The 57671-nt window shown below is 35.7% G+C and carries 55 protein-coding genes, 3 tRNA genes, 3 rRNA genes, 1 pseudogene and 1 riboswitch (2 of these 63 cut by a window edge); of the genes and pseudogenes, 48 read left to right on the forward strand and 14 right to left on the reverse strand.

All coding sequences use genetic code 11. The features are described 5' to 3' along the window. The 11 genes from atpB to fabZ form a co-directional block, all read left to right on the forward strand. Positions 1–244 carry the end of a F0F1 ATP synthase subunit A gene (gene atpB / locus NGI30_RS02535; RefSeq protein WP_251518252.1) on the forward strand. The gene continues 479 nt to the left of window position 1, outside the view, so 244 of the gene's 723 nt are visible here — the last part of the coding sequence; its start codon lies beyond the left edge, outside the window; it ends in the stop codon at positions 242–244. Between the two features lie 31 nt (positions 245–275). Further along, positions 276–491 carry a F0F1 ATP synthase subunit C gene (atpE, locus tag NGI30_RS02540; RefSeq protein ID WP_251518253.1) on the forward strand — a complete coding sequence of 72 codons (216 nt, stop codon included), beginning with the start codon at positions 276–278 and terminating at the stop codon, positions 489–491. 106 nt (positions 492–597) lie between these two features. Next, positions 598–1128 (forward strand): F0F1 ATP synthase subunit B, encoded by a 531-nt coding sequence (locus tag NGI30_RS02545; protein WP_251518254.1) that lies wholly within the window; start codon positions 598–600, stop codon positions 1126–1128. Then, the gene (locus NGI30_RS02550; RefSeq protein ID WP_251518255.1) at positions 1128–1667 is read left to right on the forward strand and encodes a F0F1 ATP synthase subunit delta; all 540 of its coding nucleotides are present in this window, start codon (positions 1128–1130) and stop codon (positions 1665–1667) included. Before NGI30_RS02545 ends, NGI30_RS02550 begins: the two co-directional genes overlap by 1 nt. Before the next feature lie 20 nt (positions 1668–1687). Beyond that, entirely contained in the window at positions 1688–3202 is a 1515-nt protein-coding gene (gene atpA, locus NGI30_RS02555; protein ID WP_251942635.1) for a F0F1 ATP synthase subunit alpha, read from the forward strand. Positions 3203–3236: 34 nt separating this feature from the next. Further along, the gene (gene atpG / locus NGI30_RS02560) at positions 3237–4103 is read left to right on the forward strand and encodes an ATP synthase F1 subunit gamma (protein WP_251518257.1); all 867 of its coding nucleotides are present in this window, start codon (positions 3237–3239) and stop codon (positions 4101–4103) included. A gap of 19 nt (positions 4104–4122) precedes the next feature. Continuing rightward, positions 4123–5535, forward strand: a complete 1413-nt coding sequence (atpD, locus tag NGI30_RS02565) for a F0F1 ATP synthase subunit beta (RefSeq protein WP_251518259.1) — start codon at positions 4123–4125, stop codon at positions 5533–5535. 20 nt (positions 5536–5555) lie between these two features. Next, positions 5556–5960 (forward strand): F0F1 ATP synthase subunit epsilon, encoded by a 405-nt coding sequence (locus NGI30_RS02570; RefSeq protein ID WP_251518260.1) that lies wholly within the window; start codon positions 5556–5558, stop codon positions 5958–5960. A 362-nt stretch (positions 5961–6322) separates the two neighbouring features. After that, positions 6323–6556 carry a DUF1146 family protein gene (locus tag NGI30_RS02575; protein ID WP_251518261.1) on the forward strand — a complete coding sequence of 78 codons (234 nt, stop codon included), beginning with the start codon at positions 6323–6325 and terminating at the stop codon, positions 6554–6556. An 89-nt stretch (positions 6557–6645) separates the two neighbouring features. Next, complete coding sequence (gene murA, locus NGI30_RS02580; RefSeq protein ID WP_251942637.1) at positions 6646–7911, forward strand: UDP-N-acetylglucosamine 1-carboxyvinyltransferase; 1266 nt, start codon at positions 6646–6648, stop codon at positions 7909–7911. A gap of 64 nt (positions 7912–7975) precedes the next feature. Beyond that, positions 7976–8416 (forward strand): 3-hydroxyacyl-ACP dehydratase FabZ, encoded by a 441-nt coding sequence (gene fabZ, locus NGI30_RS02585; RefSeq protein WP_251518263.1) that lies wholly within the window; start codon positions 7976–7978, stop codon positions 8414–8416. Between the two features lie 218 nt (positions 8417–8634). Here the strand turns inward: fabZ and NGI30_RS02590 are convergent, their stop codons facing one another. Next, positions 8635–9081, reverse strand: coding sequence for a YwpF-like family protein (locus tag NGI30_RS02590; protein WP_251518264.1), 447 nt, complete (start codon positions 9079–9081; stop codon positions 8635–8637). Between the two features lie 177 nt (positions 9082–9258). On the opposite strand from NGI30_RS02590, the gene NGI30_RS02595 reads away from it, so the two are divergent. The 7 genes from NGI30_RS02595 (at position 9259) to yidC (ending at position 15051) form a co-directional block, all read left to right on the forward strand. Next, positions 9259–9663 (forward strand): single-stranded DNA-binding protein, encoded by a 405-nt coding sequence (locus NGI30_RS02595; protein WP_251942639.1) that lies wholly within the window; start codon positions 9259–9261, stop codon positions 9661–9663. Positions 9664–10152: 489 nt separating this feature from the next. Next, a complete protein-coding gene (locus NGI30_RS02600) occupies positions 10153–10845 on the forward strand; it encodes a transglycosylase family protein (protein ID WP_251518266.1) in 693 nt (230 codons plus the stop codon). A gap of 155 nt (positions 10846–11000) precedes the next feature. After that, positions 11001–11102: riboswitch (TPP riboswitch) on the forward strand. A 70-nt stretch (positions 11103–11172) separates the two neighbouring features. Beyond that, on the forward strand, positions 11173–11862 hold the full coding sequence (tenA, locus tag NGI30_RS02605; protein ID WP_251942642.1) for a thiaminase II: 690 nt from the start codon (positions 11173–11175) through the stop codon (positions 11860–11862). Next, positions 11855–12676: a bifunctional hydroxymethylpyrimidine kinase/phosphomethylpyrimidine kinase gene (gene thiD, locus NGI30_RS02610; protein WP_251518268.1), complete on the forward strand. Its 822-nt coding sequence runs from the start codon at positions 11855–11857 to the stop codon at positions 12674–12676. The genes tenA and thiD overlap by 8 nt, the downstream gene beginning before the upstream one ends. Beyond that, positions 12666–13463, forward strand: coding sequence for a hydroxyethylthiazole kinase (gene thiM, locus NGI30_RS02615; RefSeq protein WP_251518269.1), 798 nt, complete (start codon positions 12666–12668; stop codon positions 13461–13463). Before thiD ends, thiM begins: the two co-directional genes overlap by 11 nt. Positions 13464–13465: 2 nt before the next feature. Then, a complete protein-coding gene (gene thiE / locus NGI30_RS02620) occupies positions 13466–14107 on the forward strand; it encodes a thiamine phosphate synthase (RefSeq protein WP_251942645.1) in 642 nt (213 codons plus the stop codon). An 83-nt stretch (positions 14108–14190) separates the two neighbouring features. Then, positions 14191–15051, forward strand: coding sequence for a membrane protein insertase YidC (yidC, locus tag NGI30_RS02625; RefSeq protein WP_251942646.1), 861 nt, complete (start codon positions 14191–14193; stop codon positions 15049–15051). Between the two features lie 62 nt (positions 15052–15113). Here yidC and NGI30_RS02630 read toward each other — a convergent pair whose 3' ends face one another. Together NGI30_RS02630 and cls are read right to left on the reverse strand one after the other, a co-directional pair. Continuing rightward, positions 15114–15761 carry an HD domain-containing protein gene (locus NGI30_RS02630; protein ID WP_251518275.1) on the reverse strand — a complete coding sequence of 216 codons (648 nt, stop codon included), beginning with the start codon at positions 15759–15761 and terminating at the stop codon, positions 15114–15116. A 47-nt stretch (positions 15762–15808) separates the two neighbouring features. Then, the gene (gene cls, locus NGI30_RS02635; protein ID WP_251942647.1) at positions 15809–17293 is read right to left on the reverse strand and encodes a cardiolipin synthase; all 1485 of its coding nucleotides are present in this window, start codon (positions 17291–17293) and stop codon (positions 15809–15811) included. Positions 17294–17434: 141 nt separating this feature from the next. Between cls and csoR the strand changes: the two genes are divergently transcribed. From csoR to NGI30_RS02650, 3 genes are all read left to right on the forward strand, one after another. Further along, a complete protein-coding gene (csoR, locus tag NGI30_RS02640; RefSeq protein WP_251942648.1) occupies positions 17435–17728 on the forward strand; it encodes a copper-sensing transcriptional repressor CsoR in 294 nt (97 codons plus the stop codon). A gap of 12 nt (positions 17729–17740) precedes the next feature. After that, entirely contained in the window at positions 17741–17947 is a 207-nt protein-coding gene (gene csoZ, locus NGI30_RS02645) for a putative copper chaperone CsoZ (RefSeq protein WP_251518281.1), read from the forward strand. A gap of 168 nt (positions 17948–18115) precedes the next feature. Continuing rightward, positions 18116–18256: an Lmo0850 family protein gene (locus NGI30_RS02650; RefSeq protein ID WP_251518282.1), complete on the forward strand. Its 141-nt coding sequence runs from the start codon at positions 18116–18118 to the stop codon at positions 18254–18256. Between the two features lie 174 nt (positions 18257–18430). Here NGI30_RS02650 and NGI30_RS02655 read toward each other — a convergent pair whose 3' ends face one another. Then, positions 18431–19630: an FtsW/RodA/SpoVE family cell cycle protein gene (locus tag NGI30_RS02655; protein ID WP_251518283.1), complete on the reverse strand. Its 1200-nt coding sequence runs from the start codon at positions 19628–19630 to the stop codon at positions 18431–18433. A 379-nt stretch (positions 19631–20009) separates the two neighbouring features. Here NGI30_RS02655 and NGI30_RS02660 point away from each other — a divergent pair, with 379 nt between their 5' ends. From NGI30_RS02660 to rrf, 22 genes are all read left to right on the forward strand, one after another. Then, entirely contained in the window at positions 20010–21080 is a 1071-nt protein-coding gene (locus NGI30_RS02660; RefSeq protein ID WP_251518284.1) for a D-alanine--D-alanine ligase, read from the forward strand. Positions 21081–21092: 12 nt separating this feature from the next. Beyond that, positions 21093–22460 (forward strand): UDP-N-acetylmuramoyl-tripeptide--D-alanyl-D-alanine ligase, encoded by a 1368-nt coding sequence (locus NGI30_RS02665; protein ID WP_251942649.1) that lies wholly within the window; start codon positions 21093–21095, stop codon positions 22458–22460. A gap of 388 nt (positions 22461–22848) precedes the next feature. Beyond that, on the forward strand, positions 22849–24351 hold the full coding sequence (cshA, locus tag NGI30_RS02670) for a degradosome RNA helicase CshA (RefSeq protein ID WP_251942650.1): 1503 nt from the start codon (positions 22849–22851) through the stop codon (positions 24349–24351). A 201-nt stretch (positions 24352–24552) separates the two neighbouring features. Continuing rightward, positions 24553–25032 carry a PH domain-containing protein gene (locus tag NGI30_RS02675; protein WP_251518287.1) on the forward strand — a complete coding sequence of 160 codons (480 nt, stop codon included), beginning with the start codon at positions 24553–24555 and terminating at the stop codon, positions 25030–25032. Beyond that, entirely contained in the window at positions 25022–26515 is a 1494-nt protein-coding gene (locus NGI30_RS02680; RefSeq protein WP_353505249.1) for a PH domain-containing protein, read from the forward strand. The genes NGI30_RS02675 and NGI30_RS02680 overlap by 11 nt, the downstream gene beginning before the upstream one ends. Continuing rightward, positions 26502–26987 (forward strand): PH domain-containing protein, encoded by a 486-nt coding sequence (locus tag NGI30_RS02685; RefSeq protein WP_251942651.1) that lies wholly within the window; start codon positions 26502–26504, stop codon positions 26985–26987. Before NGI30_RS02680 ends, NGI30_RS02685 begins: the two co-directional genes overlap by 14 nt. A 247-nt stretch (positions 26988–27234) precedes the next feature. Continuing rightward, positions 27235–27588, forward strand: coding sequence for a holo-ACP synthase (acpS, locus tag NGI30_RS02690; RefSeq protein ID WP_251518292.1), 354 nt, complete (start codon positions 27235–27237; stop codon positions 27586–27588). A 111-nt stretch (positions 27589–27699) separates the two neighbouring features. Continuing rightward, positions 27700–28848, forward strand: a complete 1149-nt coding sequence (gene alr / locus NGI30_RS02695) for an alanine racemase (protein WP_251518294.1) — start codon at positions 27700–27702, stop codon at positions 28846–28848. A gap of 85 nt (positions 28849–28933) precedes the next feature. Beyond that, complete coding sequence (gene mazE, locus NGI30_RS02700; RefSeq protein ID WP_251518296.1) at positions 28934–29104, forward strand: type II toxin-antitoxin system antitoxin MazE; 171 nt, start codon at positions 28934–28936, stop codon at positions 29102–29104. Further along, positions 29101–29463 carry a type II toxin-antitoxin system PemK/MazF family toxin gene (locus NGI30_RS02705; protein WP_251518298.1) on the forward strand — a complete coding sequence of 121 codons (363 nt, stop codon included), beginning with the start codon at positions 29101–29103 and terminating at the stop codon, positions 29461–29463. The genes mazE and NGI30_RS02705 overlap by 4 nt, the downstream gene beginning before the upstream one ends. A 259-nt stretch (positions 29464–29722) precedes the next feature. Continuing rightward, positions 29723–30766 (forward strand): SpoIIE family protein phosphatase, encoded by a 1044-nt coding sequence (locus NGI30_RS02710; protein ID WP_418128863.1) that lies wholly within the window; start codon positions 29723–29725, stop codon positions 30764–30766. 125 nt (positions 30767–30891) lie between these two features. Continuing rightward, the gene (locus NGI30_RS02715; RefSeq protein WP_251518302.1) at positions 30892–31218 is read left to right on the forward strand and encodes an anti-sigma factor antagonist; all 327 of its coding nucleotides are present in this window, start codon (positions 30892–30894) and stop codon (positions 31216–31218) included. A 1-nt stretch (position 31219) separates the two neighbouring features. Continuing rightward, the gene (gene rsbW, locus NGI30_RS02720) at positions 31220–31702 is read left to right on the forward strand and encodes an anti-sigma B factor RsbW (protein WP_251518304.1); all 483 of its coding nucleotides are present in this window, start codon (positions 31220–31222) and stop codon (positions 31700–31702) included. Next, positions 31677–32447: an RNA polymerase sigma factor SigB gene (sigB, locus tag NGI30_RS02725; protein ID WP_251519061.1), complete on the forward strand. Its 771-nt coding sequence runs from the start codon at positions 31677–31679 to the stop codon at positions 32445–32447. Before rsbW ends, sigB begins: the two co-directional genes overlap by 26 nt. Positions 32448–32638: 191 nt before the next feature. Next, positions 32639–34789 (forward strand): Tex family protein, encoded by a 2151-nt coding sequence (locus tag NGI30_RS02730; RefSeq protein ID WP_251942652.1) that lies wholly within the window; start codon positions 32639–32641, stop codon positions 34787–34789. Next, positions 34782–35234 (forward strand): SprT family protein, encoded by a 453-nt coding sequence (locus NGI30_RS02735; protein ID WP_251518308.1) that lies wholly within the window; start codon positions 34782–34784, stop codon positions 35232–35234. Before NGI30_RS02730 ends, NGI30_RS02735 begins: the two co-directional genes overlap by 8 nt. Before the next feature lie 375 nt (positions 35235–35609). Then, positions 35610–35692, forward strand: a tRNA-Leu gene (locus NGI30_RS02740). Between the two features lie 25 nt (positions 35693–35717). Further along, a tRNA-Gly gene (locus NGI30_RS02745) sits at positions 35718–35791 on the forward strand. A 137-nt stretch (positions 35792–35928) separates the two neighbouring features. Next, a 16S ribosomal RNA gene (locus tag NGI30_RS02750) occupies positions 35929–37478 on the forward strand. Positions 37479–37584: 106 nt separating this feature from the next. Continuing rightward, positions 37585–37661: transfer RNA gene (locus NGI30_RS02755), tRNA-Ile, on the forward strand. 163 nt (positions 37662–37824) lie between these two features. After that, positions 37825–40746: ribosomal RNA gene (locus NGI30_RS02760) — 23S ribosomal RNA — on the forward strand. 77 nt (positions 40747–40823) lie between these two features. Continuing rightward, positions 40824–40938, forward strand: a 5S ribosomal RNA gene (rrf, locus tag NGI30_RS02765). Together the 16S, 23S and 5S rRNA genes with 3 tRNA genes alongside form the textbook arrangement of a ribosomal RNA operon. A 546-nt stretch (positions 40939–41484) precedes the next feature. Here the strand turns inward: rrf and ilvA are convergent. The 9 genes and pseudogenes from ilvA to ilvD form a co-directional block, all read right to left on the reverse strand. Next, complete coding sequence (gene ilvA / locus NGI30_RS02770; protein ID WP_251942653.1) at positions 41485–42753, reverse strand: threonine ammonia-lyase IlvA; 1269 nt, start codon at positions 42751–42753, stop codon at positions 41485–41487. Positions 42754–42775: 22 nt separating this feature from the next. Continuing rightward, positions 42776–43360, reverse strand: coding sequence for a 3-isopropylmalate dehydratase small subunit (gene leuD, locus NGI30_RS02775; RefSeq protein WP_251518312.1), 585 nt, complete (start codon positions 43358–43360; stop codon positions 42776–42778). A gap of 1 nt (position 43361) precedes the next feature. Continuing rightward, the gene (gene leuC, locus NGI30_RS02780) at positions 43362–44732 is read right to left on the reverse strand and encodes a 3-isopropylmalate dehydratase large subunit (RefSeq protein ID WP_251942654.1); all 1371 of its coding nucleotides are present in this window, start codon (positions 44730–44732) and stop codon (positions 43362–43364) included. A 15-nt stretch (positions 44733–44747) separates the two neighbouring features. Beyond that, positions 44748–45788: a 3-isopropylmalate dehydrogenase gene (leuB, locus tag NGI30_RS02785; protein WP_251518317.1), complete on the reverse strand. Its 1041-nt coding sequence runs from the start codon at positions 45786–45788 to the stop codon at positions 44748–44750. Then, on the reverse strand, positions 45788–47320 hold the full coding sequence (locus NGI30_RS02790; RefSeq protein ID WP_251942657.1) for a 2-isopropylmalate synthase: 1533 nt from the start codon (positions 47318–47320) through the stop codon (positions 45788–45790). Before NGI30_RS02790 ends, leuB begins: the two co-directional genes overlap by 1 nt. A gap of 168 nt (positions 47321–47488) precedes the next feature. Further along, a pseudogene (gene ilvC, locus NGI30_RS02795) lies at positions 47489–48493 on the reverse strand (ketol-acid reductoisomerase). Between the two features lie 52 nt (positions 48494–48545). Further along, positions 48546–49019 (reverse strand): acetolactate synthase small subunit, encoded by a 474-nt coding sequence (ilvN, locus tag NGI30_RS02800; RefSeq protein WP_251518324.1) that lies wholly within the window; start codon positions 49017–49019, stop codon positions 48546–48548. After that, positions 49016–50788: a biosynthetic-type acetolactate synthase large subunit gene (gene ilvB / locus NGI30_RS02805; RefSeq protein WP_502960384.1), complete on the reverse strand. Its 1773-nt coding sequence runs from the start codon at positions 50786–50788 to the stop codon at positions 49016–49018. The genes ilvN and ilvB overlap by 4 nt, the downstream gene beginning before the upstream one ends. A gap of 30 nt (positions 50789–50818) precedes the next feature. Then, positions 50819–52507 carry a dihydroxy-acid dehydratase gene (gene ilvD / locus NGI30_RS02810; protein ID WP_251518328.1) on the reverse strand — a complete coding sequence of 563 codons (1689 nt, stop codon included), beginning with the start codon at positions 52505–52507 and terminating at the stop codon, positions 50819–50821. A 518-nt stretch (positions 52508–53025) separates the two neighbouring features. Here ilvD and tsaE point away from each other — a divergent pair. From tsaE to NGI30_RS02835, 5 genes are all read left to right on the forward strand, one after another. Next, positions 53026–53487 (forward strand): tRNA (adenosine(37)-N6)-threonylcarbamoyltransferase complex ATPase subunit type 1 TsaE, encoded by a 462-nt coding sequence (gene tsaE / locus NGI30_RS02815; RefSeq protein WP_251518330.1) that lies wholly within the window; start codon positions 53026–53028, stop codon positions 53485–53487. After that, positions 53468–54130: a tRNA (adenosine(37)-N6)-threonylcarbamoyltransferase complex dimerization subunit type 1 TsaB gene (tsaB, locus tag NGI30_RS02820; RefSeq protein ID WP_251518332.1), complete on the forward strand. Its 663-nt coding sequence runs from the start codon at positions 53468–53470 to the stop codon at positions 54128–54130. Before tsaE ends, tsaB begins: the two co-directional genes overlap by 20 nt. 11 nt (positions 54131–54141) lie before the next feature. Further along, positions 54142–54567: a ribosomal protein S18-alanine N-acetyltransferase gene (gene rimI, locus NGI30_RS02825; RefSeq protein ID WP_425356344.1), complete on the forward strand. Its 426-nt coding sequence runs from the start codon at positions 54142–54144 to the stop codon at positions 54565–54567. Then, on the forward strand, positions 54560–55582 hold the full coding sequence (gene tsaD, locus NGI30_RS02830) for a tRNA (adenosine(37)-N6)-threonylcarbamoyltransferase complex transferase subunit TsaD (protein WP_251942661.1): 1023 nt from the start codon (positions 54560–54562) through the stop codon (positions 55580–55582). Before rimI ends, tsaD begins: the two co-directional genes overlap by 8 nt. A 191-nt stretch (positions 55583–55773) precedes the next feature. Continuing rightward, complete coding sequence (locus NGI30_RS02835) at positions 55774–56196, forward strand: VOC family protein (protein ID WP_251518338.1); 423 nt, start codon at positions 55774–55776, stop codon at positions 56194–56196. 369 nt (positions 56197–56565) lie between these two features. Here the strand turns inward: NGI30_RS02835 and NGI30_RS02840 are convergent, their stop codons facing one another. Next, positions 56566–57671, reverse strand: partial view of an ABC-F family ATP-binding cassette domain-containing protein gene (locus tag NGI30_RS02840; protein ID WP_251518340.1) — the 3' portion only. 829 nt of this gene lie beyond the right edge of the window; only the last 1106 of its 1935 coding nucleotides appear in the window; its start codon lies beyond the right edge, outside the window; its stop codon occupies positions 56566–56568.

Below are 57671 nucleotides of genomic sequence, written 5' to 3' on the forward strand. Positions count from 1 at the left end.
CGAAGAATTCACATCTACGTTGACTTTAGGACTACGTTTGTACGGTAATATTTATGCCGGAGAGTTATTACTCACATTACTTTCAGGGCTTGTAGTACACCAATGGGCATGGGGTTGGATTATTGGTATTCCAGGATTACTGGCATGGCAAGCATTCTCAATCTTCATCGGTGCTATCCAAGCTTACATTTTCATAATGTTATCAATGGTGTATATGTCCCATAAAGTTCAGGACGACCATTAAAATAAAGAAAAAAAACTAGGAGGATTTATAAATGAATTTAATCGCAGCAGCAATCGCAATCGGCTTATCAGCACTAGGAGCAGGTATTGGTAACGGTCTTATCGTATCTAGAACAGTAGAAGGTGTAGCACGTCAACCAGAAGCACGTGGTCAATTAATGTCAATTATGTTCATCGGTATCGGTTTAGTTGAGGCACTTCCAATCCTTGGTCTTGTAATTTCATTCATCGTAATGTTCATGAAATAATTCTGTTCCAAAGACGAATGACGAGAAAGGCGAAGCCATTACAGGCTTTCGCCATTCATTTTTATTAGAGTTACGATTATATTGGATGAAAGGAGTGTCAATTTAAGTGACTGCTACGACAAATATGTTTGTACTTGGGGCTTCTGGTTCTCACCACGGTGTAGAATGGGGAACTACCATAGTTACATTAGCGACGTTTATCATTTTACTTTTATTATTAAAGAAATTTGCTTGGGCACCATTAAAAGAAGTCATGGATAAGCGTGAACGTGACATCAATAAAGATATTGATGACGCGGAACAAGCTAAAATCAATGCACAAAAACTAGAAGAACAAAACAAACAAACACTAAAAGAAACACAAGAAGAGGTTCACAGAATTATAGAGGAATCTAAAATTCAAGCACGTCAACAACACGAAGAAATCATTCACGAAGCGAACATCAGAGCGAATGGTATGATTGAAACAGCACAAAATGAAATCAACAGTCAAAAAGAACGTGCAATTTCTGACATTAACAACCAAGTATCAGAACTTTCTGTGTTAATTGCATCTAAAGTATTACGCAAAGAAATTTCTGAAAAAGATCAAAAAGCATTAGTTGAAAAGTACATTAAAGAGGCAGGCGATAAATAATGGCTAATATTTCAAAAAAATATGCTAAAGCATTATTTGATACTGCCTTAGATGTGGATCAACTGGATGTCGTGTACGATGAATTTTCAATCATTGATCAAGTAGTACAAGAAGAAACAGCGAAATTAACAGAATTAGATCAAGATCCTCAAAGAGACACTCAACAACGTTTACAGATTGTAACGGTAGCATTTGGTCAAGCGAATACGTATTTGAGAAACATGTTAAAAGTGCTTGCTGAAAACAGACACTTGTCATATACACATGCTATTTTCAAAGAATATGAAATTCTTCTAAATGAACACCACAATCAAGATTATGCCATTGTTGAGTCTGTTTATGAGCTATCTGAAGATGATTTATCACGTATTGCAACGTTAATACAACAACGTACACAACTTTCAAAAGTTATGATAACTAATGAGATAAATCCAGACCTAATCGGTGGTATCCGTGTCAAAGTAGGAACAAAAGTTATGGATGCAAGTCTTCAAAATGATCTTGCGCAACTAGAGAAAAAATTTACTAGAGTGAAATAATAAATGAAGGAGTGACATTGATGGCCATTAAAGCTGAAGAAATCAGTGCTTTATTACGCTCACAAATAGAAAATTATGAGTCTGAAATATCAGTAACTGATGTTGGTACTGTTCTCCAAATTGGTGATGGCATCGCATTAATCCACGGATTAAACGATGTTATGGCAGGAGAATTAGTAGAATTTAAAAGCGGCGTTCTAGGTTTAGCACAAAATTTAGAAGAATCAAATGTGGGTGTTGTTATTTTAGGCCCATACAGTGATATTAAAGAAGGGGACGAAGTTAAACGTACAGGCCGTATTATGGAAGTACCAGTTGGTGACGAGTTAATCGGTCGTGTAGTTAACCCTCTAGGTCAACCAATTGATGGACAAGGTCCAATCGAAACAAGTAAAACACGTCCAATCGAGAAAAAAGCAACAGGCGTTATGGATCGTAAATCAGTTGACGAACCATTACAAACAGGTATCAAAGCGATTGATGCATTAGTACCTATCGGACGTGGTCAACGTGAGTTAATCATCGGTGACCGTCAAACAGGTAAAACAACAGTAGCTATTGATACAATCTTAAACCAAAAAGATCAAGATACTATTTGTATCTACGTAGCGATTGGTCAAAAAGACTCAACAGTTCGTGCAAACGTTGAAAAATTACGTCAAGCAGGCGCTTTAGATTACACAATTATCGTTAACGCTTCTGCTGCAGACCCTTCACCAATGCTTTATATTGCACCATATGCAGGTGTATCAATGGGTGAAGAATTTATGTTCAATGGTAAACACGTATTAGTAGTTTATGATGACTTAACAAAACAAGCATCAGCTTATCGTGAACTTTCACTTTTACTACGTAGACCACCAGGCCGTGAAGCCTTCCCAGGTGATGTCTTCTACTTACATAGTAGACTATTAGAGAGAGCTGCTAAGTTAAACGATGATTTAGGTGGCGGTTCAATCACTGCATTACCAATTATCGAAACGCAAGCAGGCGACATTTCTGCATACGTACCAACTAACGTAATCTCAATTACAGATGGACAAATCTTCTTACAATCTGATTTATTCTTCTCAGGTGTAAGACCAGCGATTAATGCTGGACAATCTGTATCTCGTGTTGGTGGTTCAGCACAAATTAAAGCGATGAAAAAGGTTGCAGGTACTTTACGTTTAGACCTTGCCTCATATCGTGAACTTGAATCATTCGCTCAGTTTGGTTCAGATCTAGACGAGTTTACAGCTCAAAAGTTAGAACGTGGTAAACGTACTGTTGAAATCTTAAAACAAGATCAAAATAAACCACTACCAGTTGAAAGCCAAGTGTTAATCATATACGCATTAACAAAAGGTTATTTAGATGACATCCCAGTTGAAGATATCATTCGTTTCGAAGACGAATTAAACCATTGGGCTAAAGCAAATGCTACTGATTTATTAGAAGAAATCAGAACATCAGGAAAACTACCAAGTGATGATAATTTTGATGCAGCAATTTCTGAGTTCAAAAAAGGTTTTAGCAAATCTGATCAAGCATAAGGATGTTAACAGTAAATAAAAAGGTGGTGAGATAATGGCATCTCTTAAAGAGATTGATACGCGTATAAAGTCAACTAAGAAAATGAAACAGATTACAAAAGCAATGAACATGGTATCCAGTTCAAAACTACGCCGTGCTGAAGAAAATACAAAGCAATTTACACCTTATATGGAAAAAATGCAAGACGCTATTACAGCAGTTGCCGGTGCAGACAAAAATTCAAATCATCCAATGCTACAACAACGTGAAGTGAAAAAGAGCGGATACTTAGTTATTACAAGTGATAAAGGTTTAGCAGGTGCGTATAATGCCAACGTCTTAAAACGTTTAGTAAAAGACATCGAAGAAAGGCATGATAGCCCGGATGAATATTCAATCTTAGTGTTAGGCCAAGTAGGTGTGGATTTCCTAAAAAACAAAGGATACAATATTCATCAATCTTTAGTTGAAATACCGGATCAGCCTTCGTTCAAAGAAATACAAGCTATAGCGAAAAAAGCAATAGACTTATATAGTGACGAAGAAGTCGATGAAATGAAAATATACTTTAGTCACTTTGTTACCGTACTAGAACATAGACCATCAATAAAAACAGTCCTTCCATTATCTCCAGAAGATTCAAGTACTGGTCATGGTCAAATGTCATCATATGAATTTGAACCAGATAAAGAATCTATATTGAGTGTTATTTTACCTCAATATGTAGAGAGCTTAATCTATGGAACGATCTTAGATGCTAAAGCCAGTGAACATGCAACACGTATGACAGCAATGAAAAATGCTTCTGATAATGCGACAGAACTTATTGATGATTTATCACTAGAATATAACCGAGCTAGACAAGCAGCAATCACGCAACAGATCACTGAAATTGTCGGTGGTTCAGCTGCACTTGAATAAAATTAAAGGAGGAAACAGCATGGGATTAGGCCGTGTAACACAAGTTATGGGTCCAGTCATTGATGTTCGTTTCGAACACAATGAAGTGCCAGAAATTAACAATGCCTTATTGCTAGATGTTGAACGAGACGACGAAACAGTATCTTTAACATTAGAAGTGGCGTTACAACTTGGCGATGACGTAGTACGTACGATTGCTATGGATTCAACTGATGGTGTCAAACGTGGTACAGAAGTTAAAGATAGTGGTCAAAGTATTACAGTACCAGTTGGTGATGCTACTTTAGGAAGAGTATTTAACGTACTTGGAGATTCAATTGATTTAGATGAGAAGATTGATGAATCAGCTCGTCGCGATCCAATTCATAGAGAAGCTCCTGCATTCGACGAACTTTCAACAAACGTTGAAATATTAGAAACAGGAATCAAAGTTGTCGATTTATTAGCACCTTATATTAAAGGTGGTAAAATCGGACTCTTCGGTGGTGCCGGAGTAGGGAAAACAGTTTTAATTCAAGAATTAATTAACAACATCGCTCAAGAGCACGGCGGTATTTCAGTGTTCGCCGGTGTTGGTGAACGTACACGTGAAGGTAACGACCTTTACTATGAAATGAGCGACAGTGGTGTAATCAAGAAAACTGCTATGGTCTTCGGTCAAATGAACGAGCCACCTGGCGCACGTATGCGTGTAGCATTATCTGGTTTAACTATGGCAGAGTACTTCCGTGATGAGCAAGGCCAAGACGTATTATTATTCATTGATAATATCTTCAGATTTACTCAAGCAGGTTCTGAGGTTTCAGCTTTACTTGGTCGTATGCCTTCAGCCGTTGGTTATCAACCAACACTAGCTACTGAAATGGGTCAATTACAAGAACGAATCACGTCTACAACTAAAGGTTCTGTAACTTCAATCCAAGCAGTATTCGTACCTGCCGATGACTATACTGACCCAGCGCCAGCTACAGCTTTCGCTCACTTAGATGCGACAACAAACTTAGAGCGTAAGTTATCAGAAATGGGTATTTACCCAGCGGTAGATCCACTTGCTTCTACATCACGTGCACTTGAACCTGCTATTGTTGGTCAAGAGCATTATGAAGTAGCACGTCAAGTTCAGGCTACATTACAAAAATACAGAGAATTACAAGATATCATTGCAATTCTTGGTATGGATGAACTTTCAGAAGAAGATAAGCAAACAGTTGAAAGAGCGCGTCGTATTCAATTCTTCTTATCTCAAAACTTCCACGTAGCTGAACAATTTACTGGTCAAAAGGGTTCTTACGTGCCAGTTAAGAAAACTGTAGAAGACTTCAAAGACATCTTAGAAGGCAAATACGATCACATTCCTGAAGATGCATTCCGACTTGCAGGTGGCATGGAAGATGTAATTGCAAAAGCTAAAGACATGGGTGTTGAAGTTTAATAAATTAGGAGGTATGGATAATGAGTACATTAAGCCTGGATATTGTCACTCCTAATGGTTCTGTTTACGACCGAGATGATGTTGAACTAGCAGTATTACAAACGACTGCCGGTGACATCGGTGTTATGTATGGACACATTCCTACAGTTGCAGCGCTAGAAATTGGCTTTGCGAAAATAAATTTTGACGGCGGTTCAGAATATATTGCAGTGAGTGAAGGTTTTGTTGAAGTCAGACAAGAAAAGTTATCAATTATTGTACAAACTGCTGAGCCTGCTAACGAAATAGACGTAGCTAGAGCAGAATTAGCTAAGTCTAGAGCAGAGTCTCACCTAAATAATGAGTCTGATGACACTGACGTTAATAGAGCCAAACGTGCATTAGAACGCGCGAATAACCGTATTCGTGTTGCAAATCTACAATAGTTAGTGGGAAAATATAAAAAACGCATATATTATACAACTTAGAGTTGTGATAATTAGACGTTTATAATTATAATGAAGTTCCCCACAAATTAATAAAAAGCGTGGTTTCCATAGAAACCACGCTTTTTTTAAATGTGTTTATTTATAAGTTGAAAAATAAAATTATAACTATTAAAATGATAGTTTAATACTCAGTTAAACAATATAAGTTAAACACGACATATTTAAACATTACACGTAGAGATATAGAAATGATAAATAGCAAAATACACTGAAACGCATTTACAATATCAATAACCGAGTATCAATTAAATGCAAATTGTTGTAAAATATATAAATGTGAATAGTGAGGTGTATGTTAAATGGAATACATGGGACAATTTTCAATTGTTCATCTCATATTACATGTGGTTTGTATTTGTATTGCTTATTGGGCATTAAATGCGATTAGATTAGACAAAATATTTAAAAATGGTTTCGCATTGCAAGTACAAGTGTGTATGATATTTTTAGCGATTTTATTGGGAACTGGAGTCAGTAATTTTATTGTTGACTTATTAGAGTTTTCAACTCAAATTAAGTTTTTAACAAACTAATTCATATTATTGTATATTTTTTATAGTTATAGATATAATGATTTTGAAGTGAAATGAAATATTTAAAGTAGTAAAGTGGAGGATTTAAGATGGATAAGATTGAAATTAATGGTGGAAATAGATTGACGGGCGAAGTTAAAGTTTCTGGTGCGAAAAATGCAGTATTACCAGTATTAACTGCATCTTTATTAGCTTCTGAAGGTGTAAGTACTTTAAAGAATGTACCAGCTTTAAGTGATGTTGAAACAATTAATAATGTTATTTCAACTCTAAATGCAGAAGTTTCTTATAATAAAGAAGAAGAAACTGTAACTGTTGATGCTACGAAAGATTTAAATGAAGAAGCACCATATGAATATGTGAGTAAGATGAGAGCTAGTATTCTTGTGATGGGGCCACTATTAGCACGTTTAGGTCACGCAAAAGTTGCGCTCCCAGGTGGTTGTGCAATAGGTTCACGTCCAATTGAACAACATATTAAAGGTTTTGAAGAATTAGGTGCAGAACTCCATATGGAAAATGGATTTATTTATGCAAGTACGAAAGATGGTCTTAAAGGTACTACAATCCATTTAGATTTTCCAAGCGTAGGTGCAACTCAAAACATTATAATGGCTGCTTCATTGGCTGAAGGTAAATCAGTCATTGAAAATGTTGCACGCGAACCTGAAATTGTTGATTTAGCTAACTATATCAATGAAATGGGCGGTAATATTTCTGGTGCAGGTACTGATACGATAACAATTCAAGGTGTAGAAACATTACACGGTGTAGAACATTCAATTATCCCTGATAGAATCGAAGCAGGGACTTTACTCATTGCTGGTGCTATAACACGTGGTGACATTCTTGTTAATGGTGCAATTAAAGAACACATGACAAGTTTAATTTATAAATTAGAAGAAATGGGCGTACAATTGGACTATGAAGACGATGCCATTCGTGTAAGTGCAGAAGGTGCCTTAAAGCCAGTAGACGTTAAAACACTACCTCATCCAGGTTTCCCAACAGATATGCAATCACAGATGATGGCACTATTATTAACTGCAGAAGGACATAAAGTTGTAACTGAAACAGTGTTTGAAAATAGATTTATGCACGTGGAAGAATTTAAAAGAATGAATGCACAAATTACTGTAGAAGGCAGAAGTGCAAAGATTGAAGGAAAAAGCGAACTACAAGGTGCACAAGTAAAAGCAACAGATTTACGTGCTGCCGCAGCATTAATTTTAGCTGGACTAGTAGCTGAAGGAACGACTCAAGTTACTGAATTGAAACATTTAGATAGAGGGTATGTTGATTTACACGGAAAATTAAAGGCATTAGGTGCAGATATTAAACGAATTAACGACTAAATGATATGATAGTAACGTAAGTGGTAAAACAATTACTATATTATATTTTCGGAGGTTTATATCAATGGAGACGATTTTTGACTATAACCAAATAAAAGAAATTATTCCTCATAGACAGCCTTTTTTATTAATTGATCGTGTCGTTGAGTATGAAGAAGGGCAACGTTGTGCTGCAATTAAACAAGTTTCTGGTAATGAACCATTTTTCCAAGGTCATTTTCCTGAATACGCTGTAATGCCTGGTGTATTAATTACAGAAGCATTGGCACAAACAGGTGCTGTTGCAATGCTTAATAACGAAGCAAATAAAGGTAAAATTGCTTTATTTGCTGGTATTGATAAATGCCGATTTAAAAAACAAGTAACACCTGGTGATACGTTATACTTAGAAGTAGAAATTACTAAAATGAAAGGACCAATCGGTAAAGGTAGCGCTAAAGCAACTGTCGATGGTCAACTTGCATGTAGTTGTGAATTAACATTTGCAATACAAGACAATAAGTAAGAATAAACTCATACTTAATTTAAATATGCATTGTATATTAGGGTGAACCGGAAATTTTTAATTTCGGTTCATCTTTTATTTTTTTATTAATAATTGACTATAAAAAAACAGCGATTGTTGGACGAAATTTTCCTACAATCGCTGATATTTTGGGTAGAGTATAGTTTAATATAAAATACATTATCTTTGTAATTTGTGAATATTATCAAGAAAACGAATCATTCATTCTTTTCTAGTTTTTCATCTTTCAATCTTGGTTTAGATTGCATCATTCGGTTGAATGTCTTCTTCAACTCATCTCCAGTTAAACCATCGTCTATAAGTTGTTCAAGTAAGCTTTCTGCATAAACTTGTCTTAATGTATAGATATGACATTCAAAAACGACAGAAATGGCACGCTCTAATTGAGTAATATGTTTAATCGTTGCATCGAATAAAGCTGGGTCATTGGCTGGTCGTGTAATGACAACACGGATATCTAATAAAGTTTCATCATCCATATATTGTTGCATTGTTTCTAAATGGAAGTCAGAAATAACGATTTCTAATAGCCAACCTGTGCCGCTACTTTCTTTATTTATAATTACACCATCATCGATTTCATATTCTGTTACGCCACCATTTTCTGAAACAATTTGAAATCGAACTGCTTTAAATGTTTTCATCGTTTTCACATCCAAATAAAAATTTTAAATTTTACTATATCTTCAATTATAGACTTATTATAACGCAATTATTACCTTAGAAGAAATTAAATGTAAAATATTGTTAGAATATTACTAATAAAAAGTTGTTTATTGTATTTTGACCATAACTATGATGTATTTACAAGGAGGTGACACATGATTAATAATATCGTTATCGTCGGACGATTGACGAAAGACCCAAAGTTGTTCGAAAAAGAGGAAACCTATTTAACAACATTTTGTGTAGCTGTCGAAAGGAATTATAAGGATAGAAATCAAAATAACATAGTTGCTTTTATTTATTGTAAATCTTTTGGCAAGGTAGCTCAGAACATTGTTAAGTATGTCAATCAAGGATCGCTTGTCGCAATAACTGGTCAAATGCAATCAAGAAAATACGTTAAAGACGATCAAACACATTTTATTTCCGAGTTATACGTTGAAACAATTAAGTTTTTAACTTCAAAGCACAAGGATGAAATCGAACCCCACACTACAAAAGATAATCAAGAAATCCTCGAAGACACGATACAAGACAGTGACTTGTACGAAATCATTTAAAACTCCCCCTAATTTTAATACTTATCTATGTTGTTCATTATTAAATTAATACACATTTATTTCCTACTATCAATTATACTTCTTAAACATACTATCCTTCTTTAGACCTCCCCCAGCTATCGAAGGATAGATTTGTTATCAAAATGTCATACATAAAATGATGGAAATTACTAGAGATTTAAAACTTTTAAACTTATAAAATACTGTCATTGCAAATTAAAGGTAAATTTATGGTTAATAAAAACAGAATAATCAGATATTTTGCAAAGGTATTACATGCACCAATTGATAGAATTGTCAGTAAAATTTGAACATAGCAAACGATAAAGAAATTATTAGCACTAATTATTGTAAAAGTACATGTAATCTATATGTAAAAATAAAGCTGTTATTTTCATTTGGCTGTAACCTACAAGGTGATTTAAGATGTTATATTGTATTTAGCAAATTAATCAAACAATTAATTATCTTATAGGAGGATTTATTGAAATGAAAAAAACAGTTATCACTTCAACTTTAGCATTAGGCTTAGGCGTAACTGGCGCAGTAGCAGGACATTCAGCAGATGCTGCAGAACAAAATATCAATAAAGCAGACTTAGCTAACAAAGCTCAACATAATCCAGAGTATTTAAATGAACACCCAGTACATTCAGGTGCTTATAACTATAACTTCAAATATGACAAATTACACTATGATTTCGAATCAAATGGTACTTACTGGTCATGGAAATACGGCCCTAACTGGTACGTAAATGGTGATCAAGGTTCAAACAACCAAACTCAAACTAAACAAGTTTCTCATAAATCAGTTGCTAAACCAGCTGTAAAACAAGAAGCTGCTCCACAAACAAAAGCAACTCAACAACCAAAACAAACAACAACTAAACAAGCTCAACCAGCTCAAAAAACAACAAACGAATCAGCTTCAACTGGTTCTTCAGTACATGTAAACAGTCATTTACAACAAATCGCTCAACGCGAATCACGTGGTAACATCCACGCAATCAACCCTTCATCAGGTGCAGCAGGTAAATATCAATTCTTACAAAGCACTTGGGATTCAGTAGCACCAGCTCAATACAAAGGTGTATCACCAGCAAACGCTCCTGAATCAGTACAAGACGCTGCAGCTATGAAATTATACAACACTGTTGGTCCTTCACAATGGGTAACTGCATAATATAAATTTTCATATAAATGAATATATAAGAAGAGTGGATACCGAATTCGGTATTCACTCTTTTTTATTATGTAATACTTTTAGATAGCTCAACAAACCGTTCTTTTGCAAATGAATAGTGGTTTTGTTATGGTTAATTTAACAAAATATTATAGAAAATCTACTAGGGGTGCCTATAGGCTGAGATGAATTATAGTGTTCAAACCCTTAAACCTGATTTGGTTAAAACCAACGTAGGGAAGTAGTTTCATTATAGTCGATTGATATTAACTATTATTAACTACATTCTTACGTTGAATGTAGTTTTTTTATTGAGGAGGATTCAACTTGTTATTTTCTGAAGAATTAAAAAAAGATTCGCAACCAATTATCAACGATATTTATAATGACCCTTTTATTCAAGATATGTTACACGGCGAATTACCTAAAGCAGCTACAAAATTTTATTTAAGAGCAGACGCTTCTTATTTAAAAGAGTTTGCGAATATCTACGCATTAATTATTCCAAAGTTATCATCATTAGACGATGTGAAATTTTTAGTGGAACAAATCCAATTCATAGTGGGTGGAGAAGTAGAAGCGCATGAAATATTAGCAGATTACGTCGGTGAACCATATGAAGAAATAGTACAAGAAAAAGTTTGGCCACCAAGCGGCGATCATTATATTAAACATATGTATTTCAATGCCTTTGCTAAAGAAAACGCAGCATTTACGATTGCAGCAATGGCACCTTGCCCATATGTTTACCAAGTTATTGCTAAACAAGCAGTAAAAGATGATGCTTTAAATCAACAATCTGGTCTGAAAAAATGGTTTGAATTTTACAGTACTGAAATGGACGAATTAGTTGAAGTATTTGATGAATTAATGAATAAATTAACTGAACATTGTACAGAAGATGAAAAACAAGAAATTAAAGAATGTTTCTTACAAAGTACTGTGCATGAACGCAATTTCTTTGCAATGTCATATAATGAAGAAGCGTGGTCATTTGGAGGAGATGCACATGAATAAACCTAAAATAGCACTGACTATTGCAGGCACTGATCCTACAGGCGGTGCTGGTGTTATGGCAGATTTAAAATCATTCCATGCATGTGGTGTCTATGGAATGGCTGCTATTACAAGTATTGTTGCTCAAAACACGAAAGGTGTACAACACATTCACAACTTTGATCAAAGTTGGTTGGCAGAACAAATGGAGAGTATATTTGATGATGAATTACCTCAAGCGATTAAAACAGGGATGATTGCATCCAAACCCATGATGGAATTAATTCGTGATTATTTAAAGAAATATCCTGATTTACCTTACGTGATTGATCCAGTTATGCTTGCAAAAAGTGGAGATTCATTAATGGAAGATGACGCTAAAGCAGATTTACAAAATATATTACTTCCTTATGCAATGGTAGCAACGCCAAATTTACCTGAAGCAGAAGAAATTACTGGTTTAACTATTAATGATGAACAGTCTATTTATCAAGCAGGAAAAGTTTTTATCAATGAAATAGGCAGCAAAGGGGTCGTTATCAAAGGCGGCCATTCAGAAGATAAACAGAATGCAAAAGATTATCTTTTTACGCAAAATGATGTGTATACATTCGAAGAGCCACGTTATGATACAAAACATACACACGGTACAGGGTGTACTTTCTCAGCTGTCATAACTGCTGAACTTGCTAAAGGTAAATCTATTTATGAAGCGGTTCAAAAAGCGAAAAAATTCATTTCTTTAAGTATTAAACATACACCAGAAATAGGCCAAGGAAGAGGGCCAGTGAATCACTTTGCGTACATGAAAGAGGTCGGCTTAGATGACGAATAATTTAGAACAGTTAAGAACTCAAAATCCATTAGTGATTTGTTATACCAATGATGTAGTAAAAAACTTCACTGCAAATGGTTTGTTAAGTCTAGGAGCAAGCCCTGCAATGAGTGAAGCGCCTGAAGAAGCAGAAGATATGTTACAAGTTGCGCAAACTTTGCTTATTAACATTGGTACATTAACGAAAGATCAAGAAATGGATATCATTAAAATTGGTCAAACAGCGAATAAAGTTGGAACACCTATCGTATTTGACCCGGTTGCAGTTGGCGCATCTCAATATCGAAAAGACTTCTGTAAGCGTTTTTTAGAGGAAGTTGAAGTTAGCGTCGTTAAAGGAAATAGTTCCGAGGTATTAACTTTAATTGATAGTGAAACAAAGATGAAAGGTACTGAAGGTGATCACTCATTAGATGTTGTTAATATTGCAAAATCAGCACATGAGCAGTTAAAGTGTGCCATTATTATTACTGGAAAAACAGATGTTATTGCTCATAATGGTCAAATTGTTAAACTAAATAACGGTTCTCCTCTATTAGCAAAGGTTACAGGCGCTGGTTGTTTATTAGGCGCTGTAGTAGCGAGCTTTGTAGATCAAACTCAACTTTCTCAGTTATCGATAAATGCACTTATCGAAGCAGTATCAATATATAATATTGCAGCGGAACAAGCAGACAATATTTCACAAAATAAAGGCCCAGGTACATTTGCAGTAGAATTAATCAACTATTTATCATTAATCACTTATGATGACTATTTAACACATCATCAAGTCCAAGAGGTGTAAATATGTTTCACAAATCTGATTTAAAGGTTTACTTTATTTGTGGAAGTCAAGACATCCCTGATGGTGTTACAATACATGAGGTTGTAAGAGAAGCTTTAGAAGCCGGGATTACGATGTTTCAATTTAGAGAAAAAGGTCCTGGTGCTCGTGTAGGTGACGAAAAAGCATTACTTGCTACAGAGTTATTTAAACTTTGCAAAGAGTATCATGTGCCATTCATCGTAAATGATGATGTAACTTTATCTAAACAAATTAATGCTGACGGTATTCATCTTGGACAAGATGACGTAGCCATAAGTGATGTAGCATCTCAATTTAAAGATAAAATCATAGGCTTAAGCGTAGGTAACGTGGAAGAATATCATAATTCGGATTTAACGAATGTTGATTATATTGGCGTAGGACCGATGTATGCGACGCGTTCCAAAGATGATGCGAACCATCCAGTAGGGCCAGAAATGATTCCAACCCTAAGACAATATGTGGATGATTTGCCAATCGTTGCAATCGGTGGCATTGATGTAAATAATGCTAATGAAATTGTTGAAGCTGGGGCAGATGGTTTATCGGTTATATCTGTTATAGCTAAAAGTGAAAACATCAGTGAAACTGTGCAACATTTATTACAATCTGTTGAACAATAGTAGAAATTGCTTTTTTTAATTTTCACTCTAAGCCTTATATGATAGAATGTTATTTATGTGAATAAAAGGTTAGAGGTGGAAAAATGAAAAAGAAAACGTTATTACCTTTATTGTTAGGTGTAATGGTTTTATTATCTGGTTGTGATTATTCTAAACCAGAAAATAGAGACGGATTTTTCTTTAATACTTTCGTCGATCCAATGAGTAAGTTGATTCATTGGTTAGGCTCAAGTTTTAATAATGATTACGGTCTTGCAATAATTGTCTTAGTTTTAGCGATTCGTTTAGTTTTATTACCATTCATGTTATCAAACTATAAAAATAGTCATATGATGCGTGAAAAAATGAAAGTTGCCAAACCTGAGGTAAATGAAGTACAAGAAAAAGTTAAACGTGCGCGTACTCAGGAAGATAAAATGGCAGCGAACCAAGAACTCATGGAAGTTTACAAAAAATATGATATGAATCCTATGAAGAGTATGTTAGGTTGTTTACCAGTACTTATTCAAATGCCTATTATCATGGGATTATACTTTGCATTGAAATCAAATCTTGCAGGTTTTTCTCATCACCCACACTTCTTATGGTTTAACTTAGCTAAACCAGACATCTTGATTACAATAATCGCGGGTGTGCTATACTTTTTACAGGCTTACGTATCATCAAGATCTATGCCTGAAGAACAAAAACAAATGGGTTACATGATGATGGTTATTTCCCCAATTATGATTATCTTCGTATCCCTAAGTTCAGTTTCTGCATTAGGTTTATATTGGTCAGTCAGTGCGGCGTTCTTAGTTGTACAAACTGAAGTTGCTAATATGTATTATTCTAAATTAGCTAAAAAAGAAGTTGAACCTATGCTTGCAAAAATGAACAAAGAAAAAACTAATAAAAAAGGCAGCAACACACAAGTCGTTTCTAATAAGAAGAAAAAGAAATAATGTATAAATAAAGAGCGAGGCTTTGAAATTCAAAGCCTCGCTCTTTTAAATTATCGATACAGTTAAAAGTACCATTCATTAAAAAATTGAGTAACAAATCTTTTCATATAATCATGACGTTCCTCAGCCATTTTTTTACCTGTTTTTGTATGCATTAATGATTTGAGTTTAAACAATTTTTCATAAAAATGTTTGATTGCTGAGGGAGGTGTGTCTTGCTTATCAATTTCTACATCTAATAGAGGATGATTTGCCTCTGATTCGACCCACATAGGCTCATTAAAATGACCTGCAAATTGAAACGTACGTGCAATACCAATTGCGCCCAAAGCATCTAGTCTATCAGCATCTCTCACGATTTGTCCTTCAATAGGTAATTCAACATGATTATTTGCGCCGTTGTTATAACTCATGTTATTAATGATAAACATAATCTCTGATTGCTGACTTTGGCTAAGCTTTTGTTGCTTTAAAAATTGTTGTAGTTTCACAGTTGCATCTGTGACATCAGTTAACTTGCTATCGACAGTATCGTGAAGTAAGGCAGCTAATTGAATTACCAATCGGTCACCTTGTTGTTCTTGTTCAGCAATATGTAGTGCAATTTTCACTACACGCTGCACATGTGCAACATCATGTCCGCTTGTATCATGTTTATGACATTGTTTCATATAATGTGTTGCGTTAAAGATAATGTTTTGTGAGTTCATTAATGTAACTCCTTTGCATTTAACAAATGTTCTATACATCTATTTACTTATAATATAGGGGATAATAATTGAGAAATACCTTCTTTAAATTTAATCCAGTTACTGCGTTTTTCATAAAGTTCTTTCGTTAAACGATGTGACACTTTTAAATCATCTTGGAAAGCGCGCTTAAGTTGTTGTGCAATTTCCGTATCATATATAAAGGCATTTACTTCAAAGTTTAAAGTGAAACTACGGTGATCCATATTTGCAGTTCCGACGCTCGCCAATTCATCATCTATAACGACTGTTTTTGAATGTAAGAATCCATTATCATAATGAAATATATTTACTCCCGCATCTAACAATGAAGCGACGTTTTTATAAGTAGCCCAGAAGACAAATGGGTGATCTGGTTTATTAGGAATCATAATGTTGACTTCTACGCCACCGAGTGCAGCTATTTTCACTGCATCTAAGAATGCTTGGTCAGGAATAAAATATGGCGTTTGAATATAGATGGATTGCTTAGCTGAAGCAATCATTTTTAAATAACCGTATTTAATTTGTTCCCAAGTTTCATCTGGTCCACTAGAGGCAATCTGAACACCCTTCGTACCGCCAGACTTAACATCAGGGAAGTAACGATCTTCATATTTAATATCTTCACGAGAAGATTGAGAGTTCCAATCCAACATAAAACGTAATTGTAATGCGTTAACAGCATCACCAACTATACGTAAATGTGTATCCCGCCAATAACCAAACTTTTTCTTTAATCCGAGATATTCTTCACCTACATTAAAGCCACCCACGTAACCAATATGTCCATCAATAATAACAACCTTTCTATGGTTTCTATTATTCATTCTTAAGTTGATAAGCGGTAATTTAGATGGGAAAAACGATTCAAAATGACCATTTTTCTTTCGGAAGTTCTTAAAATCCTTAAACTTTAACGTTCTAGATCCCATATCATCATAAAGCATTCTCACTTCTAAACCTTCGTCAAGCTTGTGTTCTAAAGCGGTTAAGATACGGTTGCTGAGTTGGTCATTTCTGAAAATATAATATTGAATGTGTATGTAATCTTTAGCTGCATAAATATCGTCTATTAAAGATTCAAATTTGTCAGCACCGTCTGTAAACACTTTAATTTCATTATCGGTTGTTAAGAACGCTGCATTGTTATATAACAACATTTGTACCATATCTTTATACTTAACAATTTGATGGTTTCCTTTTGAAAAATCATCATTTTTTAAGGATTCCATTTGTTCATTGACGATCATTTCTATACCGATTTGATCTTCTCTGTCTATCTTAAAGATTTGTTGACGTTGAATTTGTCTACCAAATAACAAGTAGATTACAAATCCTAGTATGGGTAACAGAAATAGTACTAATATCCATGCCCAAATCGAACTGGCAGATCGCCTTTCCATAAATATAATTGTAAAAGCAAAGATAACATTTAATAAAAAGGCACCAATTAAAATAACGTTGATGATGATGTTGGTGTGACTATACAACATTGCGAAAATATCTACCATATGTACCTCCATACACTTAAATCAAGTGTTAAAAAATATAAAAGTCCCAATTATTGTAACATGTAGAACACTTTTTATCACTTGACTGATAGGGGGGATAGGTATATTATGTTGATGAATTCTAAAGGGAGGCAACCTTAAATGACTGAAATTCATAAAACGCATCATTCAGAACAAACTAAAGCGAATTTAACTTCACGATTAAACCGCATAGAAGGGCAAGTTCGTGCGATTAATAGAATGATATCTGAAGATGTATATTGTGATGATGTACTTACTCAAATTAGAGCAACACGTTCTGCATTAAACAGCGTTGCAACAAGATTATTGGAACATCATATGAAAGGCTGTATTATGGATAAAGTGAACCATGGCGAAGAGGAAGAAGCGATGGAAGAGTTATTAGTAACATTTCAAAAATTAATGAAAGACTAGGAGCGAGCAATAGTGGAATTTGAGACGATTTATGTTTCTAACTTAACTAATGAAGAACAACAACATAAACTTGAGCAACGATTATTTACAATAGATGGAGTGCAAAAGGTCTGTATTAATCAAAGGAGTGGACAGATCGACATCGAATTTGAAACACCTGCAAGTTTAAATAATTTAGAAAAAGAAGTATATGATTTAGGATTTGAAATTATTAATTGATGTAATTGTACACATTTGAAATTAATAATGTGCAAATATTGTATGTAAAGTATGTTTTAAGATAATATTTTGACATTATGACAATATATTTAAAATTTTAAATATTGTATGGTAATTGGCTACTAAATAAGGTAATATGGTAGTAAGAAAGAAGTTAGGGGTGATAATATGACTAAAGAAAATGAAAAGATTCAAAATGTAGTTCAACTATTATCATCATTAGGGGTTAACATAAAGAAAACTAAATCAAGATTAGATGTTATGCATTCTTTATCAACTAATGTGAAAGCCGCTAACCAGTTGAAATAGTCTTATTACCAAGAAAGCGATGAGGACACGTGTTCACATCGTTTTTTTCTGCCAAAAATACATAAGTTATGTCGTTTGAAGTTATTTGAATATGTTCAAAATAAAACAGTATAGTTCTATTTTATAAAAAGAGAGCCATTCCAAAATCTGGAATAGCTCTCTTTTGTTTAAAGATTATGCATTTTCTTCTTCTTGTTGGTGATATTTCTTTTTAGGTTGGTGATAGTAAATAGATAACAATATACCGACACCAAACATTAAGCTCCATAAAGCACTACCACCATAACTAATAAATGGTAATGGTATACCCGTAATCGGTAACAATTGAATCGTCATACCTATATTTTGTAAAACATGGAATAGTATCAATGAAATAAATCCAATTATAAATAGTTTCGCATATAGGCTTTCTAATTTAGTTGCTAATCTTATTAAATGTATGATTAGTATTAAATAAATAAGTAGTAAAACGACTGCACCGATAAAACCAAATTCTTCTCCAATTACTGAGAAAATGAAGTCGGTATGATTTTCAGGTATATAAACTTCACCATGATTAAATCCTTTACCGAATAACTGACCTGAACCGATTGCTTTAAGTGATTCTGTTAGATGATAACCATCGCCACTACTAAATGTATATGGATCAAGCCATGAGTTAATACGACCTAGTTGATATGTTTGAATACCTAATAGCTTTTCGAAAATCGTTGATTTAAAAATAATCGATAAAATAATACTAGCGCCTGCTACTATTACAAAGATAAATAACGGAGCTAATATTCTCCACGTAATACCACTTACAATTAACATCCCAGCAATGATTGCACAAATTACTAAAGTTGTACCTAAGTCATTTTGTAATAGAATGAGTATCATTGGAATTATAGATAGACCACAAATTTTAAAGAATAATTTGAAGTCCGTTCTAATTGATGGTTTAAAGGTAAATCGATTATGATTAGAAATTAATTTTGCTAATGCCAATATGAGTATAATCTTCATAAATTCTGAAGGTTGTATACTAATTGGACCTGCTTTAAACCAACTTTGTGCACCGTTGATGACAGGCATCAATGGGTTTGGTGGTATGATAACTAAAATTAATAACGCTACACATAAAATAATGTAAAGTGTATATGTATGTCGGAATAACTTTTTCGGTGAAATAAGCATGATTAATCCAGCAATTATACCACCGAAAATATAATAAAGTATTTGTCTAATACTGAAGTTAGCGCTATATTGTCCGCCGCCCATTGCCGAACTTATTATAGTGATACTGATAATTGCTAAAAGTGCAAGGATAGCGACTAATTTCCAGTCTATCCGTCTAAACCAGGGGTTATTCTTTAATTGACGTAAACTGTTCATTTCTTACTCCTTTAAAATGCTAGAATCTCTATAAATATGTATTATACATTGAGTTTATCGAATTTTACATCATTTTGCTAGAAAGAGGGTATCTCTTTTACAAATTCGATTAAAAAATACATTTTGAATATAAACCACCATACATAAATTTCAAAAAAAGATTGTCACTATCATAAGTTATTTTAATAATGAAAATATAAATAAGTAGTAATGAGATTAACACAAATTAAATAACGACTCGCTTACTTATTTTATTTATAATCATTTTAATCTATATGAAAAAATTAAAGTTAGCACTTAAATGAACCCCTAAACAAATGCATAAGAGTATATAATCATGGTATGATATACCTTAAGAATGGTAGATGGAGGAAAATATATGACTAAGGAAAATATATGTATTGTATATGGTGGTAAAAGCGCAGAACACGATGTTTCTATATTAACTGCTCAAAATGTTCTTAACGCAATCGATAAAGAACAATATCAAGTTGATATCATATACATTACGAATGATGGCGACTGGAAAAAACAAGATAATATTACATCTGAAATAGAAAATATTGATGACTTACGATTAAGCGATGTAGAAGCGGGGGAAATCTCGCAATTGCTTAAAGTAGGCAGTTCAGGGCAACCATATAGTGCAGTATTTCCATTATTACATGGTCCGAACGGTGAAGATGGTACAATTCAAGGTCTATTTGAAGTATTAGATATTCCATATGTTGGAAATGGTGTATTAGCTGCTTCAAGTTCAATGGATAAACTTGTGATGAAACAATTATTTGAACATAGAGGATTACCACAATTACCGTATGTTAGTTTCTTAAGAAGTGAATACAGAAAGTATGAAAATAATATATTAAAACTTGTATACGATAAATTAGAATATCCAGTATTCGTTAAACCTGCTAATTTAGGTTCAAGTGTAGGAATTAGTAAATGTAGCAACGAGGAAGAATTAAAATCTGGTATTGAAGAAGCCTTCCAATTTGACCGTAAATTAGTTATTGAACAAGGTATTAACGCTAGAGAAATTGAAGTTGCGGTCTTAGGTAACGATTATCCAGAAACGACGTGGCCTGGCGAAGTAGTAAAAGACGTGGCTTTCTATGACTATAAAGCGAAATACAAAGATGGCAAGATTAGATTAGATATTCCTGCTGATCTTGATGAAGAAGTTAAGATGACGTTAAGAAATATGGCAGTTGAAGCATTTAAAGCAACGGACTGTGCAGGATTGTTACGTGCTGACTTCTTTGTGACTGATGATAATCAAATATTCATTAACGAAACGAATGCTATGCCTGGCTTTACTGCTTATAGTATGTATCCAAGTTTATGGGAAAATATGGGACTTTCATATGCTGATTTAATTACTAAATTGATTGATTTAGCAAAAGAAAAGCACGAAGAAAAGAAAAAGAACAAATACAATATTGATTGAGGCGAATAAATAATGATTGAAGTAACTTTAGGAAAAATCAAGGAATGGATCTCTTGTGAAATCGATGAGCAACATTTGAACACTACGGTTAAAGGTGTTTCTATAGATTCTCGAGTTATTGAAAGTCAAAATTTATTTATTCCTTTTAAAGGTGAAAATGTCGATGGACATAAGTTCGTGGCGCAAGCACTTAAAGATGGTGCAGGCGCTGCATTTTATCAAAAAGATGTTCAACTTGATGGAAATGTAGAAGGTCCAATTATTTGGGTTGACGATACGTTAGAAGCTTTACAACAATTAGCAAAGGCCTACTTAAAATTCGTTGGTCCCAAGGTCATTGCAGTTACTGGTTCAAATGGTAAAACAACGACAAAAGATATGATTGAAAGCGTGTTAAAATCACATTATAAAGTGAAGAAGACACAAGGTAATTACAACAACGAAATTGGTTTACCATTAACGATATTGGAATTAGATCAAGATACCGAAATTTCCATTTTAGAAATGGGTATGTCAGGGTTTGGTGAAATTGAATTATTATCAAATATAGCGCACCCGGATATAGCTGTCATCACTAATATTGGTGAATCACATATGCAAGATTTAGGATCTAGAGAAGGGATTGCGCAAGCTAAATCAGAAATTACTAAAGGACTGATAGATGGTGGCTTGTTCATTTACGATGGAGATGAACCACTATTAAAGCCACATGTCGAACAACTTAATCATGTCGATTGTATAAGTATTGGTTTAGAGAGTTCGAATGTGAAAACTTGTCATTTTGAACAAGTTACAGATAAAGGCATTCAATTTAATATTAACGGTACTGACCAGTACAAATTACCAGTACTTGGAGCTCATAACATGAAAAATGCGACAATTGCAATTACAATTGGTGAGCAATTAAACTTAGATTATGAAACAATCTATCATAATATTTCACATGTGCAACTCACAGGTATGCGCATGGAACAACACCATTTAGACGATAATACGGTCATTATCAACGACGCCTATAATGCAAGTCCTACTAGTATGAAAGCAGCAATCGATACATTATCTAATATGGGAGGACGTAAATCCATAATATTAGCTGATGTATTAGAGCTTGGTGGTATTAGTGAAGAAATGCATAAATCAGTTGGTGATTATTTAGAGGATAAGGCGATTGCGAATTTATATACGTTTGGCAATGAATCAAAGTTTATCAATGAAACAGGCCAACCTCACGTTGATAAAGCTGTACATTTTGAAGATAAACAACTTCTAATTGACCATATTTTAGATAATATGACGCAAGGTGATAAAATATTAGTTAAAGGTTCTAGAGGTATGAAGTTAGAAGAAGTTGTCGAAGCGATTATCGAAGCAAATAAGTAGTACCATCAATATGTCGCAGGCAAATATTGGTTACATCTCCTAATAAGGATTACCTTATTAGGAGATTTTTTGAATTTAGTTGATATTAAGTATTTTTGAACAGATCACTGGTTACAATTAAAAATTAAGTCATTTGTTAAATTAAAACAACTTCTGCACAATTTTTTTGAGTATTATAATGAGTGCTCATTTAATAAAAAACAAACGCTTTCAATGTCTTTGTAATAGGCTTTATATTTCTATTAAATTAAATTAGAAAGTAGATATTACATCTCATTTAGAAATTGGTTTATTGCGATTATATACTTGAGGTGGTACTATTAAGAAGTTGAAGAAACTTAAACGAATAAATATGTATAGTAATACAGATAAATAAAGGAGAATTATATTGCAAAATTTTAAAGAATTAGGGATCTCGGACAAGTTGGCAGAAACCCTAGAATCAATCGGGTTTACAGAAGCCACTCCGATACAAAAAGATAGTATCCCTCTTGCCTTAGAAGGCAAAGATGTTCTTGGTCAAGCGCAAACTGGGACAGGTAAAACAGGTGCGTTTGGTATACCATTAATCGAAAAAGTCGTTGGAACAACTGGCGTTCAAGCATTAATTTTAGCTCCAACACGTGAATTGGCTATGCAAGTTGCTGAGTCAATCAAAGAATTTAGTAAAGGGCAAAATGTACAAGTTGTTACAGTATTTGGGGGCATGCCTATAGACCGTCAAATCAAAACCCTTAAAAAAGGACCTCAAATCGTTGTGGGTACACCTGGTCGTGTAATAGACCATTTAAACCGTCGCACACTTAAAACAAATGATATTAAAACATTAATATTAGATGAAGCGGATGAAATGATGAACATGGGCTTCATTGACGATATGAAATTCATTATGGACAAGATTCCAGCTTCACAAAGACAAACAATGCTATTTTCAGCGACGATGCCAAAAGCCATTCAAACATTAGTTCAACAATTTATGAAATCACCTCAAATTGTTAAAACAATGAACAATGAAAATTCTAACCCACAAATAGAAGAATTCTACACTATTGTGAAAGAACTTGAGAAGTTCGATACATTTACAAATTTCTTAGATGTTCATCAACCTGATTTAGCAATTGTGTTCGGACGGACAAAACGTCGTGTTGATGAATTAACAAGTGCATTAATTTCTAAAGGATATAAAGCTGAAGGTTTACACGGGGATATTACTCAAGCTAAACGTTTAGAAGTATTGAAAAAGTTCAAAAACGATCAACTTGATATATTAGTTGCAACAGACGTAGCTGCAAGAGGACTTGATATTTCAGGTGTCAGCCACGTATACAATTTCGATATCCCTCAAGATACTGAAAGTTATACGCACAGGATCGGTCGTACTGGCCGTGCTGGTAAAGAAGGCATTGCGATTACTTTCGTTAATCCGATTGAAATGGATTATATTAGACAAATTGAACATTCTAACAATCGTCAAATGCAAGCTTTAAGACCACCACATCGTAAAGAAGTATTAAAAGCGCGCGAAAATGACATTAAAGGTAAAGTAAAAGACTGGATGTTAAAAGATAGCGAACCTCGTTTACAACGTATTGCGACAGAATTACTTGAAGAATATAATGAGACAGAATTAATTGCATCATTACTTCAAGAATTAGTTGAATCAAATGATGATGTTGATGTTCAATTAACATTTGAAAAGCCTTTATCACGTAAAAATCGTCAAAGTAAAGGACCGAAACGTGGTAATCATAAACGTGGCAATAAATTTGATAATAAAAATCGTCGCGGTAAAGGCGGTTACAATAATAAAAAGAAAAATGATCGTTCATCAGACAGAAAAAATAATAAAAAGTCGATGAAAGGTCGTACATTTGCTGATCATCAGAAATAATTAAATACTTTAATATGCTCATTTAATTTGAGCTGTTACGAAAAAATTCTAACCCTTCACAGATGCATGTGAAGGGTTTTTGGTGTTTTTATATCACGATATTTGTTTTATATTAAGTTTATAATTAGCTATAAAAAAGGATAGACAAATTAAATATAAATGTTATGTTATAATTAATCAAAACTATAGAGGAGTGGCCTAATGCTAAGTGATTCAACAATGTATAAAAGCCCGAAACAAGCACTTTATTATCATTACATAACACGTTTGTTTAATAGTGCTTTTGGCATTATTGTACTCGTATTTTTTATATATTTATGGCAATTATTTAACTGGTGGCATGGACTGATTTATCTATTTAGTGGTCTAATCTTGTTGGAAATTCTCTTATTGATATTTCGGCCATGGATCAAATATCGATATGCTTATTACAAAGTGTCAAACCCGATCATTGAAGTGAAAAATGGCTTGTTCTTTAAAAGGAAAGAAATTATGAAATTTGAACGTATCCAATACATAGAAAGGAAGAGTAATCCTATTTTAAGTAAGATGCAACTGTCTCAAGTTACTATGTTAACAGCAGGACATGTGATAGTACTACCATTAATGAAAAATGATGAGGTAGACCGGTTAGAAACCGAAATTTTACAATACCTGAGAGGAGCTGATTATGATGTCTAGACCTCAAAAGCTACATCCTATTTCATACCTTTCGGGTTTAATTAACGTGATTAAACAAAATATTGTCTTCATTATCATTTTTAGTTTATTTAATTTAAGAAGCTTTGATTTTACAAATTTACAAAATTATATTTTCCCAGGTATTTATCTTGGGTTTCTATTGATTGTATCGATATATCAGGGCGTAAAGATATATAACACACGTTATTGGATTGAAGATGATCATTTTATATTACAAACAGGTGTATTTTCAAAATCGAAAAAAGAGTTAAATATTCGACGTATACAATCTATGGAAACTTCACAAGGTTTATTAAGTCAGATTGTTAACGGGGTAGAATTACATATAAAAACCCCAAGTGATGGCATCAATTTAGAAACGGTTACTAAGCAACAAAGCCAGTTGATTAGAGAGTCAATTATCGATAGACAGAAAGCTTTAGAAGATAAAGGGGAAGTAAAAGCGCAACGTGTTGAAAATCTAGAACACCAATCACAACAAACACATATGTATCAACTTAACTTCAAAGAATTGTTAACCATGGCGATGACGAGTGGCGCAATTGGTGTGACTTTTGTAACTTTATCTCCGATTGTAGGGGCATTTTCAGATCATTTTCCTTGGCATTGGTTGGGAACTGTTTTAGGGAGCTTATCTTCTTCAATTTTACTGAAAGTAATTTTGTTTTTAATTGGACTGTTAATTTTAAGTTATATATGTGGCGTCATTTTAGTTGTCATTCGATACTATAATTATACGCTCACGCGACAAGGTAACCAACTTCATATAAAGTACGGTTTACTTAATATTAAAAATATTACTGTTCCAACAGACCGCGTGCAAGCAGTTATAGAAAAACAATCATTTATCAGAGCATTATTAGGTTATACATCTATCCAATTTCTAATTACTAGTGATGATAATGATCTTTCGTCAGATAATGAAGCGACCGCAGAAGGAAATGTTATGATATTACCATTCATTCATAAACGCCAGGCATATGACATTCTTGCCAAATTAATACCACAAATGGCGTTTAAGGATACAAGAAAAGGTAAGCCATGGCGTAGTTACCATAAACATTTTTGGGTTCAATCAGTTGTTATTTTAGTTATTGCTGAAATCATAAATTACTTTTGGCAACCATGGATATTTATTTTAGCAGCAATTTTAATTATTTACTTAATCTTGCAGAGTATTATTGTAGTTAAACAATCAGGACTTGAACTATTTAAAAATGAGTTGGCTGTGCGAAAAGTGACTTTATTTGGTTATAAAAACAGTTATTTGAAGCATGATAAATTATTAGGGTTGGAAATAAATACGACACCAATTTCAGAAAAAAGTGACTTGGCGAACTTCAACTTCATTATTGCCAAAGGAATGGGAAGTGAATATATTGGTTTGGATTATATTAATGAAAGTGAAGTTGAAATGTTACGAGAGTGGTATTTGAAAGGAGTAGATTATGACTCAATATAATTATATGGAACCTTCTGGTGTGAAAGTGATGCGTATTTCAGCCTTAATAACGATTGTCATTTTATTGTTGGTAGCAGCTATATTATTTATCGTGGATAGCCTTTGGTTAAATCTACTTTCAAAGTCTGCCCATACATGGTATCTCGTCATAGGTGGTTGTGCAGCATTAGTCAGTATAATCGTTTGGGTTATCATCGTACCTAAAGTAAAATATAAAATATTCCGATATAAAATTAATGATCACGAAGTCATCGTTAAAAGAGGCGTTTGGTTTGTAGAGGAAGTAAAGGTACCTATCTTCAGAATTCAAAATATTGATAGTTTTGAAGGTTTATTGATGAGAAAGCATAAGTTAACTAATTTAACGTTATCCACGGCTGGTGGTACTATCGAAATTAAGTTAATCAATAAAAAGCAAGCTTCAAACATTAAACGAACAATAAAACAAATGAATAGGGATAGAGAAAGATAAATTGAATTATATTTTCGCACGAGTGATAGATAATTAATTTAGGGAGTGGGACAGAAATCGAATTTTTTAATAGAGATTTCGTAGTCCCAACCCGGCAAGGATGACTAGGATTGAAAAAACTCGATATAAGTGTATTTTCAAGTTTGCTATTTACTGCCTAGTTAATAAAAAGTCTGTGACTTCTACTTTAGTTGCACACACACTAAATAAATCACTCGTGTGTTTATTTATAAGTGAGGAGTTTGTAATGATTTACGGAATTGGAATTGATTTAGTAGAAATTGAAAGAATTCAGCAATTGTATCAACGACAACATAAATTAGTAAAACGTATACTTACAGAACAGGAAGAACTGAAATTCAATGAAATTAATAATAAGCAACGAAAAATTGAATTTTTAGCAGGTCGTTTTGCGACGAAAGAAGCATTTAGTAAAGCGGTTGGCACAGGGTTAGGTCAGTCCATTGCTATGAATGAAATCAATTGTTATAACAATGAACTTGGTAAACCTAACATTGATTATGAAGGTTATAAAGTTCATGTCAGTATTACACACACTGAACATTATGCAATGAGCCAGGTAATCATAGAAGAAACATGATAAATAAGATACTATAATCTTTTTATTTTGTTCATTTCGCGGTTTGATTTAGAATAGAATATAATAAATCGTGATGGAAGCGTCTTTGACAGTTATAGGAGGTATGTCAATATGTCTGATAAATATTATAGAGCATCGTACGTCAACGTGGATCTCAATGCAATTGCATCGAACTTTCAATTATTCCAGAAGTTACATCCTAATAAGACTGTAATGCCTGTTGTTAAAGCGAACGGCTATGGGCTAGGAAGCTTAGCGATTGCAAGGCATCTAATGGATGTTGGGGCGAATTTCTTTGCTGTTGCTACCTTAGATGAAGCGATTGAATTACGTATGCATGGGGTGAATGCTCAATTATTAATATTGGGAGTTGTGCCTACATATGATATTAGAAAAGCGTTACAACACCGTATCGCAGTAACGGTACCTTCGTTAACTTGGTTAGAGCAAGCTATCAATGAAATGCCTGAAAATAATGAAAAGGACTTATGGTTACATATTAAGTTAGATACAGGTATGGGTAGATTAGGTGTGAAAGATGTAGATGAGTATCAACAGGTGATTGATTTAATTCATGAACATGAGCATCTTATATTTGAAGGCGTCTTTACGCATTTTGCGAGTGCAGATGAACCGGGTGAATCAATGAATAATCAACAAGATAAGTTCGAATCCATTGTTGAGCAAGCTGAAAAGCCTCTTTATATTCATACACAAAACTCTGCTGGTGCCTTGATGAAAGATTTACAATATTGTAATGCCATTAGATTAGGCATATCTCTATATGGTTATTATCCTTCAAACTATGTTCGAGACAACGTAAAGGTTCATTTGAAACCGAGTGCCCAATGGGTAAGTGAAGTAGTTCAAACTAAATATTTAAAAGTAGGTGAGTCCGTTAGTTATGGCGGGGTTTACACTGCAGATGAACCTACAAAGATAGGTATTGTACCGGTAGGATATGCTGACGGGTATCCTAGACTCATGTCAGGATTTAAAGTAAATGTAGATGGACATCAATGCGAAGTTATAGGAAAAGTATGTATGGATCAAATTATTATTAAAATTCCTGAAGCAGTAGAAGCTAATGATCCAGTAATAATTATGGACCATCACCGAAACAGTGAACAATCTGCTGAAGCGCTTGCACATCAACAACAGACGATTAATTATGAAGTGCTATGCCGTTTAAGTAGAAGGCTTCCACGTGTCTATCATGGGACTGAGGAAACTGAAATTCGTAATGAATTGTTAAAATAGTATAGTCACTGTATGAAAATTTTGTTATTATTAACTTAACAATTAACTATTCCTATTCTATTTTAGTCTCATGGAGGTCTTATTCATGGTAAGTATCACGCAGAACAGAAATCATAGTATGGAACAATTACTTAAAGAAGGCTATTCTCAAATGGCTGATTTAAATCTCTCCCTTGCAGCAGAAGCTTTCCCATTCGAATGTGAAGCTTGTGATTGCAATGAACTTTATCTCAGTTCAAAGAATAACAATGAATGATGAGAAGAGGAGACGTTTATTTAGCGGATTTATCGCCAGTCCAAGGGTCTGAACAAGGAGGGATTAGGCCTGTCGTCATTATTCAGAATGATACTGGTAATAAATATAGTCCTACCGTAATTGTGGCGGCAATTACAGGTAGGATCAATAAAGCTAAGATACCTACACATGTTGAAATAGAAAAAAGTAAATATAAGCTTGATAAAGATTCCGTTATTTTACTGGAACAAATCAGAACTTTAGATAAGAATAGATTGAAAGAAAAATTAACATATCTTTCCGATGCTAAGATGGTAGAAGTCAATAATGCTATTGACATTAGTTTAGGATTACATAATGTTAGAAATTCACGCACATAGTTTTTATTAATTGAGTAATAACATTAATAAAATAATGGTTATAGACATCGATTTGCAATAGTATGCAACACGCAAGTAATTACACATAATAATGTGATTATATTAAAATCACAACCTTTCAATTTTTGTGATAATAAGCCTTTTAATAGGATGTCTAAGTTGAAAAGCTTTAGGGGATCCTAAAGCTTTTTTAATTTAATTTACTTTTGAATAACTAAATTATAATTTAGTTTAAGAATTTGCATTATATATCAAATCGATGTATGCGATTTATATTTGCATTTTGAGGAGGAAAAACCACGTGAAAGAGTTCGAAAATCAATATAAAGCGCTAATTGATGAAAGTTTACATTCGAAAGACAGTTCAGATCTATTGAAAAAAGTTGAACATTTTACTAATGAAGTTATTAAAAAAGACCTTCTACCAGAAGATATTGTAGAAATCCATAAAAGCTATGTTCAAAAGTTAGATTTAGATAGAGCTTCAATTTTAAAGACTTTCGATGTGCTTAAAGAAATCACAAGTGGCTTTGGTTATAACTACAGAGATTATCAACAACTTGTCGATCGAATGCAATATCATGATAAAGAAATCGATTTAGCGTCAAGACTTCAACAAACAATGTTAAAAACAGAAATTCCTCAATTTGATAGCATACAGATCGGTGTTATTTCAGTCGCAGCTCAAAAGGTTAGTGGCGATTATTTCAACTTAATAGATCATAAAGATGGGACGATGAGTTTCGCTGTTGCAGATGTCATTGGTAAAGGAATTCCCGCTGCCCTCGCGATGAGTATGATTAAATTCGGCATGGATTCTTATGGTCACTCACAATTGCCTAGTGATGGGTTAAAGCGATTAAACCGTGTTGTTGAGAAAAATGTTAACCAAAATATGTTCGTGACAATGTTTTACGGATTATATGAAGAACTCAACCATTTACTCTATTGTAGTTCAGCAGGACACGAGCCTGGTTATATCTATAGAGCAGATACTCAGGAGTTCGAAGAAATTAGTGTTAGAGGTAGAGTATTAGGTGTAAGCCAACAAACACGTTATAAGCAACAAGAGATACCAATTTATATAGATGATTTTGTTATCATTTTTACTGACGGTGTTACGGAAGTTAGAAATGAGGCTGGAGAATTTTTAGATAAATCCTATCTTTTAGATATGATTCATAAGTATAAACATATGCATCCACAGGACATTGTTCAATTGCTATATGAGGAAATATTAAAAATACAAAATCCCGAAAAAAGAGATGATTTAACAATATTAATCATTAAGAGAGTGAATTAATCGTTAAACTTATAACATAATTTAGCTATTTTAAAACAAATTATTTTTGTTTATAGCTCAAGGTTAGTTTTAAATTTTACGGGTATAGAAGATGTGAATGAGACTAAAATTAGGAGTGTATTTGTATGAAACTTAATATTGAAACAGAGCGTCATGATACACATTACAATGTCAAAGTTGCAGGTGAACTTGACGTTTACACTGTTCCAGAGTTAGAGGAAGTCTTAGTTCCGATGCGACAAGAAGGTACACATGACATCTATGTAAATTTAGAAAATGTAAGTTATTTAGATTCAACGGGTCTTGGATTATTTGTCGGTACTTTAAAAGCATTGAACCAACACGATAAAGAGTTATATATACTTGGCGTTTCTGATCGTATTAGCCGATTATTTGATATAACAGGCTTAAAAGACTTGATGCATGTTAATGAAGGAACGGAGGTTGAATAACATGCAACAAAAACAAGATTATATTGAAATGCGTTTGCCAGCAACTGCGGAATACGTAAGTTTAATCAGACTTACTTTATCTGGTGTGTTTACACGAGCGGGTGCTACATACGACGATATAGAAGATGCTAAAATTGCAGTGAGTGAAGCGGTAACGAATGCTGTTAAACATGCATACAAAGAAGATTCTGAACGTCAAGGTATGATTAACCTTTGCTTTGAAATTTTCGATGACAAAATAAAAATTATAATTTCTGATCAAGGTGAAAGCTTTGATTATGAAGAAACGAAAGCACAATTAGGACCCTACCAAGAAGATGAAAATATCGATTTCTTAAGAGAAGGTGGCCTCGGTTTATTCTTAATTGAATCTCTCATGGACGAAGTTACAGTAGATAAACGATCTGGGGTAACAATAAGCATGATAAAGTATATTAAAAAAGAGCAGGTGCGAAATGATGGCGAAAGAGTCGAAATCAGTTAATGATGTATCACCTGAACAAATTAATCAATGGATTAAAGAACAACAAAATAATGAGAATACTGATGCTCAAGAGAAGCTAGTGAAACATTATAGAAAACTTATTGAATCATTAGCTTATAAATATTCAAAGGGTCAGTCACATCATGAGGATTTAGTTCAGGTTGGTATGGTAGGCTTAATAGGTGCTATTAACCGTTTTGACTTATCCTTCGATAGAAAGTTTGAAGCCTTTTTAGTTCCTACTGTCATTGGAGAAATCAAAAGATATTTACGCGATAAAACTTGGAGTGTACATGTACCTAGAAGAATTAAAGAAATTGGTCCACGTATAAAGAAGGTAAGTGATGAACTCACGAACGAGTTGGAACGATCACCTTCAATTGAAGAAATTGCGGATAGATTAGAAGTTAACGATGAGGATGTTCTTGAAGCAATGGAAATGGGTCAAAGTTACAATGCTTTAAGCGTTGATCATTCAATCGAAGCTGATAAAGATGGTTCAACGGTTACATTGTTAGACATCATGGGTCAACAAGATCACAATTATGACTTAACAGAGAAACGAATGATTCTAGAGAAAATATTACCAATTTTAACAGAGCGAGAGAGACAAATTATTCAATGTACATTTATTGAGGGCTTAAGTCAAAAAGAAACAGGTGAACGCATAGGTTTAAGTCAAATGCATGTTTCAAGACTTCAAAGAACAGCGATAAAAAAATTACAAGAAGCAGCAAATAAATAATCAATACAAATTTATATAACAAATGCTTCGTTATTAAATGAGATGTTAAAGGCGACTTCTAATAAATAGAAGTCGCCTGTTTTTCATCTAAAGTCACAAAGCGTTTGTGGTTATTATAATCAATTCTATGTAATATATATGTTAAAATATTTTAGTATCATTAATTTTGAAAGAAACGAGCGGAGGAGACTATGGATAGTAATTTAATACAATCTATAAATAATCAATACAACTTTTCGACGCAACAAATTAAAGCAGTATTATCACTGCTAGAAGAGAAGAACACAGTGCCATTTATAGCACGTTATAGAAAAGAACAAACTGGTGGCCTCGATGAAGTTGAAATTAAAAAAATAAATGATGAATATCAATATATGGTGAATCTTCAAAAACGTAAAGACGAAGTGATTAACAGTATTGATGAACAAGGTTTGTTAACGGATGACCTAAAAGCAGATATTTTAAAACAAACTAAACTGCAACGTGTAGAAGATTTATATCGTCCATACAAACAAAAGAAAAAAACACGTGCTACTGAAGCGAAGCGTAAGGGTCTAGAACCACTTGCTAAATGGTTAACACAACCGAAATTAGAACAATCAATCGAGCACAAAGCACAACAATTCTTAAATGAGGAAGTAGAAACAATTAGCGATGCAATCCAAGGCGCACAAGACATCATTGCGGAAAACGTTTCAGATGAACCGAAATACCGTGAAAAGATTTTGAAGGATACGTATCAACACGGACAAATCGTTACGCAAAAGAAAAAGAAAGCCGAAGACGAGTTAGAAACCTATGCTATGTATTACGATTATGCAGAGCCTATTAAGAAAATTGCTAACCATCGAGTGTTAGCCGTTAACCGTGGGGAAAAAGAAAAAGTTTTAACAGTGAAAATTGATATGGATACTCAAGGCATCGAGAACTTTATCCGCAAAAATGAAATTACCACGCAACATGAAGGTACAGAAGTGATTTCGAATGCAATTAAAGATAGTTTAAAACGATTAATCATGCCATCAATCGAGAGAGAAATCAGAGCAGATTTAACGAAAAAAGCTGAAGATCATGCAATTGATGTCTTTAGTGAAAACTTAAGAAATTTATTATTGCAACCACCAATGCAAGGTAAACAAATATTAGGCGTAGATCCAGCATTTCGAACAGGATGCAAATTAGCTGTAATTAATCCCTTTGGTACATTTGTTGCTAAAGGCGTGATGTATCCACATCCGCCAGTAAACAAAAAGGCAGAAGCAGAACAGACTTTCTTACAATTTGTTAAAGACTACGATGTTGAACTTGTAGCTATTGGTAATGGAACAGCAAGTCGAGAGTCTGAACAATTCGTAGCTTCTATGATACAGAAACATAATCTTGATATACAATTTATTATTGTCAATGAAGCGGGTGCATCAGTTTATTCAGCTTCAGAAATTGCGCGTAATGAATTTCCTGATTTTCAAGTAGAAGAGCGAAGTGCTGTATCAATTGGTAGAAGGGTACAAGACCCATTAAGTGAATTGGTTAAGATCGACCCTAAATCAATTGGTGTCGGTCAATATCAACACGATGTAAACCAGAAATCGTTAGAAGGTGCACTTACATTCGTAGTAGAAACAGCCGTAAACCAAGTAGGTGTTGATGTAAATACTGCTTCGAAATCATTATTACAATATGTATCAGGTCTATCAAACAGCATTGCCCAAAATATTATCGACTATCGAGAAGAAAATGGAGCAATTAAGCATAATAAAGAGATCGCAAAAGTAAAACGTCTAGGCGCTAAAACATTTGAACAAAGTATAGGGTTCTTGAGAATTGTAGAAGGTAGTGAACCTTTAGATAATACATCTATACACCCTGAAAGTTATGAAGCGACTTATACATTATTGAATGCAATTAATATGAATGGCGATGATTTAGGTACAGACAATTTGAAAAAAGCATTAAATCAATTAGATATTAAAGAAACAGCTGAAAAGCTCAATATCGGTGAACCTACGTTAGAAGATATTATTAAGTCATTGATTGCACCGAATCGCGATCCACGTGATGCATTTGAAACACCAATTTTAAAGTCAGATGTACTTTCTATAGAAGATTTATCTAAAAATATGAAATTAAGTGGAACCGTTCGAAATGTCGTGGACTTTGGTGCTTTTGTTGATATTGGTGTGAAACAAGATGGTTTAGTACACGTTTCGAAATTATCAAAGAAATTTGTTAAAAACCCAATGGATGTTGTTAGTGTTGGTGATATCGTGGACGTTTGGATACTTGATATTGATGAAAAGAAAGGCAAAGTTTCACTCACAATGATTGATCCAAATGAATAATGAAGACTTGCAACAGATGACTGAAACATTGTCGAAAGATTACTTTAGCCTGCCTTTTAAACATCAAGCATATTTTAATAAACGCTTGCGAACTACTGGGGGACGCTATCTTTTAAAAAGTCATAACATTGAGATTAATTATAAGCAGTATGAACATTTTGGAAAAGATGCCATTGTTCAAGTTGTATTACATGAGCTATGCCATTATCATCTTCATTTACAAAACAAAGGGTACCAACATCGAGATCAAGACTTTAAAAAATTAAGTAAACAAGTGGGTGCACCTAGGTATTGTACACCTACTGAAAAATACGAAGATCGTGTAAATTATATGTATCAATGTCTTCAATGTGGTACGAAAGCATATAGAATACGCAAAGTGAATGTTAAAAAAATGGTATGTGGTAAATGTGGAGGAAGACTCAAAGAATTCAATATAAAATAGTTCATTAATTAATATTATTAGGTAACCGTAATTTGTTCTTTAAATCGCAGAACAAATTGCGGTATTTTTATGTGTAGAATTTCTTGGGATTTTAGATATATTAATAATGGATAGTCGAAAATGTTAATAATATTAAAGTTAAAAAGTTAAAATTGCTGCTAAATACAGGAAATTTAAAGAAAATCAAATTTTTTAGTGAATTTCTATTGACGTTGGATTGAATATATTATAGTATATAAAACGTTGCGAAAATAATATGAACTTCGATTAACGCAGTATTAAATTTATTAATTAAATCTTAATTTATTATTGACATTGCATTACAAATAATTTACAATGTTAAATACAGTAATCGGAAATAAAGCGTTTTGCCAAGCGGTCGTGGCGGAATGGCAGACGCGCTAGGTTGAGGGCCTAGTGGGAGTAATCCCGTGGAGGTTCAAATCCTCTCGGCCGCATCAAATAGCAATTCAAATTTATAATGCGGGTGTAGTTTAATGGCAAAACCTCAGCCTTCCAAGCTGATGTTGTGGGTTCGATTCCCATCACCCGCTCCATTTTAAATAATATTTAATGAACATTGAAAACTGAATGACAATATGTCAACGTTAATTCCAAACACTACAACTTAAAGTTGTTAACAAGTGTTGAAGAAACACATTTAGTATTATGAGCTAATCAAACATCATAAATTTTTATGGAGAGTTTGATCCTGGCTCAGGATGAACGCTGGCGGCGTGCCTAATACATGCAAGTCGAGCGAACAGATAAGGAGCTTGCTCCTTTGACGTTAGCGGCGGACGGGTGAGTATCACGTGGGTAACCTACCCATAAGACTGGAATAACTCCGGGAAACCGGGGCTAATGCCGGATAATATTTAGAACCGCATGGTTCTAAAGTGAAAGATGGCCTTGCTATCACTTATGGATGGACCCGCGCCGTATTAGCTAGTTGGTAAGGTAACGGCTTACCAAGGCAACGATACGTAGCCGACCTGAGAGGGTGATCGGCCACACTGGAACTGAGACACGGTCCAGACTCCTACGGGAGGCAGCAGTAGGGAATCTTCCGCAATGGGCGAAAGCCTGACGGAGCAACGCCGCGTGAGTGATGAAGGTCTTCGGATCGTAAAGCTCTGTTATTAGGGAAGAACAAATGCGTAAGTAACTGTGCGCGTCTTGACGGTACCTAATCAGAAAGCCACGGCTAACTACGTGCCAGCAGCCGCGGTAATACGTAGGTGGCAAGCGTTATCCGGAATTATTGGGCGTAAAGCGCGCGTAGGCGGTTTTTTAAGTCTGATGTGAAAGCCCACGGCTCAACCGTGGATGGTCATTGGAAACTGGAAAACTTGAGTGCAGAAGAGGAAAGTGGAATTCCATGTGTAGCGGTGAAATGCGCAGAGATATGGAGGAACACCAGTGGCGAAGGCGACTTTCTGGTCTGCAACTGACGCTGATGTGCGAAAGCGTGGGGATCAAACAGGATTAGATACCCTGGTAGTCCACGCTGTAAACGATGAGTGCTAAGTGTTAGGGGGTTTCCGCCCCTTAGTGCTGCAGCTAACGCATTAAGCACTCCGCCTGGGGAGTACGACCGCAAGGTTGAAACTCAAAGGAATTGACGGGGACCCGCACAAGCGGTGGAGCATGTGGTTTAATTCGAAGCAACGCGAAGAACCTTACCAAATCTTGACATCCTTTGATCGCTCTAGAGATAGAGTTTTCCCCTTCGGGGGACAAAGTGACAGGTGGTGCATGGTTGTCGTCAGCTCGTGTCGTGAGATGTTGGGTTAAGTCCCGCAACGAGCGCAACCCTTAAGCTTAGTTGCCATCATTAAGTTGGGCACTCTAGGCTGACTGCCGGTGACAAACCGGAGGAAGGTGGGGATGACGTCAAATCATCATGCCCCTTATGATTTGGGCTACACACGTGCTACAATGGACAATACAAAGGGCAGCTAAACCGCGAGGTCAAGCAAATCCCATAAAGTTGTTCTCAGTTCGGATTGTAGTCTGCAACTCGACTACATGAAGCTGGAATCGCTAGTAATCGTAGATCAGCATGCTACGGTGAATACGTTCCCGGGTCTTGTACACACCGCCCGTCACACCACGAGAGTTTGTAACACCCGAAGCCGGTGGAGTAACCTTTGGAGCTAGCCGTCGAAGGTGGGACAAATGATTGGGGTGAAGTCGTAACAAGGTAGCCGTATCGGAAGGTGCGGCTGGATCACCTCCTTTCTAAGGATATATTCGGAACATCTTCTACGAAGATGAAACGGAATAACATTGACATATTGTATTCAGTTTTGAATGCTCATCAGAGTATTTAAAATATTATAGAAATGGGCCTATAGCTCAGCTGGTTAGAGCGCACGCCTGATAAGCGTGAGGTCGGTGGTTCGAGTCCACTTAGGCCCACCATTTTGTACATTGAAAACTAGATAAATAAGTAAAATAATGATTTTACCAAGCAAAACCGAGTGAATAGCGTGTATACGCTTGAATTCAAAAATAATCGCTAGTGTTCGAAAGAACACTCACAGATTAATAACGTTTGCTTTTTAGTCTTTTGACTAAAAACATAGATTAAGTTATTAAGGGCGCACGGTGAATGCCTTGGCACTAGAAGCCGATGAAGGACGTTACTAACGACGATATGCTTTGGGGAGCTGTAAGTAAGCTGTGATCCAGAGATTTCCGAATGGGGAAACCCAACACGAGTTATGTCGTGTTATCGATATGTGAATACATAGCATATCCGAAGGTAGACGCGGAGAACTGAAACATCTTAGTACCCGCAGGAAGAGAAAGAAAAATCGATTCCCTGAGTAGCGGCGAGCGAAACGGGAAGAGCCCAAACCAATGAGCTTGCTTATTGGGGTTGTAGGACACTCTCTACGGAGTTAGAAAAGAATAGATTAGACGAAGTAACTGGAAAGTTACATCAGAGAAGGTAATAATCCTGTAGTCGAAAATCTGTTCACTCTTGAGTGGATCCTGAGTACGACGGAGCACGTGTAATTCCGTCGGAATCTGGGAGGACCATCTCCTAAGGCTAAATACTCTCTAGTGACCGATAGTGAACCAGTACCGTGAGGGAAAGGTGAAAAGTACCCCGGAAGGGGAGTGAAATAGAACTTGAAACCGTGTGCTTACAAGTAGTCAGAGCCCGTTAATGGGTGATGGCGTGCCTTTTGTAGAATGAACCGGCGAGTTACGATCTGATGCAAGGTTAAGCAGCAAATGTGGAGCCGTAGCGAAAGCGAGTCTGAATAGGGCGTTGAGTATTTGGTCGTAGACCCGAAACCAGGTGATCTACCCATGACCAGGCTGAAGTTCAGGTAACACTGAATGGAGGGCCGAACCGACTTACGTTGAAAAGTGAGCGGATGAGTTGTGGGTAGCGGAGAAATTCCAATCGAACCTGGAGATAGCTGGTTCTCTCCGAAATAGCTTTAGGGCTAGCCTCAAGTGATGATTATTGGAGGTAGAGCACTGTTTGGACGAGGGGCCCTTCTCGGGTTACCGAATTCAGACAAACTCCGAATGCCAATCAATTTAACTTGGGAGTCAGAACGCGAGTGATAAGATCCGTGTTCGAAAGGGAAACAGCCCAGACCACCAGCTAAGGTCCCAAAATATATGTTAAGTGGAAAAGGATGTGGCGTTGCCCAGACAACTAGGATGTTGGCTTAGAAGCAGCCATCATTTAAAGAGTGCGTAATAGCTCACTAGTCGAGTGACACTGCGCCGAAAATGTACCGGGGCTAAACATATTACCGAAGCTGTGGATTGTCCGTAGGACAATGGTAGGAGAGCGTTCTAAGGGCGTTGAAGCATGATCGCAAGGACATGTGGAGCGCTTAGAAGTGAGAATGCCGGTGTGAGTAGCGAAAGACGGGTGAGAATCCCGTCCACCGATTGACTAAGGTTTCCAGAGGAAGGCTCGTCCGCTCTGGGTTAGTCGGGTCCTAAGCTGAGGCCGACAGGCGTAGGCGATGGATAACAGGTTGATATTCCTGTACCACCATGATTCGTTTTAAGCGATGGGAGGACGCAGTAGGATAGGCGAAGCGTGCTGTTGGAGTGCACGTCCAAGCAATAAGACTGAGTGTTAGGCAAATCCGACACTCATAAGGTCAAGTTGTGATGGGGAGAGGAAATTGTTTCCTCGAGTCGCTGATTTCACACTGCCAAGAAAAGTCTCTAGCTAGAATACTGGTGCCCGTACCGCAAACCGACACAGGTAGTCAAGATGAGAATTCTAAGGTGAGCGAGCGAACTCTCGTTAAGGAACTCGGCAAAATGACCCCGTAACTTCGGGAGAAGGGGTGCTCTTTAGGGTGCAAGCCCAGGAGAGCCGCAGTGAATAGGCCCAAGCGACTGTTTATCAAAAACACAGGTCTCTGCTAAACCGTAAGGTGATGTATAGGGGCTGACGCCTGCCCGGTGCTGGAAGGTTAAGAGGAGTGGTTAGCTTCTGCGAAGCCACGAATCGAAGCCCCAGTAAACGGCGGCCGTAACTATAACGGTCCTAAGGTAGCGAAATTCCTTGTCGGGTAAGTTCCGACCCGCACGAAAGGCGTAACGATTTGGGCACTGTCTCAACGAGAGACTCGGTGAAATCATAGTACCTGTGAAGATGCAGGTTACCCGCGACAGGACGGAAAGACCCCGTGGAGCTTTACTGTAGTCTGATATTGAAATTCGGCACAGCTTGTACAGGATAGGTAGGAGCCTTAGAAACGTGAGCGCTAGCTTACGTGGAGGCGTTGGTGGGATACTACCCTTGCTGTGTTGGATTTCTAACCCGCACCATTAATCATGGTGGGAGACAGTGTCAGATGGGCAGTTTGACTGGGGCGGTCGCCTCCTAAAGAGTAACGGAGGCGCTCAAAGGTTTCCTCAGAATGGTTGGAAATCATTCATAGAGTGTAAAGGCATAAGGAAGCTTGACTGCGAGACCTACAAGTCGAGCAGGGTCGAAAGACGGACTTAGTGATCCGGTGGTTCCGCATGGAAGGGCCATCGCTCAACGGATAAAAGCTACCCCGGGGATAACAGGCTTATCTCCCCCAAGAGTTCACATCGACGGGGAGGTTTGGCACCTCGATGTCGGCTCATCGCATCCTGGGGCTGTAGTCGGTCCCAAGGGTTGGGCTGTTCGCCCATTAAAGCGGTACGCGAGCTGGGTTCAGAACGTCGTGAGACAGTTCGGTCCCTATCCGTCGTGGGCGTAGGAAATTTGAGAGGAGCTGTCCTTAGTACGAGAGGACCGGGATGGACATACCTCTGGTGTACCAGTTGTCGTGCCAACGGCATCGCTGGGTAGCTATGTATGGACGGGATAAGTGCTGAAAGCATCTAAGCATGAAGCCCCCCTCAAGATGAGATTTCCCAACTTCGGTTATAAGATCCCTCAAAGATGATGAGGTTAATAGGTTCGAGGTGGAAGCGTAGCGATACGTGGAGCTGACGAATACTAATCGATCGAAGACTTAATCAATTTTTAAACGTTTTGTTTGGTTTCATTCATTTTACTTATTATCTAGTTTTGAATGTATAATTTCATACATTGCATTGTCTGGTGACAATGGCAAGGAGGTCACACCTGTTCCCATGCCGAACACAGAAGTTAAGCTCCTTAGCGCCGATGGTAGTCGGACTTACGTTCCGCAAGAGTAGGACGTTGCCAGGCAATAACCCAAAGAGACCAAAAGGTCTCTTTTTTTATATCCAAACGGCGCTAATCAGTGCCGCAGGCACAAAAGGAGCTTAACTTCTAACTTGCATTGTCCCTGATAGAAGAAAGCGTTTGAAGCTGACGAATTGAGTGAAAGACGCAAAGAGCTTACAAGAGGTAAGCGAATAAGGAAAGAACGAAAATGAGGAAAGATGCGAGCGCTTGCCTTCGTAATCAGGAAGGTTCTCCTTAGCGTCGATGGTAGCCGACTTACGTTCCGCAAGAGTAGGACGTTGCCAGGCATTTGATTAATCCACAGTAGTCAATGGAAGAAACCGTAAGTTTCTTTGATAAAAAAAATGTAAGTGCATGAGCAGTAGACACACTTGCATAAGTATCACTAATTTCAATAAATTGAAAAGTGATACTTTAAGTTTCTTTGATATAAAAAAGCAAGTGCATGAGCACTTGCATAATTTAATAATATTTATTTAAAGGTTCGCAAGTGTAGAAACACTTGCATAAGTCGCACTAAGCCCAAGTTGTCTTGGGCGAGTGCGACTAAATAAGTAACGAATAGAGCATTTTATTTTCATTAATATAAATATTTGAAGCATCGAACTCATCGACGTTTGCTTTTAAGTTATTTAAGTCAGCATGATCATTGAGTTGGATACCAATAATGACTGTACCCGTATTTTGTGAAGACTTTTTAAGGTATTCGAATTTTGTAATATCATCTTTAGGGCCAAGCACGTCATTAACAAATTCTCTCAATGCACCTGGACGTTGAGGGAAGTTCAATATGAAGTAATGTTTCATTTCTTCATATAATAATGAGCGTTCTTCAATTTCTTTCATGCGGTTGATGTCGTTATTACCACCACTCACGATACAAACTACGTTCTTACCTTTGATTTGTGATTTGTATTGTTCTAGTGCACTCACACTTAAAGCACCAGCAGGTTCTGCGATAATCGCTTGTTTTGAATACATATCTAAAATAGTTGTACATACTGCACCTTCATGTACTTGAACATAATCATCGACAACATCGTTAGCAATATTAAATGTTAATTCTCCAACGCGTGCAACAGATGCTCCATCAACAAATTTATCAATTTCTGGTAAGGTCACAATTTGTTGTTCTTGTATCACAGAAGTATACATACTACTTGCACCAGCAGGTTCTACACCGATGATTGAGGTTTGAGGTGAATGTGTCTTAAAGTAAGTACCTACACCTGAAATTAAACCACCACCACCAATTGCTGCAAATAAATAATCAAATTGAACATTGTCAGATTTAGCTTGTTCTATCATTTCTTTCGCTATTGTGCCTTGTCCAGCAATGGTATAAATGTTATTAAATGGATCGATAAAATTCATCTTTTGTTCTTCTGTGTAAACCAAGGCTTCTTTTAAACAATCATCAAATGTATCTCCTGTTAATATGACTTTAACATTTTCTCCACCAAAAAATTTAACTTGATTAATTTTTTGTAATGGGGTAGTTACAGGCATGAAAATAACAGCTTGGAGATTAAGTTCGCTTGCGGTATAAGCTACACCTTGTGCATGGTTACCAGCACTTGCACAAGTGACCCCGTTTTGTCTATCTGCTTCATTCAAAGCGATAATAGCGTTGTAAGCACCTCTTAATTTAAAGGAACGAACCCATTGCATATCTTCACGTTTCAAATAGACATTACAGTCGTATTTATGAGATAGATATAGATCTTTTTGTAAGGGCGTTTCCTTCACTACATCTTTTAATTGTAAAAAAGCTTCATCGATTTCTTTTGAAGAAACTGTTGTGTTCATAGTCATTATTGTTCCACACCTTTGTAAATTAATTTTGCATGAATGAATGATTCTTTTCGAATGATTTGATTTTATCTTCATATTCTAACGTCACAGCGATATCATCTAGTCCTTGAATCAATTTGTTTTTCCATGTTTCATCGATATCAAATTTATAGCTGTGTTCGTCAGTAAAAACAGTTTGATTAGGTAAATCTACTGTAATTGATTTAGCTTGTGCTAAATATTCTCGAACATGATTATCTAACACGATTGGAAGCATTGCATTTTTAGTGCAATTCATGTAGAAGATATCACTAAAGCTACCCGCAATGATGATGTCAAAGCCGTAATCTTTTAATGCCCAAGCTGCGTGTTCACGGCTAGAACCACAACCAAAGTTATCGCCTGTAATCAATATTGTCGCATCTCTATACTCTGGTTTATTCGGATTAAATTCTGGATTATCAGTGCCATCTTCCAAATAGCGCCATTCATCGAAAGCGAATGGTCCAAACCCTGATTTCGAAATACGTTTTAAATGGACTTTAGGAATAATTTGGTCTGTATCAATATTATCGTGAAATAGGGGGACAACTTTACCTGTATAAGTTGTAATTGGTTTAATTTCCATATTAAACGACCACCTTTCTCACATCTACAAATCGACCATTGATAGCGGCTGCGGCAGCCATTGCTGGCGATACGAGGTGTGTTCTCGCACCTTTACCTTGTCGACCTTCGAAGTTACGATTACTTGTTGAGGCACAATGGACACCCGCTGGAACTTGGTCTGGGTTCATACCGAGACACATAGAACAGCCAGGTTCACGCCAATCGAATCCTGCCTCTTTGAATATTTGATCGAGTCCCAGTTTTTCTGCTTCGATTTTAACTGTTCGTGAACCAGGAACGACGATGGCAGTAATATTTGGATTAACTGTTTGACCTTTTACGATATGACTTGCTTCGATAAGATCTGATAAGCGCGCGTTTGTACATGAACCTAAGAAGACGTAACCAAGATCAATGTCCTCAGCTTTTTGTCCTGGTTTAAGCCCCATATAATCATAAGCACGTTGGTCATTCACATTTTGAATTTCTGGGAAAGGTGTATTAAAGTTCACACCCATTTCAGGACTCGTGCCCCAAGTAACTTGTGGCTCCAAATCTGAGACATCCATTGTAATGACTTTATCAAATGTAGCATTATCATCAGTATAAAGTTCGCGCCATTCAGAAAGTGATTGTTCAAAGTTTGTCGCGTATGGACGACCTTTAACATATTCAAATGTTGTTTCATCTGGTTGCATCATGCCATATTTTGCGCCTGCTTCAATAGCCATATTACATATCGTCATACGTTCTTCCATTGAAAGATTTCGAATTGTTTCACCTGCGAATTCTAAGGCGTAACCTGTACCGAAATCAACGCCATACTGGTTAATTAAATAAAGGATAATGTCTTTAGCATAGACACCTTTAGGTAATTGGCCAGATACTTCAATTTTTAAGTTTTTCGGTTTTGTTTGCCATAGACATTGCGTCGCGAATACGTGCTCAACTTCACTCGTTCCGATACCAAAAGCAATTGCACCGAATGCACCATGTGTAGCTGTGTGCGAATCTCCACAGACGATGGTCTTACCAGGTTGGGTTAATCCTGTTTCAGGACCAACCATATGCACGATACCTTGTTCATCGGATCCCATATCGAAAATACTAACTCCAAAATCTTTAGCATTTTTTTGAAGAGTGGTAATTTGTTTATTCGCAATTTCATCTTTAATATTAAAAATGTCAGTTGTCGGTACATTATGATCTAAAGTTGCGAAAGTTAGGTCCTGTCTACGCAATTGTCGATTCTGAATTCTAAGTCCTTCAAAAGCTTGAGGAGATGTAACTTCATGTATCAAATGTAAATCGATATATAATAATTGAGGGTCACCTTCTTTACCAGTAATCACATGTTGATTCCATACTTTATCAAATAGTGTTTTCCCCATTCGACATCTCCTCCTTTATAGTTTGTCTTTTATAATTTTAAAGATTTCAGAAGTACGGTAAGCACCATTTAAATCTTTAGTTGTATAACCTTGTTCAATACATTGATAGATAATTGTTTCTAATTGTTCAGCTGCATGTGATTGATCTAAACTTTCTCGCAGACACATCACGAGTGATAATAACATTCCGTATGGGTTAGCTATATCTTGGTTGGCAATATCTGGAGCAGAACCATGTATTGGTTCATATAATCTTGGTCCTTGAGAACTGAAACTTGCGGAAGGTGATAAACCTAATGAACCAGGTATTACTGATGCTTCATCACTTAAAATATCACCAAACAAGTTTTCAGTAACAATGACATCAAATTGAGCTGGATTGGTAATCAGATGCATGGCACACGCATCGACGAGTAAGTGATTCACTTCAACGTCTGGATAATCACTAGCGATATCATTAATGACTGAACGCCAAAGTTTGCTTGAAGATAGCACATTTTCTTTATCGACTGATGTTAGCTTTTTAGTTCTTTTTTGTGCTAGCTCAAAAGCGATACGTGCAATACGTTCTATTTCAGAGCGTTGATAGGTTAAAGAATCTAACGCCGACGTTTCATCCCATCGTTTAGGTTCACCGAAGTAAATACCTCCAGTTAATTCACGTACAATGATTAGATCTGTACCTGTCACACGCGATTCTTTGATAGGCGATAGGTGGCTCGTACTTTTTGTTACTTTCGTTGGGCGTATATTGGCAAATAATTCTAACGATTTTCTTAAAGAAAGTAGTCCTTGTTCAGGTCTGAGTTTAGAATCTGCCCATTTTGGTCCACCAACAGCACCTAATAATATGGCATCTGCGCGTTCACATGCAGATAAAGTGTTATCTGGGAGTGGTGAGCCATGATTGTCTATTGCGATGCCGCCGAAATCATGTATCTCTAATTGATAGTCAAAGTTATATGAGTTGCTTAGTTTTTCTAATATCTCTAACGTACCATTGACGATTTCTGGTCCGATACCATCGCCAGGAAGTGCAACGATTTGATAAGGCATTAATGACTACCTTCTTTCACTTCAAACTCTGATACATATTTGGCGTGAGCTTCAACATAAGCTTTACATGATGCAAGTAAGATATCGTGATCAATACCAATTCCAGTAACATTTTTACCGTTAATTTTAAGTTGGACATGGACTTCACCTTGAGCGTCTGTACCTTCAGTAACAGAGTCAATACGATAATCTAATAATTCAGTGTCACGGTTAAAGATACGATCTACAGCATTATAGATTGAGACAATAGAACCTGAACCAATACTTGAATCTTGGTAAGTTTGTCCTTCGTTATCCTTGATTACAACTACAGCACTTTGTAAACCTTCAGAAACGAATTGAAGTTGTAGTGTTTCAACTTGATAAATAGCATTTTGTTCGTGTTCTGTACCTTGGATTAAGGCGTGAATATCACGGTCAGTAACCGTCTTTTTCTTATCGGCAACTGTTTTAAATTGCTTAAATAAAGTCTTTTGATCTTCAGGATTAATTTCATAGCCGAGTGCAATTAATTTTTCAGCAAAGGCATGTTTACCTGAAAGCTTACCGAGAGGCATTTCTGTTGTTTTAACGCCAACCATTTGTGGTGTCATAATTTCGTAAGTTTCTGGATTTTTAAGCACGCCATCTTGATGGATACCAGATTCATGGCTGAATGCGTTTTGTCCGACAATTGCTTTATTTCTAGGTACACGGATGCCTGCGAAACGTGCTATAAGTTCTGAAGTTTGTTTCGTTTCCTTTAAATTGAGCTTTGTTTGGTTGTTGTAATGGTCTTGTCGTACGTAAAGTCCTAGTGCTACTTCTTCTAATGCGGTATTACCTGCACGTTCACCAATACCATTTAACGTGCCTTCAATACGCAATGCACCATTTTCAATCGCTGCCATACTATTTGCGACAGCAAGACCTAGGTCATCATGACAATGTGCACTATAAATCACTTCATGGTCTGTAGTAATATTTTCCTTTAGAGTTTTGAAGATATTGCCATATTCAGTAGGGTAGGTATAACCGACCGTATCTGGTATGTTAATGACACTTGCACCAGCATTAACAGCAGTTTGTACACATTCTATTAAAAATGGAAGCTCTGTACGCGTTGCATCTTCAGGTGAAAATTGAACAACATCAAAATATTGTTTAGCGTAACTTACGTGTTCTTTAATTGCTGCTAATACTTCTTCTTGTGACATCATTAATTTGGAATCACGATGTATAGGGCTTGTTGCTATAAAAACATGTATTCTCGGTTTAACTGCTTTCTTTGTAGCTTCATACACCTTATCAATGTCGTTTTTAACGCAACGTGCTAAACCGCAAACAGCTGTAGTTGTTAATGTTTCAGCAATACTTTCAACAGATTTAAAACTTCCTGTACTAGAAGCGGGGAAACCAGCTTCGATAATATCGACGCGCCATTTTTCTAGTTGTTTAGCGATTTTTAAACGTTCGTCAAATGTGAAATTCACTCCTGGTGTTTGTTCACCATCTCTTAGTGTTGTATCAAAAATTTGAATATGGTTTTCCATTTGCAACATCTCCTCACATTGTATGTTCATTCTATAATTGGATGATGTCTATTTGGTGGTATTGCCATGAGCAATATAAAAATTCACCATGTTAGGAGGCGTCTTGTTGATTTAATTGTTGTGTTACCTAACATGGTGGATATGGACTTCATTCAATTATAGTGCTTGTTATTTTGGGATACTCTTTGATTTAATAAATGGCATCATTTCACGTAAGTCTTTACCAACTTTTTCAATTTGATGTCCGTGTTGTGCTTCGCGTAATTTATGGAATTCTTCGAAATTATTTTTATTATCTTCGATGAATCGATTACTGAAGTTGCCATTTTGAATATCTGTTAAAACATCTTTCATATTGTCTTTAACTTCAGGGCTGATGACACGTGGTCCTGAAACATAGTCACCGAATTCAGCAGTGTTAGAAATTGAATAACGCATATTTTCCATACCGCCTTCATACATTAAGTCTACGATGAGTTTCATTTCGTGTAATACTTCAAAGTAAGCAATTTCTGGTTGATAACCCGCTTCAACTAATGTTTCGAAACCTTATTGGATTAATTTTGTAACGCCTCCGCAAAGAACGGCTTGTTCACCAAATAAATCAGTTTCAGTTTCTTCTCTAAATGATGTTTCTAGAACACCAGCTCTTGTTGAACCGATACCTTTGGCATAACTTAATGCGATGTCTCTTGCTTCGCCACTTGCATCTTGTTCTACTGCGAATAATGACGGTACTGCACTTCCTTCTGTAAATGTTCTACGTACTAAATGACCAGGACCTTTAGGTGCAACTAAGAATACATCTACGTCTTGTGGTGGTTGGATAACATCGAAATGAATGTTGAAACCATGTGCAAATGCTAGAACGTTGTTTGCTTCAAGATTCGGTTCGATTTCATTTTTATAAACATCACCTTGGATTTCGTCAGGTAATAAAATCATGATGACGTCTGCTTGTTTAGCAGCTTCGTTAACAGGATATACTTCGAAACCATCATCTTTAGCTTTGTTAAAGGAATTTCCTGGGCGGATACCGATAATCACATCATAGCCGTTGTCTTTTAAATTTTGTGCATGTGCATGGCCTTGTGAACCATAACCTACGATTGCAATTTTCTTACCTTGTAAGGCATCATTTGTTACTGATTGATCATAATAAACTGTTGTCATGTTAAATTCCTCCATATTATTATTTGAATTTTCAGATTTTAATTTCAATTTTTTAATGTATGGCTGCTGAGCCAGTCCTTGATACTTGTTCGATTTGGTATGATGATAGATCATCTAAGAGGTTATCCATAGTATATTGAGGACCTGCAGCTTGAAGATAGGTGTACCCATCTTCATTTTTTAAAAATGAAACTAGCGCATCATACGGTTTAATTAACTTTTGTAATTTTAATTCATCTTGAGGTGTTTGGAATTTCAAAAGAAGTAATTCTCTGTTGTACATATTTGTATCTGTTATGTCTTGTACAGAAATGACATTGATTTGTTTCTTTAATTGTTGAATTAAATTACGAAGTACATCTGAATCAGGCACTTCTGCTACAAATATAATTTCAGTAATACCTTCCTCTAAGGTAGGGGTAGCTGAAATGGTAACGATATTAAACTGACGACGTACAAATATACTAGTTAATCGATTTAATGTACCAGCTTTATCTCGTACACGGGTTTTGAATGTCCTTCTCATATTAGGCCCTCCATCTCATGATTTGCTTTACCACTTGGTACCATTGGATTGACAGGTTCGACAGGTGAGATACGAACGTCAATGAGTGCCGGTCCTTCGTGATTAAATGCTGCATCTAATTGTTGCTCTAAGTTATCTGGATTATCTATGAGATAGCCTTTCACATTGTATGCTTCGGCTAATTTTAAGAAGTCTGGTTGGTCGTTAAATACAGAATGTGAAAAACGTTTATTGAAAAATTTATCTTGCCATTGCTTTACCATACCTAAAGTACCGTTATTTACGATAACTATTTTAATATCGATTTGATATTCATCTAATATAGCCATCTCTTGGTTTGTCATTTGGAATCCACCATCTCCAACAAATGCTACAACGGTCTTATCTGGTTGTGCTAATTTAGCACCAATAGCAGCTGGAATACCGAACCCCATTGTACCTAAACCACCACTTGTAACAAGTTGGCCATGTGTTTTAAATGGATAATATTGAGCAACCCACATTTGGTGTTGTCCTACATCAGTTGTAACGATTGCATCACCGTTTGTTATTTCACCAATGTATTCAATTGTACGTTGAGGTTTTGAGAATACTTTATCTTCATCTTCCTCATAAGAGAAAGGTTGCTTTGCTTTGTTCTCATAACACCATTCTAACCATTCTGTATGCTTGATTGAATTACTTTCGTAGCCTAGTAATTCTTCTAAAGTTGCTTTACAGTCAGCATTGATTCCTAAATCTACCTTGATGATCTTATTGATTTCTGAAGGGTCGATATCAACGTGAACAATCTTAGCATTTGGTGCAAATTCATCAGGATTACTCGCAAGTCGGTCATCAAAACGACTACCGAAATTAATTAATAAATCACATTCTGTGAGTGCCATATTACTTGCGTAAGAACCATGCATGCCCCCCATACCTAAAAATAGCGGATGTTCATACGGGATAGAACCTAATCCTAATAATGTATTAACAACAGGTAATTGATGTCGAGTAACAAATTCGTTTAATACATCATTTGCTTTTGCATGATTAATACCAGCACCAGCAAGAATTAGTGGCTTTTCAGCACTTTTTAAGTAATCGCGTAATTTTTGTATTTCATTTTCTGATGGTTTTTCAGCTACTGAATTTCCAGGTAAGTCAAGTGAGTTACAAACTTGCGCATTAGTTGAAAGCACGCCCATGTCTTTTGGAAAGTCGATTACGACTGGGCCTTTTCTTCCAGTGTTGGCAATATGAAATGCTTCATGCACAATTGTTGGGATATCGCTTACATTTTTAACTTGGTAATTATGTTTAGAAATTGGTGTCGTCATTGATAATAAGTCAGCTTCTTGGAAGGCATCTTTACCGATACCTGCTGTTGCAACTTGTCCTGTAAATACTACTAATGGAAGGGAATCGCTATAAGCATCAGCGATTCCTGTGATTGCATTTGTAGCTCCAGGTCCACTCGTAACTACGACAACGCCTGTATTACCAGAAACACGTGCATAACCTTCTGCAGCGTGTGTTGCACCTTGTTCGTGTCGTGCTAAAATGTGTTTGATTTTGCCTTCATAAAATGTGTCATAAAGTGGCAATACTGCACCACCGGGATAACCAAAAATAAATTCAACATTTTCATTGACGAGTGATTCTACTAATAATTCAGAACCAGTCCTCATTTCATCTACTGTTTGTTGTTCTATTTCAACTTCAGGTTCTACTGATTGAGCTGCTTCTAATGTATCAAAACTTTCTGTACTATTTTGATCTAGCATTTCTGTTTGTTTAGCCATTTTACTCACTCCTTATAAAAGGTCATCTGGTACTTGCATGATGCCACCTGTATTAGCACTAGTAACTAATGATGTGTAACGTGCAAGATATCCTGTTTTAACTTTTGCTTTGAATGGTTCAAGTTCTTGCTTTCTAGCTTCTAACGTTTCGACTGGTACATCGACATCTAATGTTCTGTCGACTAAATCGATTGTGATTTCATCGCCATCTTCGATTAAAGCGATAGGTCCGCCAGCTGCGGCTTCAGGAGATACATGTCCGACTGCGACACCTCTTGTTGCACCTGAGAAACGACCATCTGTAATTAATGCGACGTCCTTACCAAGTCCGCGACCTACAATGGATGAAGTAGGGGCTAACATCTCTGGCATACCTGGACCACCTTTAGGTCCTTCGTAACGGATGACTACGACATGTCCTTCACGAACAGTGTGGTTATCGATGGCTTCTACTGCTTCATCATGTGAGTTGAAACAAATAGCTTTACCTTTAAATACTTTGATAGAAGGGTCAACGCCACCGACTTTTATCGCTGCGCCCTTAGGTGCGATATTACCGTATAAGATTGATAGACCACCTTGTTTATCGTAAGGGTTATCTAAATGTCTGATGACATCATTATTTGTGATCTCTTTGCCTTCGTTATTTTCGCGTAACGTCTTGCCTGTAACTGTGATACGGTCTGGATGTAACGTGCCTTCTTTTTTAAATAGTTCATTGATGATTGCTGGAACACCACCTGCTTCATGAACATCGTGCATTGAATATGATGAACTTGGTGCTATTTTTGAAAGGTAAGGTGTTTTTTTAGCGATATCATTAATACGTGTTAAATCATAATCGATGCCAGCTTCGTTAGCTATAGCTAATGTGTGTAGTACAGTGTTAGTAGAGCCGCCCATAGCCATATCTAGAGCAAATGCATCATCTATTGCGTCATGTGTAACGATATCGCGTGGTTTGATATCATTTTTAATGTTGTCTACTAATCTAAATGCAGCTTCTCTAATCATTTCACGTCGTTGGTCACTTACGGCTAATGCAGTACCGTTATATGGTAATGCTAAACCTAATACCTCCATAAGACAGTTCATAGAGTTTGCTGTGAACATCCCTGAACAAGAACCACAAGTAGGGCATGCATTTTGTTCCATATCTAAGAATTCTTCTTTTGAAAGTGAACCATCTTTAAATGCGCCAACCGCTTCAAACATTGAAGAAAGGTTTAAAGCTTTCCCTTGTGATGATAAACCGGCTTTCATTGGCCCACCTGAACAAAAGACTGCTGGTACGTTTGTTCTTACTGAAGCTAGCAACATACCTGGTGTGATCTTGTCACAGTTTGGAATGTAAAATACGCCGTCAAACCAATGTGCATTGACAACAGTTTCTGCAGCGTCTGCGATGATTTCTCTAGATGGCAATGAATATCTCATTCCGATGTGTCCCATTGCGATACCGTCATCGACACCGATTGTATTGAATTCGAACGGTACTGCACCTGCTTCACGTATTGCTTCTTTAGCGATGTCTCCTAATTCTCTTAAATGTACATGTCCTGGTACGATGTCGATGTATGAATTACATATAGCCACAAATGGTTTATTCATATCAGTTGGTTTATCTAATGCGCCTGTTGCGTGTAATAAACTTCTTGCCGGTGCTTGATGATCTCCTCTTTTTATCATATCGCTTCTCATTTTAATTCCCCCATAAAATTGAAAATAAAAAAACGTCCCAATAATTTATTGGGACGTTTTTAAGTCCCATTCCATTAGAAAGAGGACTTAAACGTTTAGTAGGTCATTACTAAAGTTCCAGTCCTAATTGCATAATAAAATGACTAAAATATTTGAAGTTGTCGGTCTATATTTCATTGTATGTTGGGTCATTTTATTATACTCCTTCCTCTAGAATGGTTATATTGAAATTTATTTGAAATGTCTAAAAATTCGATAAATTAAATCTACTACAGATAGAGCAATGTGTCAGTAAGTATTTGAAATTTTCTTACAATTTAAATTAGAGATATCGTATTTATATAAATTAAACATGCTTAAAGTAAAATCAGTTAAAATTTGTTAAAATAGAAACGTTCATTTAAGCTCATTTATAAAAACAAGCGGTGTATGGTGCGAATGCCATTTTGAGTAAAAAAATAAAGATGAAATTAAAATATGTGAAATAAACGCTTTGAACGTAAATAAAGGAGTTAGCAATGATTAGAATAAAGGATTTGAATGATTTAGAACGTTTTGGTGAGACAATAGCTCAACATTTGTCGATAGGAGATATTATTTTATTAAATGGCGATTTGGGCGCTGGTAAGACAACTTTAAGTCAGAAGATAGGGAAAGCATTAGGCGTCAAACGCAATATCAATTCTCCAACATTTAATATAATTAAGTCATATCGAGGTACAAATTTGAAATTACATCATATGGACTGTTATCGTTTAGAGGATTCAGACGAAGATTTGGGCTTTGATGAGTATTTTGAAGATGAAGCAGTAACATTAATAGAATGGAGCCAATTTATTGCTGACTATTTACCATCTCAATATTTAGTAATTAATATAACTACAACTGATGAAACAGAACGAGAAATAACAATAGAAGCACAAGGTGCACATTATAAACAGTTAAAGGAGGCGATTGAGCATGAATTATCTATTGATTGATACTTCTAATCAACCGTTATCTGTGGCAGTCATGCAAGATAATCAATTGTTGAGTGAGTTAAATTCCAATTTAAAGAAAAACCATTCTGCTCAATTAATGCCTGCAATAGAATCCGTAATCAAAGAGAGTGGTATAGGGAAAAAAGAGATAAATGCAATCATTGTGGCACAAGGTCCAGGATCGTACACCGGATTAAGAATTGGTGTGACAGTCGCAAAAACATTGGCATATGCTTTGGATGCCAAGTTATATGGCGTATCTTCTTTAGCTGCATTAGCCGCTACCGTTGACGAAAGAGAGGATTTAATTGTTCCTCTCTTCGATGCTAGACGTGAAGCGGTTTATACCGGGGTGTATCAAAATCATTCTGGTCAAATGAAACAAATTATTGAAGATCAGTATCTACCAATTACAGATTTATTAACTATTTTGCATGATCAACAGCAACCTTATGTATTTGTCGGCCAGGATGCCAAACAGCTTGAATCATTGATAGATGGAGAATATATATCGAATTTACCACGAGCTAAAGTAATGTTAAACCTAATTGAAAATGAAGAAGATGTACATCAATTTACACCAAACTATATTAAATTATCAGAGGCGGAACGCAATTGGATAAACCAACAGAACAAGAACTAAATATCCGCTTAATGACGTTAAAAGATGTGCCACAAGTATTTGATATAGAGCGAGCAAGTTTTAATGACAGTAGTTGGACAATTGATGCATTTTACCATGAGATTGAAAAAAATGAATTCGCGCATTATTTTATAATTGAATTTAATGAGACTATTATTGGCTACATCGGTGTTTGGATAGTGATTGACCAAGCTCAAATCACGACAGTTGCAATCGACGAACAATATAGAGGATATGGACTAGGGCAGCTTTTATTGAAATATGTGATGAATTACGTCCAAACGCAATGTGAGGTCATGAGTTTAGAAGTACGTGAAGAAAACGTTATAGCTAGAAGAGTTTACACAAATTTAGGATTCCAATATGGTGGAAAGCGGAAAAATTATTACGGTGAAGGTGAGGATGCTTTAGTGATGTGGGTGAATTTAAATGAATAATCAAACTAAAATATTAGCAGTAGAAACGAGTTGTGATGAAACAAGCGTAAGTGTCATAGAAAACGGTACAAATACATTATCTAATATCGTTCTAAGTCAAATTGAAATTCATAAGCGATTTGGTGGGGTTGTTCCTGAAGTCGCAAGCAGGCATCACGTTGAAGGTATGACAACTACAATTGATGAAGCGCTGAAAAAAGCTCAGGTGACAATGGAAGATATCGACGCGGTTGCAGTAACGCAAGGACCTGGTCTCATTGGTGCACTTCTCGTAGGAATTAATGCCGCTAAAGCATTAGCATTTGCATATGATAAACCAATCATTCCCGTACATCATATTGCGGGTCATATATATGCAAATCATTTAGAGCAACCATTACAATTTCCATTAATGGCGCTTATCGTTTCTGGTGGTCATACTGAACTGATTTACATGAAAGACCATTTAAACTTTGAAGTCATTGGAGAAACACGTGATGATGCTGTAGGTGAGGCTTACGATAAAGTAGCGAGAACCATTGGATTAAGTTATCCAGGCGGTCCTCAAATTGATAAACTTGCCGCAGAAGGTAAAGATCGATATGACTTTCCAAGAGTGTGGTTAGAAAATGATAGTTACGATTTCAGTTTTAGTGGATTGAAAAGTGCTGTTATTAATAAATTGCATAATTTACGCCAAAAAGGGGAGGCCATTGAGGCAGCTGATGTTGCAACTAGCTTTCAAAATAGTGTTGTAGAAGTATTAGTAGGTAAAGCAATGAACGCGTGTCGTGCATACGATGTACAACAATTGATTGTCGCAGGTGGTGTAGCAAGTAATAAAGGGTTGAGAACACATTTAACACAAGCTTGTAAAGACAATGATATTACATTGCACATACCTAGTATGAAACTTTGTACTGACAATGCTGCCATGATTGGTGCTGCAGGGCATTATTTATATCAAAGAGGTATGCAGGCCGACATGTCATTAAATGGTTTGAGCAGTATAGATATTGAAGCATTTACAATGTAATAATGCGATAGCGAGTTGACTTTATAAGTGAAACCAAATGAGTCGATAAATAAGACTTTTATTTTGCTCATCAACAACATCATAATTTTATCATTGATATTTTAATAAATAATAATATGGGTATAAGTAATAGAGGATTATTAAAAAATTGACTCATGACAAATCATTTATAAACATAGGAGGTTTCAACTATGAAATCAATTCAATACTTCAACTTTCAAAATAGTTTATCAGCGTTAAATTTTTATGAAAAACATTTAGGTGCAACAAATATCAATCGCCTTGGTGGCGACGACAAAATGTTCGACGATATGCCTGACGATTACCAAATTGACAAAGACTTTACGATGCATGCTTCATTCGAAATTTTAGGTGAAACTTTTTACTGCAGTGACACATGGAAGAATAAGAGCATAGATAATACTGGGGCTATTGTTGCATTTACTTTTGACGCTTCAAATACTGCCGATAAAGAACGTGCTGAAGAATTTTTCAATAGAGCAGTTGCTGGTGGTTGTGAAGTAACAATGCCATTAGGTAAAACTGAATGGTCAGAGTTCTATGGTATGTTTAATGACCCATATGGTGTAACTTGGATGGTTAACGCTGAATAATAAAAACATAACTAATTATTACAGGGCTTTAGAAACATTGATGACGTTTCTAAAGTCTTTTTTTGTGCATATTTAAATATTGTAAAGCAATATTATCTCAATAATTATATATTAGTTTAAAAGTCAAGAGGGAACATGCGTACTTATCAACAAAAAGTGTATAACTTGTGGATAATTACTGTGTATCCATGTGGACAATGGTAGATATCTGAAAATTAGCAACAGCAAAAGTTACTTTTTACCTGTGGATAACTAGGATAACTTTGTGGATAGCTATCATTATAGGAAATACATTGTGAATAAAAGTTATTGTAAAATGTAAAATAAAAAGGTGCAAAAGTGAGAAATTCTCCTTTTGCACCTTTACAATTATTGAGCTGATGTTAATGATTCTTGTAATTCTGCCCACTCTGTCATTGTTTGTTCTAGTTTTTGTTCGGCATCATTTTTTTCTTGAGTCATTTCATTCGCTTTTTGTGGATCTGAATACACTTCTGGTTGCGTTAAAGCTTCATTTAATTCACTAATTTGTTGTTCGTACGTTTGAATTTGTTCTTCACATTGTTCTATTTTACGTTCGATTTGGCGTTGTTCTTTACGTTGTTGTTTTTGTGATTTGTAAGTATTACTTTGATTTTTAGTGTTTGATTCCGCCTGGGTCTCTTGTTCCGCTTTAGCTTGAATGGCTTGCTGTTCTTCTAGTTTTTCAGTGTAATATTGATAGTCACCGAGATAGATTGTGCCACCATCATGATCCAGGCTAAATACTTTATTAGCTAATTGATTAATAAAATAACGATCGTGTGATACGAACAGTAATGTACCTTCGAATTGTGCTAACGCTTGCTCTAACATTTCTTTAGAGTCAATATCGAGATGGTTTGTAGGTTCGTCTAAAATGAGTACATTATTGCGTTCTAGCATGAGTAACGCGAGTTGTAGACGTGCCTTTTCGCCACCAGATAAATCGTTGATAATCTTCTTTACATCTTCTTGAACAAATAAGAAGCGGCCTAATATTGCACGTACATCCTTTTCATTCATCATAGGGTATTGGTCCCATATGTAATCTAGAATTGTTTTAGAAGATTTAAATTCAGCTTGTTTCTGATCGTAGTAGCCTACTTTTAAATTCGCACCCGTTACAATTTCTCCATCAAGTTTATTTAATTTGCCAGCAATTGTTTTAATTAATGTGGACTTTCCAATGCCGTTTGGTCCGATGACTGCGATGTGATCACCTTTAGTAATTTCTAAATTAATTCCACTCGTAATGGGTGCATCATAGCCAATTTGTAAATTTTTAATATGATATACATCATTTCCGGTATTTCTATCAAAATCAAATTGGATGTTTGCACTTTTAGCATCAATCATCGGTTTATCCATGCGTTTAATTTTTTCTAACATTTTACGGCGGCTTTTCGCCATACCAGAAGTTGAAGCACGTGCAATATTTTTATCTACAAACGTTT

It is taken from the genome of Staphylococcus sp. Marseille-Q5304 (assembly GCF_943737015.1).
Classification (GTDB): Bacteria; Bacillota; Bacilli; order Staphylococcales; family Staphylococcaceae; genus Staphylococcus; species Staphylococcus hsinchuensis.

What these genes read in the sequence shown, in the direction of transcription:
- NGI30_RS02650 (WP_251518282.1), top strand. Translation starts at nt 18,116, where the DNA reads ATGACTAAAGAAAATGAAAAGATTCAAAATGTAGTTCAACTATTATCA.
- ilvN (WP_251518324.1), bottom strand. Translation starts at nt 49,019, where the DNA reads ATGAGAAGGACATTCAAAACCCGTGTACGAGATAAAGCTGGTACATTA.
- ilvB (WP_502960384.1), bottom strand. Translation starts at nt 50,788, where the DNA reads ATGCTAGATCAAAATAGTACAGAAAGTTTTGATACATTAGAAGCAGCT.
- acpS (WP_251518292.1), top strand. Translation starts at nt 27,235, where the DNA reads ATGATTTACGGAATTGGAATTGATTTAGTAGAAATTGAAAGAATTCAG.
- NGI30_RS02715 (WP_251518302.1), top strand. Translation starts at nt 30,892, where the DNA reads ATGAAACTTAATATTGAAACAGAGCGTCATGATACACATTACAATGTC.
- mazE (WP_251518296.1), top strand. Translation starts at nt 28,934, where the DNA reads ATGGTAAGTATCACGCAGAACAGAAATCATAGTATGGAACAATTACTT.
- NGI30_RS02790 (WP_251942657.1), bottom strand. Translation starts at nt 47,320, where the DNA reads ATGGAAAACCATATTCAAATTTTTGATACAACACTAAGAGATGGTGAA.
- atpG (WP_251518257.1), top strand. Translation starts at nt 3,237, where the DNA reads ATGGCATCTCTTAAAGAGATTGATACGCGTATAAAGTCAACTAAGAAA.
- thiE (WP_251942645.1), top strand. Translation starts at nt 13,466, where the DNA reads ATGTTTCACAAATCTGATTTAAAGGTTTACTTTATTTGTGGAAGTCAA.
- NGI30_RS02680 (WP_353505249.1), top strand. Translation starts at nt 25,022, where the DNA reads ATGATGTCTAGACCTCAAAAGCTACATCCTATTTCATACCTTTCGGGT.
- NGI30_RS02570 (WP_251518260.1), top strand. Translation starts at nt 5,556, where the DNA reads ATGAGTACATTAAGCCTGGATATTGTCACTCCTAATGGTTCTGTTTAC.
- murA (WP_251942637.1), top strand. Translation starts at nt 6,646, where the DNA reads ATGGATAAGATTGAAATTAATGGTGGAAATAGATTGACGGGCGAAGTT.
- NGI30_RS02660 (WP_251518284.1), top strand. Translation starts at nt 20,010, where the DNA reads ATGACTAAGGAAAATATATGTATTGTATATGGTGGTAAAAGCGCAGAA.
- leuD (WP_251518312.1), bottom strand. Translation starts at nt 43,360, where the DNA reads ATGGAAATTAAACCAATTACAACTTATACAGGTAAAGTTGTCCCCCTA.
- NGI30_RS02735 (WP_251518308.1), top strand. Translation starts at nt 34,782, where the DNA reads ATGAATAATGAAGACTTGCAACAGATGACTGAAACATTGTCGAAAGAT.
- rimI (WP_425356344.1), top strand. Translation starts at nt 54,142, where the DNA reads ATGACGTTAAAAGATGTGCCACAAGTATTTGATATAGAGCGAGCAAGT.
- tsaB (WP_251518332.1), top strand. Translation starts at nt 53,468, where the DNA reads ATGAATTATCTATTGATTGATACTTCTAATCAACCGTTATCTGTGGCA.
- fabZ (WP_251518263.1), top strand. Translation starts at nt 7,976, where the DNA reads ATGGAGACGATTTTTGACTATAACCAAATAAAAGAAATTATTCCTCAT.
- NGI30_RS02600 (WP_251518266.1), top strand. Translation starts at nt 10,153, where the DNA reads ATGAAAAAAACAGTTATCACTTCAACTTTAGCATTAGGCTTAGGCGTA.
- NGI30_RS02705 (WP_251518298.1), top strand. Translation starts at nt 29,101, where the DNA reads ATGATGAGAAGAGGAGACGTTTATTTAGCGGATTTATCGCCAGTCCAA.
- alr (WP_251518294.1), top strand. Translation starts at nt 27,700, where the DNA reads ATGTCTGATAAATATTATAGAGCATCGTACGTCAACGTGGATCTCAAT.
- csoR (WP_251942648.1), top strand. Translation starts at nt 17,435, where the DNA reads ATGACTGAAATTCATAAAACGCATCATTCAGAACAAACTAAAGCGAAT.
- atpE (WP_251518253.1), top strand. Translation starts at nt 276, where the DNA reads ATGAATTTAATCGCAGCAGCAATCGCAATCGGCTTATCAGCACTAGGA.
- NGI30_RS02590 (WP_251518264.1), bottom strand. Translation starts at nt 9,081, where the DNA reads ATGAAAACATTTAAAGCAGTTCGATTTCAAATTGTTTCAGAAAATGGT.
- NGI30_RS02630 (WP_251518275.1), bottom strand. Translation starts at nt 15,761, where the DNA reads ATGAACTCACAAAACATTATCTTTAACGCAACACATTATATGAAACAA.
- thiM (WP_251518269.1), top strand. Translation starts at nt 12,666, where the DNA reads ATGACGAATAATTTAGAACAGTTAAGAACTCAAAATCCATTAGTGATT.
- thiD (WP_251518268.1), top strand. Translation starts at nt 11,855, where the DNA reads ATGAATAAACCTAAAATAGCACTGACTATTGCAGGCACTGATCCTACA.
- sigB (WP_251519061.1), top strand. Translation starts at nt 31,677, where the DNA reads ATGGCGAAAGAGTCGAAATCAGTTAATGATGTATCACCTGAACAAATT.
- atpA (WP_251942635.1), top strand. Translation starts at nt 1,688, where the DNA reads ATGGCCATTAAAGCTGAAGAAATCAGTGCTTTATTACGCTCACAAATA.
- NGI30_RS02595 (WP_251942639.1), top strand. Translation starts at nt 9,259, where the DNA reads ATGATTAATAATATCGTTATCGTCGGACGATTGACGAAAGACCCAAAG.
- NGI30_RS02665 (WP_251942649.1), top strand. Translation starts at nt 21,093, where the DNA reads ATGATTGAAGTAACTTTAGGAAAAATCAAGGAATGGATCTCTTGTGAA.
- rsbW (WP_251518304.1), top strand. Translation starts at nt 31,220, where the DNA reads ATGCAACAAAAACAAGATTATATTGAAATGCGTTTGCCAGCAACTGCG.
- cls (WP_251942647.1), bottom strand. Translation starts at nt 17,293, where the DNA reads ATGGTAGATATTTTCGCAATGTTGTATAGTCACACCAACATCATCATC.
- NGI30_RS02575 (WP_251518261.1), top strand. Translation starts at nt 6,323, where the DNA reads ATGGAATACATGGGACAATTTTCAATTGTTCATCTCATATTACATGTG.
- leuC (WP_251942654.1), bottom strand. Translation starts at nt 44,732, where the DNA reads ATGGGGAAAACACTATTTGATAAAGTATGGAATCAACATGTGATTACT.
- ilvA (WP_251942653.1), bottom strand. Translation starts at nt 42,753, where the DNA reads ATGACTATGAACACAACAGTTTCTTCAAAAGAAATCGATGAAGCTTTT.
- NGI30_RS02550 (WP_251518255.1), top strand. Translation starts at nt 1,128, where the DNA reads ATGGCTAATATTTCAAAAAAATATGCTAAAGCATTATTTGATACTGCC.
- NGI30_RS02710 (WP_418128863.1), top strand. Translation starts at nt 29,723, where the DNA reads ATGTATGCGATTTATATTTGCATTTTGAGGAGGAAAAACCACGTGAAA.
- NGI30_RS02835 (WP_251518338.1), top strand. Translation starts at nt 55,774, where the DNA reads ATGAAATCAATTCAATACTTCAACTTTCAAAATAGTTTATCAGCGTTA.
- NGI30_RS02655 (WP_251518283.1), bottom strand. Translation starts at nt 19,630, where the DNA reads ATGAACAGTTTACGTCAATTAAAGAATAACCCCTGGTTTAGACGGATA.
- leuB (WP_251518317.1), bottom strand. Translation starts at nt 45,788, where the DNA reads ATGCCTTATCAAATCGTTGCACTTCCTGGCGATGGTATCGGACCAGAA.
- tsaD (WP_251942661.1), top strand. Translation starts at nt 54,560, where the DNA reads ATGAATAATCAAACTAAAATATTAGCAGTAGAAACGAGTTGTGATGAA.
- NGI30_RS02675 (WP_251518287.1), top strand. Translation starts at nt 24,553, where the DNA reads ATGCTAAGTGATTCAACAATGTATAAAAGCCCGAAACAAGCACTTTAT.
- NGI30_RS02730 (WP_251942652.1), top strand. Translation starts at nt 32,639, where the DNA reads ATGGATAGTAATTTAATACAATCTATAAATAATCAATACAACTTTTCG.
- ilvD (WP_251518328.1), bottom strand. Translation starts at nt 52,507, where the DNA reads ATGAGAAGCGATATGATAAAAAGAGGAGATCATCAAGCACCGGCAAGA.
- NGI30_RS02685 (WP_251942651.1), top strand. Translation starts at nt 26,502, where the DNA reads ATGACTCAATATAATTATATGGAACCTTCTGGTGTGAAAGTGATGCGT.
- atpD (WP_251518259.1), top strand. Translation starts at nt 4,123, where the DNA reads ATGGGATTAGGCCGTGTAACACAAGTTATGGGTCCAGTCATTGATGTT.
- yidC (WP_251942646.1), top strand. Translation starts at nt 14,191, where the DNA reads ATGAAAAAGAAAACGTTATTACCTTTATTGTTAGGTGTAATGGTTTTA.
- tsaE (WP_251518330.1), top strand. Translation starts at nt 53,026, where the DNA reads ATGATTAGAATAAAGGATTTGAATGATTTAGAACGTTTTGGTGAGACA.